This window comes from Pseudarthrobacter lactosi (assembly GCF_055412785.1).
This window is the reverse complement of the sequence record NZ_JBVAYS010000004.1, coordinates 223539-272186: the sequence shown is the minus strand read 5'-3', so window position 1 is coordinate 272186 and position 48648 is coordinate 223539. Positions and strand designations below refer to the sequence as shown.

The window sequence follows — 48648 nt, the reverse complement described above, 5'->3', positions numbered from 1 at the left end:
CCGGGAGGGTGTGGGAGAGTAGGTCACCGCCGGAACATCATTACAGGTCGAGAGCCCCCCAACCACCAGGTTGAGGGGCTCTCCCTTTTTAAACCACCAAAACACCCCCGGCACCCGCTGCCCAAGGACCACAATGGCGTCCCGGGAACCCCAAAACCATGCCAACACCCAGCCCCGCACACCAGTGAAGAAGCGCGCATCCGCCCCACCCCGCCGCCGTCGTACTCCACACAGGCTCCACCCGGCGAAGTGATAGAGCGTCCAGGAAACGAGCCCAGGATCTGATAGAGCGTCGTATAGACCCCCGCGACAACTGCTGGAGCGTCCGCTGTGGGCGCAATTCCCCCGGAAATCCCTGGAAAACCGGTGATTTTAGTCAAAAGTCGCGGAAACACGCGGAATTTGCGGACCTCGCGGGCCCAAGCTGGTAAGTTTTCGAAGAGTGGCTTGCACGCATGCCGCGTTCAGGCTCCAGAAATCGTGACCGTCCAGGAGGACATCAATGGCTAAGAACCGTAGTGAACTTGTTTCAGAGGTAGCAGGCAAGGCCGGCACCAGCCAGGCAGCCGTCAACTCCGTCCTCGATGCGCTGTTCGAGGTTTTCGAGACTTCCGTCGCCGCCGGCGAGAAGATCACCATCCCGGGCTGGCTCGCAGTTGAGCGCACCGACCGTGCAGCCCGCACCGGCCGCAACCCGCAGACCGGCGAGACCATCCAGATCGCAGCAGGCCACAGCGTCAAGCTGACCGCCGGCTCCAAGCTGAAGGCTGCAGTCGCCAAGAAGAAGTAGTCTTCTTCAGCAACAGCAGCAAAGGAGCGGCAACCTCAGGGTTGCCGCTCCTTTGCTTTAAGCCGATTCGCCGCGCAGCCACCCGTAGCGGACAATGGATAGGTGCCTTCCGCAGCAAAATCCCGTCCCGCAGCACCCCAGCCAGGCCCCGACAGGGGCGCCTCGGCCAGGGCTGGCGGCGTCTTGGGGATTTCCCGGCCGTGGCAGCTCGCAGGCCTTGCAGCCCTCTTCCTGGGACTCACGGTGGCACTCCTTTTCTCCGGCGCCGCTGCGGCCCGGGAGGTCTCTGACCCGGGAGCCCTGGTCCGCTGGGGACTTCCCGTCAGCAAGGCCATCCACAACGTGGCACTGGCGACTGTGATCGGCGGCCTGATCTTCGCCGTTGGCATTCTCCCCAGATCTGCGGGTCCCCGGTCCCGGAGCCACAACGGCGACGCTCCGGAACATCCGGCCTTCGCCAGGGCTTTGGCCATTGCTGCCGCTGCGGGTGCTGCGTGGACGCTCTCAGCGGTGGCTGTACTTGTCCTCACCTACTCAGACGTTGCGGGACAGGCAGTCGGCGGCGACGCCGAGTTCACCCGCGCCCTGGTGTACTTCATGACTGACATCGAGACCGGCCGGGCGTGGTTGACGGTGACCATCATCGCGGCCGTGGTGACCACCGCGCTGTTCGGCGTCAGATCCCTGGGCGGCCTTGCGCTCACGCTGGTCCTCGCGCTGGCCGGGCTGGTTCCCGCCGCGCTGATCGGCCACTCCTCAAGCTCATCGGACCACGAAGGCGCCATCAACTCCCTGGGCCTGCACCTCGTGGGCGTCAGCGCGTGGGTGGGCGGCATCATCCTCCTGGCGTTGCTCTCAGGAATCCTGACCGGTTCGAAGCCCGGGGCCGCAGCTGACATCACAGAACCGACACTGCGGCGGTTCTCCGCCCTGGCCGGCTTTGCGTTTGTGCTCGTCTTTGCCTCCGGCGTCATCAATGCCAGCATCCGCATCACCAACTGGGGTGACCTCTTTGGTTCTCCCTACGGCCAACTGATCCTTGCGAAGTCGACCGCCACCCTGGTCCTTGGCGGGATCGGCTTCATGCACCGGCAATGGGTCATCCCCCAGCTTGGCCGCAAAGGCTCGGCAATGTCTTCACGCCGGGTGCTGTGGCAGTTGGTGCTCGCGGAGCTCCTCGTTATGGGCGCCACCTCCGGCGTCGCCGTCGCCCTGAGCCGATCGGCTCCGCCGCAGCCCACCACGTTTGCACCGGACGCGTCGGCGGCCTTCATTCTCACCGGCTACGAGCTGCCGCCTGAACTGACTCCGGAGCGCTGGCTGACGGAGTGGCGCTTTGACTGGCTCTGGGTGGCGGTGGTGCTCATCGGGCTGGTGGCCTACTTCCTGGGCGTCGCCAAGGTGGTCCGGCGCGGCGACAAGTGGCAGTGGTTCCGCGCCGTTAACTGGGTGATTGGCCTCCTGGTGCTGACCTACATCACATCAGGGCCGCCGTCGGTCTATGGCAGGATCCTCTTCTCCGCGCACATGGTGGACCACATGGCGCTGACCATGGTGGCTCCCATCTTCCTGGTGCTCGGTGCGCCGGTGACGCTTGCCCTGCGGGCATTGCCTGCCCGCGGCGACGGCTCCCGTGGAACGCGTGAGTGGCTGCTCGTGTTTATCCACTCCAAGTTCTCACAACTGGTTACGCACCCCCTCTTCGCGGCGGCCAACTTCGCGGGTTCCATCGTGCTGTTCTACTACTCGGACGCGTTCGGCTATGCCATGCGGGATCACGTGGGACACGAGCTGATGATCCTGCACTTCACGCTCACGGGTTACATCTTTATCCTGACCATGATCGGCACAGACCCGCTGCCCCGCCGCGCACCGTATCCCATGCGCCTGCTCCTGCTGCTGGCGACCATGGGCTTCCACGCGTTCTTCGGCGTCGCGATCATGGGCGGCACCAGCCTGCTGGCGGCCGACTACTTCGGCAACCTGGGCCGGGCCTGGGGGCCCTCTGCGCTCCTCGACCAGCAAATGGGCGGGGCCGTGGCCTGGGGCATCGGCGAAGTGCCCACCCTCCTGGTGGCCATCGGTGTCGCGATCATGTGGTCCCGCTCCGACGATCGGGAGTCCAAACGAACCGATCGGGCGGCGGACAGGAATAACGACGCCGATCTCACTGCTTACAACGATATGTTTGCCAAATTGGCTGAACGCGATGCCCGATTGGCTGAACGCAACTCAAAGCTGGAAGGACGCTGATGAGCGAAACCGTACGCACCCAACTCCGGGTCCGCGCCTCCGAACTGGTGGGCCGCAACTGGCTCAACACCGGTGGCAAGTCGCTGGACCTCGAAGCCCTGCGCGGCAAAATCGTGCTGCTCGACTTCTGGACTTTCTGCTGCATCAACTGCCTGCACGTCCTCGATGAGCTGCGCCCGCTCGAGGAACAGTACTCCGATGTCCTGGTCACCGTGGGCGTGCACTCGCCCAAGTTTGAGCATGAAGCAGATCCCGTGGCCCTGGCCGCCGCAGTGGAACGCTACGAGATCCACCACCCCGTCCTGGACGATCCCGAGCTCGAGACCTGGAAGGCGTACACCGCGCGCGCGTGGCCCACCCTGGTGGTCATCGACCCCGAGGGCTACATCGTGGCGCACCTGTCCGGTGAAGGCCACGCCGACGGCCTCGCCGTGCTCATTCCCGAACTGATCGCCGAACACGAGGCCAAGGGCACGCTGCACCGAGGCTCCGGCCCGTACGTGGCGCCGGAAGCCACCTCGGGCACGCTGCGCTTCCCCGGCAAGGCGTTGTTCCTGCCGACCGGGCGCGGTTCCGCCGGGCCCGGTGCAGGCGCGCAGGGTTCAGGCGTGCAGGGAACGCCCGACGGCGGGACTCCGGCTGCCGCGGATACCGCCACCGGGGGTTCCTGGTTGGTAACCGACACGGGCCACCACCGTCTCGTGGAGCTGGGCAACGACTTCCAGACGGTGCTGCGCACCTACGGCTCCGGGACCAAGGGCCACGCTGACGGCGGTGCCGCCGCCGTCGACTCCGTCCAGCCGGCCGCACGGTTCAACGAACCGCAGGGCCTCGTGCTGCTTCCGGAAGAGGTGGCAGCGAAGGCTGGCTACGACGTCGTGATTGCAGACTCCGTCAACCACCGCCTCCGGGGACTGTCGCTCAACGACGGCAAGGCCACAACGATTGTTGGCAACGGCGTGCAGCGCCTGCTGGAAACAGGCCCCGCGCGGGTGGACGAGGACGCTGCCGGGTTCACGGGCCAGCTCAGCGAGCACCCGCTGGAAGTGTCCCTCAGTTCGCCGTGGGACGTCGTCTGGTCCACCAAGCTCAACGCCGTGGTGATTGCCATGGCCGGCACGCACCAGATCTTCAGCTTCGAGCCCCTCACCGGCGCCGTGGCAATTATTGCCGGCAACGGACTGGAGGGCCTGCTGGACGGCCCCGCCCACGAAGCCTGGTTCGCGCAGCCCTCCGGACTGGCCGAGGATGCCGACGGCAACATCTGGGTGGCAGACTCCGAAACCTCCGCCCTCCGCAAGCTGATCATTGACGACGGCGGCACTGTCACCGTGGAGACCGCAGTGGGCAAGGGCCTGTTCGACTTCGGCTTCCGCGACGGCCCCGCGTCCGAGGCACGCCTGCAACACCCCCTCGGCGTCACTGTCCTGCCTGACGGGTCCATTGCCATCGCCGATACCTACAACGGTGCCGTGCGGCGCTACGACCCCGCGGCAGGGACCGTATCCACGCTGGCCCGAGGACTCTCGGAGCCCTCCGACGTGATTGTGGACCACACGCACGCAGCAGGCTCCGAACCGCTGCTGGTAGTGGTGGAGGCCAACAAGCACCAGCTGGTCTACGTGCCCATCCCCAAGGAAGCCCAGCAGGTGGACGAGGGCGCCTCTCAGACCCACCGGCCCAAGAGCCCGGTAGCCCCCGGGCTGCACGAGCTGACCGTGCGCTTCACCGCACCCACCGGGCAGAAACTCGACGACCGCTGGGGCGATCCCACGCAGCTGAAGATCTCCTCCACCCCGCCGGAGCTGCTTGTGGCCGGCGGTGGCACCTCCGTGGGGCTGCTGCGGACACTGGAGCTGGCTTCCGATGTCCCCGAAGGCATACTGCACATCACCGCTCGCGCCGCGGCCTGCGACGGCCCGGAGGACGCGGACGGCGAGATCCCGGACCACGCCGCCTGCCACCTGTACCAGCAGGACTGGGGCATCCCGGTGCTCCTGACGGCCGACGGCGACACCGAGTTGGTCCTGGACTTGCGCGGCATGGACTGATCACCGCCGCCGTGCCTTACTTCGGCAGCTGAACTGGCCCGGTTTCAACTCCCGGTGGTTGGGAACCGGGCCAGTTCTGTCACTGCCGGGCGCAAAACCGGGCCAGCTGGAGCTAGTAGCTCAGGAGCGGGGTGACCCTGATGGTGTCGCCGGCGACGTCCAGGCGGGTGGTGAAGCTGAAGTCCACCTCTTCGTTGAGCGGGAACCAGGCGCCGGTGAAGGAACTCTGCTGGACCGCCTCCACCTTGGCCTTCCCGTCGAGGGGAGCAACCACCCAGCGGCCGTCAAAGGGCTCGATGGAGATCTCCGGGTACTCCGTGATGGCCCACTTGATGGTGCCGTCGTCCACGTTGTTGGTGCTGGCGAAGTAGAAGGGGCAGTCCGGCTGCAGCTTTTGCTGCTTCACGGCTTCCGCGGCGCAGGTGTCCAGGAACTCCTGTACCTTCGCCCCCACGTCCTTCCGCAGCTGATCGGTTGCCTCGGTGAGCAGGTTCAACGGAGCCACCGGGACATCGCGGGATGTCACCGTGGCGCGGGTGGCGGGCGCAGCGAAGTATTCACCGTTCAGGGAGGCCTCGTATTCGCCCGGATAGAACACGGCGAACGAATTCCTGCCTTGGGGCATATTCACCGGGACGCCGTTGAGGTTGGCTTCGCTGGAGTTCACCACAGTCAGGCCCACCGTGGGCAGCCGCGACGGCACAAACGCCCACGTATTAAAGAACACCCATTCCGTGCCGGTCTTCTCCAGCAGGAATTCGGTGCGAAGCCGGCTGCCATCGATCGTGTACTGCACAGGCACCATAACCTGGTTGCCCGTGCGTTCTTCCGCCTCGCCGATGGTGACGTTCGCCAGCCGGGAAGATGCCGTCTGCAGGGCGGTGCCATCGAGCATGGCGGCGTTGCTGGGCGGCACAGTGGCCCGCAACAGGCCCAGCGCCTTGCCGCCGTCGCCCTCGTGGAGGGCGTCCAGATATTCCCGGACAGGCTGCTGTGGACTGGCCACCGTATTGTTCACCACGTTGACCCCAACGACGGCCGCGGCCACGGCAAGCATGAGGCCAAGCAGCCACCCTGCTGCCATCCTCACCAACGCCTGACTCATCTGCACTTCCCTTACGTTACCTGCAAGGCCGCTGAACACAGGTGTTGCCGCCGCCCCGTGTAGCTGGGTGCGGCGGCTTTCCTGACGCCCGACGGCGGGAAGTCCAGGGTGCGACATCGTCCGGTTTTGCCTACCGGCGGCGCCGGGACGAGGTGCCGAAGACGCCGCGGAGCAGCTCCCGGCCCAGCTGGGTGCCCATGGAACGGACCATGCTCTTCAGCCCGCCGCCCAATGCGCCGCCGAGTGCTCCAGTGAGGTCGCCCAAGATCCCGCCACCGGCAGGGGCCGCAGGTTCCGGTGCACGACGCGAGGGCGCATCAGAGCCGGCACGGCCGGGCGCCGGCACGGGACGGCTGCTGGGCCGGCCCAGGATTTCCTCCTCGATCCTGCGGGCCTCGGCGTCGACGTCGGCCTGTCCCGAACCGGCCTGTCCCGAACCTGCCTGTCCCGAACCGGCCTGTCCCGAACCTGCCTGTCCCGAACCTGCCTGTCCGGAACCGGGCTGTCCCGAACCGGCCGGGCGAGTCCCCGGAACCGGCGGCTCGCCCGGGGCGGCACCGCCGGTGGGAGCCGCGGCCTTGCCGGTGAGTTTCTCGTACGCGGACACGTTGTCCACGGCGGTCCCGTACTTGGGCAGCAGGGCGGACCCGCCCACGGTGGTCTGGATGAGCTCCTCGGTGCTGGGACCCATGACGGATTCCGGGGCGCGCAGGCGTGTGTGGGCGACCGGCGTCGGGGCGCCCTTCTCATTCATGACGGTAATGATGGCCTCGCCGATCCCCGCGGAGGTCAGGGTTTCCTCAAGATCGTAGTCGCTGACCGGGAACGTGGACACGGTGGCTTTCAGGGCCTTGGCGTCCTCGGGGGTGAAGGCGCGGAGAGCGTGCTGGATACGGTTGGCCAGCTGGCCCAGGACATCGGCGGGGACGTCTTTGGGGGTCTGGGTGACGAAGAAGATCCCCACGCCCTTGGAACGGATCAGCCGGACAGTGGTGGTGATCGCGTTCAGGAAGGCCTTGGATGCGCCGTTGAACAGCAGGTGGGCCTCGTCGAGAAAGAACACCAGTTTGGGCTTGTCCAGGTCGCCGGCTTCGGGGAGGTCCTCGAACAGGTCGGCCAGCAGCCACATCAGGAAGGTGGAGAACAGCATCGGCTTGGTCTGCAGCGTGGGCAGCTCCAGGCAGGTAATAACGCCGCGCCCGTCCGGGGCGGTCCGGAGCAGCTCGGCCGTGTCGAACTCAGGCTCGCCGAAGAATCGTTCCAGGCCCTGCGCTTCCAGGTTCACCAGTTCGCGCAGGATGACGCCGGCGGTGGCCTTGGACAGGCCTCCGAGTTCCTCCAGCTCGTCCTTGCCTTCGTCCGAGGTGAGGAACTGGATCACCGCGCGGAGGTCTTTGAGGTCGATCAGCTCGAGGTTGTTTTTGTCCGCAAAGTGGAAGACCAGCTGGAGGCTGGATTCCTGGGTGTCGTTGAGCTCCATCACACGCGAGAGCAGGATGGGGCCAAACGACGTGATGGTGGCACGGACGGGAATGCCGTTGCCGTCGCCGCCGAGGGCCAGGAACTCCACGGGGAACGTCTTGCCGGCCCAGGCCTGGCCGATGCTGTCGGTGCGGGCCTTCAGCTTCTCGCTGCCGGCGGCCGCCGTGGCCAGGCCGGAAAGATCGCCCTTGATGTCCGCGAGGAACACGGGAACTCCGGCCGTGGAGAGCTGCTCGGCCATCATGTGCAGCGTGACGGTCTTGCCGGTGCCGGTGGCGCCGGCTACCAGGCCGTGCCTGTTCATCATGGCCAGCGGCAGGCGGACCTGGGCTTCCTTGTGGAGTTCGCCGTCCACAATGGCGGCCCCCAACTCGATGGTGGCACCGTCCAGGGTGTAGCCCTTCTGGATGGTGGCGAGTTTTTCGGCAGTGGTTTTGTTGGCCATGCCGCTAGCTTAGTTGGCCGATGCCTACACGGACGGTGCAGACGTGCCGCTTTTCAGCTTGGCGTTCGGTCCGGCGTGATCCGCGTGTTCGAGGACCCGGGACACCACGTAGCCGATGACCAGGCCCCAGAACGCAGGATGGATGTTGAACAGACTCAGGCCGGACATAGTCACCACAAACGTCACCAGGGACCCCAGGGTGAAGGTCGTGGCAAACGCGGTCACAAAGGCTTGCTGCAGAGCCCGGAGCATGGCAATGCCGCCCAGGGCGAGGATGAATTCCGTGGGCGTGGCGAGCATGAGTCGGGTCAGGGCGGGAGCCAGAAGCGCACAGGCCATGGCCAGGGCGCCGAACACTACGGCAGCAGTGTATTGGCGCTGCCTGATTCCGGACGATGTCATGAGGGCGTTGGTTGGGCCAGTCACGCAGGCCGAGACGGCGCCGCAGCCTGCATTGAGCAACGAAAACGCGCCGGAAACGATGGCGAAGACGTTGACCGGCGGATTGTGTCCGGCGGCACGGAGGACGGCGATGCCCTGGCCATTCTGGACGAACAACACTGTGAGGGCCAGGGGAACAACGAGCTCAAGCTGGGCGGCCCAGGTGAACTCGGGAAGGGTGAAGACCGGAGTAGCCAGAATCGGCCCGCCCCCGTGGAAGGAGAATTGACCACTTGCCGCCACTGCCAGGCATCCAACGGCAAGGGTACCGAGCACGGGCGGAAGGAATCGACCAACGGCAGGCACGGCCGTGAGGACCAGGAATGCGACCACCATGGGGGCAGCCACCACGGGGTTCGCCTGGGTCGAAGCGACGATGTCCGTGCCGAATTTTAGGAATACAGCGGCCACCATGGCCATAACAATCGGCATCGGAACCACTGCCATGATGCGCCGGACCAGTCCGGTGGCTCCCAGCGCGAGGACGAGAATGCCGGACGTGAAGAAGGCCCCCACCACTTCCGCAAAGGACAGGTGCTGAAGGGACGGACCCAGGAGCACCGTCCCAGGAATGGACCAGGCGAAGCCCAACGGCTGTCGATAGAGGAGGGACATGACCAGCGTGGCTGCCCCGCCCGAAAAGAGGATGCCAAACACCCAGGATGCGAGTTGGGCTTCGGTAAGTCCTCCCGCCGCTCCCACGGCCAGGGTTACGGCTATCGGGCCGGAGGCGGAGAAGATGAGGCCGATCACCCCGTTGGAAACATAGGGCATGCCCAGGTCACGGAAGATCTGGCGCACGCCTGCGGGACGGATACCCGGGCGTTCCAGCAGGGGCTGGCGTACATGCGGCGCCACAGGTCCCGCATGGGGTATGGCGGGTGGGTCCTGACGGGGTGGCAGCATTCGGGCTCCTGGCAACGACGGCAACAAATACAGGCGCCCCGGAGTTTGCACTCCGGGGCGCCTTCGGTGCCGGGCCGGGGCGCCGGCACTGATTGTCAGCTGTGATTCTTACTTGTGCTGGCCTTCCTTGGCAAGGACGTAGTCGTAGACCACTTCTTCGCCGGTGCCGCCATCGGTGCGCGGCTTAGGGTCGAGCATCAGTTCAGGCTTGACTGCCGAGGCGATGTCGTCAGTGTTGTGCGGGTCGCCGGGGAAGTACAGCTGCTGGGTTACGGGCTGGAAGCCGGGCGCGGAAACCTTGATGTGGATGTGTGCCGGGCGCCAGGCGTGCCAGCCTGCCGCGCTGATCAGCTGCCCGCAGGCACCGTCCGTGGGAATCTGGTACGGCGCCGGGCGCATCGTGTTGATTTCGAAGCGGCCATCGTCGTCTGCCTTGACCGTGGCCCGGAAGAGCCAGTCCGGCAGGCCTGGCGCGTACTGGGAGTAGAACCCTGCGCTGTCGGCGTGCCAAATTTCCACCTGGGCGTGCTGGATCGGGTTACGGTCCGTATCGGTGAAGCGGCCGCTGAAGTGCAGCGGGGTGCCCTCCTCGTCCTCACGCATTTCGACAGTTCCGGGGCTCTGGAGTACCGGGGAGCCCGGCACGTAGTAGGGGCCCTCGATGGTGCCCACGGTGCCGGGGCGGTCCTGGGAGTTGACGTCCTCCACGGTGTGCTCCAGCCAAACGTCGAGGAACAGCGGCCATTCCCCGTCAGTTCCCACCTTGATGAGCCACGCTTTGAGCGCATTGTATTCCTCGTAAGTGACCTGGTGCTCGACGACGATGTCGTTGGCGGCCTTGATGAGTGCCCCCGCCAGCAGGCTCACTCTTTCCTTCGGCACATCCAGGCGGGAGAGCTTGCCAGAGGCTGCGAAGCGTTCGGTGGCTTTGGAGCCGGCTTCGACTGCAGTGCCCTCGTCTTCGTGTCGGATGTCTGCTTGGGTCTCGGTCATGGTGATTTCCATACTCCTCTTTGAATAGGGGACAGGAACTGCTCCTGAACCCTGTGCGAACCGGTGGGGGCAGGATCTGAGCCTGTCGCGACGCGTGGTGACAGTCTCATCGTAGGGCTCAAATAAGGACGCTACAAATATCGATTTGGCCTGTTTTCTGTCATTAACTAGACATAAAGCCACCCTTGGCCGAACCTAGGTATTTGCCTGATGTGAGTGCGATCACGATAGGGAAGACTGGCGTGACAACGTCCCCCTGGGCACCGCGGGTTGGCCCGGGCCTCCCGCTCATCCGTCCAGCACTCTCCAATCGAGGAGCACGCCATGACCGAGAACCTGACCCATGTCCGCGACGTCCTTGCCGACGCCGTGATCGACGACCGCGAGAACGGCGTCATCCGTGCCAAGCGCGAAATTTTCACCGATCAAGAGATCTTCGAACTGGAGATGAAGCACATCTTCGAAGGCAACTGGGTCTATCTCGCCCACGAATCACAGATTCCCAACGTGGGGGACTACTTCACCACCAACATCGGCCGCACTCCCGTGGTGATCACCCGCGACAAGGACGAAAACCTTAACTGCATCGTCAACGCCTGCTCACACCGGGGCGCCATGCTGTGCCGCCGCAAGACGGACAACCGCACCACCTTCACCTGCCCGTTTCACGGCTGGACGTTCAAGAACTCCGGTGAGCTGCTGAAGGTCAAGGACTCGCGCAACGCCGGCTACCCGGAGACCTTCAACAAAGAGGGCTCCCACGACCTCACCAAGGTGGCCCGCTTCGAGTCATACCGCGGCTTCCTCTTTGGTTCCCTCAAGGCTGACGTGCTCCCGCTCGAAGTACACCTGGGTGATGCCACCAAGGTGATCGACTCGATCGTGGACCAGTCCCCGGAAGGGCTCGAAGTGCTGCGGGGGGCGTCCACGTACACCTATGACGGCAACTGGAAGGTGCAGGCCGAGAACGGTGCAGACGGCTACCACGTCACCGCTGTGCACTGGAACTATGCGGCCACCACGGCCCGCCGCACCGCCGGTGACTCCGCCAACAAGACCAAGGCCATGGACGCCGGCAAGTGGGGCAAGGTCAAGGGCGGTTTCTATTCTTACGACCACGGACACCTGCTGCTGTGGCAGGAATGGACCAACCCGGAGGACCGCCCGCTGTGGGACCGCCGCGACGAACTCGTTGTGAAGTATGGCGAGGAGATGGCCAACTTCATGATCAACATCTCGCGGAACCTCTGCCTGTACCCGAATGTCTACATCATGGACCAGTTCTCCTCGCAGATCCGCCACTTCCGCCCTATCTCCGCGGACCAGACCGAGGTGACAATTTACTGCATCGCGCCCAAGGGCGAATCCCAGGAGAACCGTTCCAAGCGGATCCGCCAGTACGAGGACTTCTTCAACGCCACGGGCATGGCCACTCCCGATGACCTTGAGGAGTTCCGGTCCTGCAACAAGACCTACTGGGCCACGACGGCGCCTTGGAACGACATGACCCGCGGGTCCACCCATGAGATCGCCGGCCCGGACGAGCAGGCCCAAGCGCTGGGCATGACCAAGATCATCGCGTCCGGCGTGCGAACCGAGGATGAGGGGCTCTTCCCCATTCAGCACGGGTACTGGAAAGAAGTCATGGACCGGGCTCTGGCGGAGGATGAGACCTCCGCATTGGAAGCGGTTCCAGCCACAGCCTGACCCCGTCCACCTGGAACCAGAGAGAGTGCAGTACCCATGACCAACCTGACAAATACCGCTGGGGCGCTTAAGAGCGCCGAGGAGATCGCCACCCTCGAAACCGTCCGCGCCTTCCTGTATAAGGAAGCCCGTCTGCTGGATGACCGCCAGTTCGATGAATGGCTTCAGTGCTACCACCCGGCCTCGGAGTTCTGGATGCCCGCATGGGACGTCGATGACCGGCTGACTGAGGACCCGCAGAACGAGATCTCGCTCATTTACTATGACAACCGCGGCGGCATTGAGGACCGTGTCTTCAGGATCAAAACGGACCGTTCCTCGGCCACTTCCCTGCCGGAGCCGCGCACCGGGCACAACATCACCGACATCGAAATCATGGAGCAGGACGGCGACCAGGTGAAGGTGCGCTTCAACTGGTTCACCCTGTACTTCCGCTACAACACCACGGACACGTACTTCGGGACCAGCTTCTACACGATCGACCTCGCCGGCGGCGAGCCGGTCATCCTGAAAAAGAAGGTTGTCCTCAAGAACGACTACATCCACCACGTAGTGGACGTCTACATGATCTGACGGTCCACGTGCCGGTGCCCGGGATTTGCCGGGCACCGGCCTTGGCCGTTTCAAAATCCGTGCCCGTAGGCACATCCGCACTACCCCGGGTCGCGTCGATGCGTCCCCAGCCAGGAGGAAACCATGGGCCATAAAGTAGCCCTCAGCTTCGAGGATGGCGTCACCAAGGTCATCAAGGTCGGCGACTACGAGACCGTGATGGACGCCGCTTACAAGGCACGCATCAACATTCCGTCGGACTGCCGGGACGGGGCGTGCGGCACCTGCAAGGCCTTCTGCGATTCCGGCTCCTTCGATCCGGGCGACTACATTGACGACGCGATGACGGAGGAGGAGCTCGACAAGGGTTACCTGCTCACCTGCCAGGCGGTCCCGGAGTCGGATCTGACTATTCAAATCCCGGCCACGTCGGAATCGGCGAAAACCTCAGCCACCACGTTCACCTCCACCGTGAAGGAACTCAACAAGCACTCGGAAACGACAGTTTCCTTCACCTTGGAGGCGGAAAACCGCGACGCCATGGCCTTCCTCCCGGGCCAGTACGTCAACATCAAGGTCCCCGGAACGGACGCGGAGCGCTCCTATTCGTTCAGCAGTGGCCCCGAGGTGCAGGATGCGTCCTTCATGGTGCGCGTGACGCCGCAAGGTGCGATGTCCGAATACCTGCGGGACAGGGCGGCGGTGGGCGATACCATCGAGTTCACCGGCCCCTACGGCTCGTTCTTCCTACGTGAGCCCAAGCGGCCCCTGCTTCTCCTGGCAGGCGGCACCGGCCTGGCCCCGCTCCTGTCCATCCTCGAGAAGCTTTCCGAGAACCCGCCATCGGTACCGGTCCATCTGATTTATGGCCTGACCCGTGAGGCGGACATCGTCGGCCTGGACTGGTTGCGCGAGTACGAGGCGAAGCTGCCCGCATTTACCTGGGACTACATTGCCTCCGAACCGGGCACATCTGCTCCCCACACGGGCTATGTCACCCAGATTATCGAGCCGAACCACCTGAACGACGGCGACGTCGACATCTACTTGTGCGGTCCGCCTCCCATGGTCAACGCCGTGTCGAAGTGGCTGGATTCTGAGGGCATCAAGCCCGCCAACTTCTACTTCGAACGCTTTGCCCCCAAGGAAACCACCGGGGGTGATGCGGAAACAGGAGCACCGGCACCTGCAGAAAAGATTAAGGCCGAAGGAGACACGATGAGCCGCAGCGAGGCGGTCTCATCCCTGGAGACCGGCCGGCTGGACTTCCGCAAGGAGGACAGCTTCGCCCAGCTGGACGCGCGCATGGGCCTGGAGCTCGCGGTGAGTGAACTGATGCTGGGCCGCCTTAGCGAGGAGCAGCTGCACCAGTTCCGGCGGCTCGCCCAGGCCACCACCCGCTCGGTAGCTGCCGGCACCGTCCAGGAACCGGACGAGTTCGCGCGCACCAACGAGGAGTTCCACGAATACCTCTTCGTGGTCTGCGACAATCCCATGCTGCTTGAGTCCTACCGACGGCTCGACGTCCACGCCCAGATGGCTGCGGCCTTCGAAGCGGGAACCCCCATCTTCGAGCGGGTTTCACAGGACCATTTTGATGTGGTTGACGCCTTTGAGCGCCAGGACAAGGCGCGGGTGCGGGAGGTCATCATGGCCCATGCACTCGATGCCAAAGAGACCATGGCCGGAGCGATCGACGCTAAGGCGGGGCGCTGATGACGCGGCCATATGCGGGACAGTTCGTTACCCCAGGCAGGTACGCCGGCAAGGTCGCGGTGGTGACCGGTTCCGCCCAGGGCATTGGCCAGAAAGTGGCCGAACGCATCGGTGCCGAGGGCGGCGCCGTCGTCCTCGTAGACCGGGCCGAGCTGGTCCATGAGGTGGCGCAGGGCATCCAGGAGGCCGCAAAGGCTTCCGGGTCGGGAGGCTCGGCCACGTCGGTGATCGCAGACCTTGAGACCTTCGCAGGAGCGCAGCAGGCCGTGGATGCGGCGCTGGCCGCCCACGGCCGGGTGGACGTCCTGATTAACAATGTTGGTGGCACCATCTGGGCGCGCCCCTATGAAGAGTACGACGAGGAGAAGATCGAGAGGGAGATCCGCCGCTCGCTCTTCCCCACCCTCTGGACCTGCCGGGCTGTGCTGCCGGCGATGCTGGAACAGGGTTCAGGCACTATTGTCAACGTTTCCTCAGTGGCCACTCGCGGCATGCATCGCGTGCCGTATGCGGCGGCCAAGGGTGGCGTGAACGCCCTAACCCAGTCATTGGCGATGGAGGTGGGCGGACGCGGCATCCGGGTGGTGGCGACAGCCCCCGGCGGCACCGAGGCGCCGCCGCGCAGGGTCACGCGGGGGCCCGGGGCAGAATCCGCCACGGAACAGGTCTGGTACCAGGTGATCGTTGACCAAACCATGGATTCGTCCTTCATGAATCGCTACGGGACATTGGACGAACAGGCTGCACCCATCGTGTTCCTGGGATCAGATGAAGCGTCCTACATAACCGGCAGCATCCTGCCGGTCGGTGGCGGGGACCTGGGCTGAGGACACCATGATGGAAGGCCGCCGCCGGGGCCGGCAGGACGGCTCCGGTAGAGTTGCGGCCATGACGGCGGCCTCCATACACGGTGAAATGGCGGAGGACTTGCCGCTTGTTGGCCGGTCGGAGGTCTTCGAGGAGCTGTTGGGGATTTTCCGGACCGTCCGCAAGGGCAAAGTGGGTGCTGTGGTGATCTCCGGCCCTTCCGGGTCCGGGAAGACCGCGGTTCTGGACTTATTCCTTGAGCACTGCCGCACTGGGGTCCGCGGCGTCCGGGTGCTGTCTGCCATGGGCGACGAGTGGGAGGCGCAGTTCCCCCTTGCCGGCTACTCCCAGCTCATGCTCACCTCGCCGCTGCGTTCGGCAAAGGGTTACGACGGCGGCCCAGCCCTGCCCGCCGGGCCCGTCGCGGCCCTCACTCCCGCCCAGGTTGTTAATTACGCTGCCACCCTCAGTGCCCACCTCGAAGGGCTGCAGTCGCACGGCAGTGTAGTTGTCGCCGTGGATGACGTCCACAGACTGGACGTGGTGAGCCTGCGCATCCTCACTTTTGTCATGCGCCGGCTGCACGGGAAACGAATCCTGTTCGTGCTCACCCTCAACCCCGATGACGCTGCGCGCGTCCCTACCGGAGCGCTGGACTTCCTGACAGGCCACCAGGTGGCCACCATCCCGCTGGATCCGCTCACCCCGCAGCAGGTGCAGGATCTCGCCAGAAGGACGCTCGGCATCGATCTGGGTGCGACGGCGGCCCACGGCCTGGTCCGGCACACCGGAGGGCTTGTGCAACCCATCGTGGAGCTGCTCCATGAGCTGCCGGCGGAAACGTGGCAAACGTGGTTTCCCTCCCTCCCGCCGACTTCCCGTGTGCGCGCCCGCGTTCGTAGCGTCCTGGGCGCGGCGTCCCCGGAGCTGGTTGCTGTTGCGGAGGCCGCGTCAGTGCTCGGGAGCGCCGCAAGGGTGGCAGAGGTTTCCGAGGTCAGCGGGGTGGAATCCGTCATGGAGGCCCTCGACGAGGGGCACCGTGCCGGGCTGCTGGGGTTGAGTGTTGACCAGGCCCGTTCCGCCGTCGTGTTCTTTGAACCAGGCACCGCGGAGGCCATCTACGAACAGATCGTTCCCAGCCGGCGCATTGCGCTTCATCGACTGGCCGCTGAGGCGGTACAGCCCGAGGGCGAGCGGTTGGGCCACCGCGTCTCCGCCACCCTCGGAGCGGATGAGGCCCTGGCAGAGGAGCTGGAGGAATTCGCCCGGCGCCAGGCCCGGGTAGGGGCGTGGCAGGATGCCTCAACAGCTTTGTTCTCCGCGTCCCGTCTTTCCCCGGACACCCGTTCCCGGAACGACAGGCTTCTTCGGGCCGTGGATGCCCTGGTGGGTGCCGGCAACATTTCCCAGGCCCAGATGTGGACGGCGGCAGTGGATGCCTTGCCGCCGTCGCCGCTTCGCTCCTCCGTCCTGGGCTACCTTTCCACCGCGTCGGGACAGAATGACAGCGCTCAGACGCAGTTGGAGATGGCCTGGCGCAGCTCCAACCCGCAGCATGATCCGTCCGCCGCCGCCCAGGTGGCGCAGCGTTTCGTCCTGCACGGGGTAGCGTCCTGGGACGGCCCGATGATCACCACCTGGGCGGAACGGGCCATGGAACTTACGGAGCCGGAAACCCCTGCCCACATTGAATCAGAGGCCATCTACGGCCTGGGCTTGTATGCACAGGGCCGGGTTGCAGAGGCGGAGGCTTCCTATCACCGGGCCTTCGAACATGCTGCCGAAAACGCCCAGAAACAGCGGGTCCAGATGGGCGCGGGCTGGCTGGCTCTTCGCCTCGACAACGTTGAGACGGCGCTGGCGAACTTCGAGTCCGCGGCTCCCACCGAATACCGCGGCGGCTCGATGCGGATTTCCCTCTGGGCCGAGGCGTGGCTGGCGCGCACCCATCTGGTGCTCGGCAATTGGGATGCGGCGGCCGCCACCGTGGCGCGCGCATCCGTCCGCCTGGAGACCTCGCGAATGCCGTTGATCCGCCCGCTGCTTTATTGGACCGCGGCGGAGCTCTGGTCCATGCGGGGCGACTGGGAGCGGGCCCGGTACTACGTTTCCCAGGCCGCAGTGCAGCCCGGCACCTACCGCGCCATGCAGGTGCCGGCGAGCCTGGCCCGTGCCCGCTTCCACGAGGCAAGGGCGGACTATGAAGGCGCTTTGGCTGTCCTGCAGCCGCTGACGGAGCTGGACCCGTGGACCGAGCACCGCGTGTCCTTCTGGCCCTGGCAGGACACCTACGTCAACGCCCTTGTTATGACAGACCAGCTCGACGCCGCCGACTCGTTCCTCACGGCGTTCGAGCGTGTGCCGCGCGAACGGGAAATACCGTCGGATATGGCGCGGATGGCGTGGGCGAGGGGCCGGCTCGTGGCCGCGCAGGGGGACCCGGACACTGCCAGGGAACATTTTGAGGCATCCCTGGGCCACCTGAGGGGGCTCAACCGGCCGTATCTACGGGCGCGGGTTAGCTTTGCCTTCGGCCAGAGCATGCGCCGGGCGGGCAAACGGCGCTTGGCGTCGACCGTCCTGCGGGCGGCTCGCGACTTATACGACTCCCTGGGGGCGGCCACCTACGTGGAACGCTGCGACCGGGAGCTCAAGGCAACAGGGCTAGACGTCGGGAACGTGCCGGACCCTGCCGACCCCGTGCTCACCGCCGTCGGCAATTACCACCTCCAGCTCACAGCGCAGGAACGGGCGGTGGCCGAACTGGTCGCGGGTGGCGCCACCAACAAGGAGGCGGCCCGGGCGCTGTTCCTGGCGGAGAAGACGGTGCAGTACCACCTGACCCGGCTTTACCGGAAAATGGGAATCCGCTCCCGCAGTGAGCTCGCGGCCGTGTTCCGGGCCAAGGACTGACGCCGGAACACAGCCGGGCCCAAGGGCCTGTTGCGCCGGTGTTTACTTGACGTCTGAGGGGTGCTTCGCGAGGGGCACCACCGAGATGTCCATGTAGGGGAACAGCGGCAGGTTCTGCAGGATCTCATGGAGTTCGTCGTTCGATTCGACGTCGAAGATCGAGTAGTTGGCGTATTCGCCCACTACCCGCCAGATTTCCGGCCACTTGCCGGAGTGCTGCAGCTGCTGCGAGTAGGCCTTCTCCGTGGCTTTGATCTCCGCGGCTTCGTGGGCCGGCAGGTCGGCGGGCAGGTTGACGTCCATATGGACCAGGTATTTCATGGGAGTCCTTCGGTAATGGGTTTGCTATCGGTCGGTGCGGTAAAGGGCAAGTTTGTCTTCGTCAACGTCGGTACCCACGCCGGGGCCCTCAGGGACATGGATACGTCCGGCGGTGATGGCCAGCGGCTCAGCCAGCAGGTCGTCCGCCATGTCCAGGTAGTTGGATAGTTCCGCTGCGCGTTTGGCCGTGTGGGCGAACGCGGCGCCGAAGGTCACCGAGGCGGCTGTTCCGACCTGGGTGTCGATCTGGTTGCCTATGTAAACGTCGATGCCCATGCCCTCGGCCATCCCGACTATCTTGGCCGCCTCTGTGAAGCCTGACCGGGCCGTCTTTACCGCCAGGAGGTTGGCGCCGCCGGTGAGGATTTCCCGGGCGGCCTCACCGAGGTTGGCGGCAGATTCGTCTGCGGCGATGGGGATGGGCGAGTTGGACACGAGGCGGCGACGGCCTAGGACCTCGCGGGCGTCGTCGGGCTCCTCAAGGAACTGCAGGCCCAAATCCGCCGTGCGGCGGAGGACCTCGGCTGCTTCGTTGGCAGACCAGCCACGGTTGGCGTCCATGTAGAGCTCGGCATCCTCGCCCAGGCCCTCCCGCAGTACCCGGGCAGCCTCCACGTCCAGGTGGAGGGGACGGCGGCCGGTCTTGAGCTTGAACGTGTTGATGCCGTACGTGTCGCGGAACTCCAGGGCCAATGCCAGCAATTCCTGCGCCGGCTTGAAGCCGAGCATGTGGGACACGCGCAGCGAATCGGTATAACCTCCCAGCAGTTTTGTGACCGGCTGACCGAGCGTCTTGCCGATGACGTCCCAGAGGGCGATGTCCACAGCCCCCTTGGCGGTCTGGTTGTGCACCGTCCGGTAAAGGATTGCCTGGACCTTTTCGCGGTCAAAAATATCGACGCCGATCAGCTGCGGAGCAAAGATGTCTTCCACCACCGCAACGATCGACTTCTGCGTCTCGCCGTAGGTGTAGGGGCGCGGCGGAGTGTCAGCCATGCCCACCACACCGTCATCCGTGCGAAGCCTGATGAGAACGTGGTCTGCCTCGTTCACGGAACCGGAAGCGAAATGCAGGGGATGAAGGTAAGGGATCGAGTACGGAATCGCCTCTATGGCTGCAATCTTCATGCGGAGGTAAGCCTTTCATCAGGGGGAAGCGGCGCAGTGCCGGGAGCTGGGGCAGGTGCCGCGGCTTCTGCGGTTGCGGTCACCACGACCTCCAGGAAGTTGTGCAGCAGCGCAGAGTGATCCCCGCGCATCCAGGCGACACCGAGCTCCACCTCGGGGACGTTTTCAATCTCCCGGTAGGCCACGCCTTCAAGCTGAAAGGCCTGAACGCTGGAGGGCAGGACCGCCACTCCGCTGCCTGCTGCCACAAATGCCAGCATGGTGGAGGTCTCTCCCACAACCTGGGTGATTCGTGGCTGGAAACCCGCTTGGCGGCACAGGTCCGCGGTGGTGCGGTAGAGCACGGACTCGGGCCCGTAGGCGATGAAGTCCTGGTCCTGCAGTTCGTGGATTGCCACGGGCCGGTCCACGGCGAGGGCGCTGAACGAGGGAAGCGCGACGACGAGCGGCTCCCGGGTAACAGCCCTGTAGTCGATATCCTGCGATGCGACCGGCGGGCGCAGCAATGCGGCATCCAGGGTGCCGTCCCGCAGCCCCGCTTCCATGGACGGCGTGAGCATTTCGCCGTGCAGTGAGAGGGACAGGCCTGGCAGGACCTGTTTCGCAAGGCGGGCGATCTGGGGCATAACGCCGTAAGTTGCAGACCCCGAAAAGCCCACCCGCAGGACGCCGGCGGCGCCCCTCCCCACCTGATAGACATCGGCCTGAAGCGTAGCGACGTCATTGACGATCTGCCGGCCGCGGTCCAGCAGGAGCTGGCCCGCCGCTGTGAGGTCGACCCTGCGGGTGGTCCGGTTGAGTAACTTGACGCCAAGTTGATCTTCCAGCTGGCGGATCTGCTGCGAGAGCGGTGGCTGCGCCATATGCAGGCGCTTGGCGGCGCGGCCGAAGTGCCTTTCCTCTGCAACCGCGATGAAATAGTTCAGTTGGCGGATGTCCAAGGTGGTCCCGTCCTTCCGCTAACCGGCCCCGATGCTGCCCGGGCCTCATGATTGAGTCATCGAATAACCATAATAAGCCCTACTAGGATATTTTTCCGACGTAATATTGCCCAGGCAACCGGGACGGATTACTTGAGCTGCTCGGCGGGAAGGCTGTCCCCTGTCCGGTTATTGGCGATCTCCTCGACTTTGTGCTCAACCTCTTCCAACCTGCGCTGGCGCGGCACCATAACGGTGACCAGGGCGCCGACCAAGGCCACAGCGCCGTAGAGATAGAAGGCCATGGAGCCGCCGATCCCCGCGGCGGCAAGCCACCCGCCGATGATCGGACCGAGCACACCGCCCAGCCGCCCCACGCTGGCGCACCATGCCACGCCGGCGGCCCGGGCATTGGTGGTGAAGTAATTGGACTGGAATCCGTAGATCAGTACCTGGGTTCCCAGCGTTCCCACGCCTGCGAGGGCGATGAACGCAAAAAGCAGCGGCAGGGGGAAGCCGAAGGTCATGAGTACCAGGGAAATGGTCGCCAGTACGAAGGTGGCCGCGATGACCCGCTGGGGGCCGTTCTTGTCCGCCAGCCGGGACGCGAGCAAACCGCCCGCCACCGCGCCGAGGTTCAGCGCCAGCGGGAAGAACAGCGAGTAGGTCCGCCCGTAGCCGTAGCCCTCCATGATTTTGGGCAACCACGTGTTGAGTCCGTACGTCAGCAGAAGACCGCAGAAGGACATAAGGCCCAGCAGAATGGCCGGCACGGCGAACTGGCGGGAAAATACGGCTGCGAACCCCGATTTCTGCGGCGCGGCGCCGATCTGCAGGATGACCCGCTCTTCGATCAGCGGGACGCCCGTACGCTGTGCGGCGGCCAGGGCCTCCTGTTCGCGGCCCCGGGACAGCAGCCACCGCGGTGATTCAGGGAGCTTGCGCCAGGCAATCGGCAGGAGAATGACCAGCGGCAGTGAGCCAATGATGAACAGTCCGCGCCAGCCGATGCTGTCGAGGAAAAGGATGCCCAGGATGGAGGCCAGGACACCGCCTGCCGGGATGCCCGAATACACAATTGCGTTGTAGAACTGCCGCCTTCCCGCAGGTGCGAATTCGGCCATGGTGGCGCCGGCGCTGGCGATCACTATTCCCAGGCCAAGCCCGGTCGCAAACCGCAGGGCGCCGAAGGCAGGGACGCTGGTGGCAAAGGCGGTGGCGAACATGCCGACGGAGAACCAGGCTATGCCCAGGAGCATCAGCCGGCGCCGGCCGAAAAAGTCACCGACAGCGCCGCAAGCCAGTGAGCCTACAAGTACCCCGATGAGGGCCCAGGATCCGAGAAGGCCGGCGGTGACTGCATCGAACGCTCCGATCTGGCCCGGGTCCGCGAGCAGCCCTGGCAGGACGGTGCCGTAAATGACGAGATCGTAGCCGTCAAACAGGAGGGCTGTGCAGATGATGAAGGCCACCCAGTTGGCAGTGCGCGCCTCCTTCTGTGGATTTTCGGCTAGTACGGCATGCGGCTGCGACATCTCCAAGTCCTCTCTGACTGAAGTGGAGGCCTGCGGCACCGGGAGAATCCGGGGGCCGTCCTCCGAGTGCTTCCAGCCTGACAGGGGTGTGACGCAAGCCATATGAGGGGACTCCCCGGCTTTCCGCCCGGGGGGTATTCATAGGCTGTGAGTCTCAAGCATCCGTTCTTTGGAGGTAGACCGTCGGCGGTGCTGCCCCGTCTCAGTCCAGACGATCTGGATATGGAACGGCAAGGGTGGAACGGTGGTTTGAAGACCGGGCCGTCGGTAGGCTGGCCGAATGATCAACCCCGCACGCCTTTATTCGGACCTGTCCCGCCTCGGCAGGGAAACGGACATGTTCATGGCCACCGTTGAGTCCCTGGCCGACGATGAGATGACGGTTCCCTCGCTATGCCAGGGGTGGAACCGGGCCGACGTCATTGCACACGTCGCATCCAGCGGACATGCCCTGGTGAAGCTCATCGACTGGGCAACCTCCGGGGAGGAACGTCCCCTGTACGCCTCACACGAGGCCCGCTCCCAGGAAATCGCGGCCTTGGCTGCCCTGCCGCGGCAGGAGCTCATTCGGGAAGTGCAGGAGTCCGCCCGGAACTTTGCTGAGCAGGCACAGCGGCTCAGCGGGGAACTCGCGGCCACGGAAGTGCAGGTCAGCGGCAAGGCGGTCGCCGCCACGTCCATCGTGGCGCTCCGGATTGCCGAGGTGGTGGTGCACCATCACGATCTCGACACTGCCTGGACCATCGAGGAAGCCGATCCGGATTCGCTGCTCAACGCCCTCGAAGCCGTGGTGCGGTCCCTGCGGGCCAAGGGCGTCACGGGTATGACGCTGGTGACCGAAGAGCGTGACGAATGGGTCATCGGCGACGGCGGATTGCGCGTCACGTCCGACCGCGAGGGCCTGCTCCAGTGGCTGGCACGCGGGGACGCCGAACATGTTGATATTGACGGTCCGGCGCCGGTACTACCGACCTGGTGAGCCCGGCGCCGGGAGATCCTTGGTGAACGCGAGCGACCTGATGACCTCCGGATCCTGGTCCAGGTCGAACTGCGGTTCATACCCCGAGGTCAGGTACAGGTGCTTGGCTTCGGGCTGGCGCGGACCGGTGGTCAGGAAGACGCGCCGGTAGCCCTGAAGGGCCGCCAGGGCCTCCAGCTCCGCCAGGACGAAACGGGCCAGGCCGCGGCGGCGGTGCGCCGAGTGGGTCCAGATCCGCTTGAACTCGGCTGTCTCGTTGTTGTACCGGCGGAACGCCCCGCCGGCTATGGACTCGCCGTTTTCCTGGACCACCAGGAGCGCACCGCCCGGGCCCGTGAATTCCGACGCCGGGTAGCGGTTGAGTTCGTCGGCGGCGGCTCCGCGGCCAAAGAGGTCGCCGTAGCGGGAGTCGTATTCCACGGCCAGTTCATCAAGGAGCGGGCGGACCCGCGGATCGTGCATGGGAAGGTTCAGGACGGTCAGCGCGGACCGGTTCAGTGCTGCCCGCTTCCGTGCAGCCGGGCTGGCGATGCTGGTTGTTACGTTCATTCTTCAGGTCCTTCCAACGGCGGCGGGTTCGGCAGGTAAGGCCGGGCCGGATGTGCGGGAGGAGGTTGTGCGGGCCGAATCCAGGTCCGCCGCGACCCGCAGGACAGTCCTTGCCAGGGCGTCGTTCTCGCGGAACGGGGCGGCATTGGTGCGGGGCCGGGCAAAAGCGCCGGCGCCCCAGCCGGACGTTCCTGGCCCCACGCCGAAGAGCCGCCCGCCCGCCCGGCCGTGCCCGTCCAGCAACTCGTGCCGGTCCGAGACGAGCAGCTTCCCGGTGGAGTGGATGCCGTCCGCCGTGAGCAGCTGCTGTTCGCTTCCCAGCCCGGACAGGTGCAGCGACGCCAGCACCGGGTTGAGCGAGCGGGCCACCGATGTGGCCGGCAGACGTGCTTCGATGAACGCTGCGGTCCGGACGGTGAAACCTGCCTGCGGGGACGTGGCCACAAACTCGCCGGTGGACTCGTCCGCCGTGACACTCAGGCCGGGGCCCAGGAACCGCAGCAGCCCGGCCCGGTGCAGGGCCAGCAACTCGCGCAGCCGTCGGGGCGGCGGCCCGGAGTCCACAAAGCTGAAGAATCCGTGCCACCAGCCGTGGACGGTCTGCTGGGACCGGGCGTTGAGCCGCTCGGCCGGGACCAGCCGGCCCAGGTCCATGTACACCTTCAGCAGCGCCACAAAGAGGGCCAGCGTCTCCGGGTGGTCGGGGCTGTCGCGGAGGGCGAGATCCCGTTCGATGTAGTCCGCCACCGCCTCCTGGACGTTGGCGGTTCCGCCAAACAACGCCCCGGCGAGGGGCCGGTCCAGGGCTTCGAAGTCCAGGCGCAGGCCGGGGTCCGGGACGGATGCTGCCACCAGTTCCTCCCGTGCTGTGCTGTACCAGTCGAGCTTGGCGAAGCGGCCACAAAACTCCGGCCAGCCGGCACTCACGCGGTCCGGGCTGCCGGTGAACAGCTCCCGGTAGTACCCATACCCGGCTTCCTTGGCAATCAGGGGCCATAGATGGTCCTGGAAATCGAGCTCGGCATGACGCGCCAGCAGCGCGTCCACCGCTGCGGCCGTGAAGAAGGCCAGGCCGCCGGGAGTCTCGCCGCGCAGGGCCGCGGAAATCTTGGAGTGGTAGGGCACCCCGCGCCGGGACCCCGCCCACACCCGCGGCTCCCTGCCGGACGCCCGGTACCGCAGGCCGCCGTCGGGTGTTTCCTCGAACCTGCCGCCGCGTCCTTCCATCAGCAGCACCATCAGGTCCACAAACGCCAGGCCCATTCCGGCAACGATGACGTCCTGGCCGGGGGCAAGGGCTGAATAGTCGACGTCGGTGGTGTAGCTGGGTGCCGCATGGAAGGCGCCGTGCCGGGCGGCGAAGCCGGACCAGCCGGCGGACGCGGCGTCCGGCTGGGAGTCCGTGTGGCCAAGTGTGGTGACCACGACGTCGGCCCGCAACGTCCCGCCGTTGGCCAGCCGCACGAGGTGCGCGCCGGCGTCGTCCGCGGTTGTGGCGGAGAAGCCGCCGGCACGCTCGATGGCCACGGCGGTGGTGCGGTGGACGGTGACCGTTCCGCCGAGTTTCGCAACAGCCCGGCGGAAGAACCACTCGAGGTACTGGCTGTGGAGTTGGCGGGTGGGGAAGGTGGCGCCGGTGAGGGCGCGCAGCTGCTCCCGGATGGCAACGGGAAAATCCGGCACGTCCGTGATGGACCCGTCGAGGACGCCGGTGGCCCATCCGGCGAGCCCCGGCCCGTCGATGGCGGGGCCTTCGCACGCCACGGAGGAGTCAGTGAACATGGTGACGTCCGCGGCGGCCGAGTTGAGCATCAGGCCGGGGTGCTGGTCGTAGCGCCAGATCCGGCCCGAACCCGGCTCATACGGTTCAACCACGTGGACGTCCAGCGGGCCAGGGAAAAGCTCGTCCCGGTTGGCGGCCAGCCGCTCCAGCACGCCTGCCGCCCGCGGACCGCCGCCGATGAAGACAACCGAGGGGGCGTTCGCTGGCATGGTGACTCCTGATCGGGTCGGCTGAAGTGGACGGTGCGGGACCGCCTGGACGGGTGGCTGAGTGCCCATGCTAGGCAGCGTTGACAGCGGCGGTCGACGGGCCGGTAATGCCGGTTAACTCCGCGTCACGCCGCGTCAAAAGCCGCAAGAAACCGACTCATGACGCCGTGCGAAGCCGGGTGAAGTTATGCAACCTGCCGCCTTGCTGCCCCTTTCGCAGGCGCCCTAGATTTGCAGCCAGCAGCCCGGAGCAACACGGTGCCGCAACGTAATCCTGATGCATAGGAATCCAGTGAAGAAGCGAGGTGGCGCATGAGTTCAGCAGTAACCAAAGTGGCCCAGCCGGCAGAGTCGGATGAGGCAGCACGGCAGGCCTCCGAACCGGCGTCCACCGGGGCGGTATCCTCTGGCCCGGGAACGCCTGCTTCCGGAACTTCCGGTCCGGGAACGCCTGCTTCCGGAACTTCCGGTCCGGGGACCTCCGGCCCGTCCGGACCCAATCCCGGATCCCGTGGGCCGGCCACCGACTACTCCGGGTTCCCGCTGGTGGCCGCGAAGCATCCGTGGCGCTGGGTGGGGACGGCAGCTGTAGCCCTCGGCATTGTTGCCATCGCGTGGTCGCTGGCCACCAATCCGCGCTGGGAGTGGGGCGTGGTGGCGCAGTGGTTCACCGCCCAGTCCGTAGTCAACGGCCTTCTGGAGACGCTCAAGCTGACGGCCATCTCCGGCCTGCTGGGGTTTGTCCTGGGCTTCATCCTCGCCCTGATGCGGCTGGCCGCCTCGCCGCTGCTGGTCTCCGTCTCCTGGACGTTCTCCTGGATCTTCCGCTCCACCCCGCTGCTGGTGCAGATGCTGCTCTGGTACAACCTGGGCTACCTGTACGAGAAGATCAGCCTGGGGATCCCGTTCACGGATGTCCGCTTCTTCGAGGTGCAGACCACCACACTGATCAGCCAGTTTGCGGCAGCAGTGTTGGGGCTGACCCTGAACCAGGCTGCCTACTCGGCGGAAATCATCCGCGGCGGCATCCTGTCCGTGGACCAGGGGCAGCTCGAAGCAGCCGCCGCACTGGGCATTCCCGCGTGGCGCCGGTCCACCCGGATCGTCCTGCCGCAGGCCATGCGGGCCATCCTGCCCACGGCGTTCAACGAGATCATCGGCCTGGTCAAGGGCACCTCCATTGTCTACGTCCTGGCCTACTCCGAGCTGTTCTACACCGTGCAGGTCATCTACAACCGCACGCAGCAGGTCCTGCCGCTGCTCCTGGTGGCCACCCTCTGGTACGTGGTGATCACCTCCGTCCTGAGCGTCTTCCAGTACTACATCGAACGGCACTACTCCAAGGGCGCCCTGCGGACCCTGCCGCTGACGCCGCTCCAGAAGGCCCGCAAATTCTTCGCCACCCACGCCGAGGCAACCAACCGCGCAAGGAGCCCCCGTTGAGCACCGCTATTGAGGACCAGACCTCCGCCGCTGCACCCAAGGCTGCACCCAACGCTGCGCTCAACGCTGCACCCGCCGCTGCGCCCACCCGCGGCCTCGTGGAAATCACCAAAGTCCGGAAATCCTTCGGCGCCACGGAGGTCCTCAAAGGCATCACCCTGACCGTTGAGCCCGGCGGCGTAGCCGTGATCGTGGGCCCGTCCGGTTCCGGCAAGTCCACCCTGCTGCGCACCATCAACCACCTCGAAAAGGTGGACGGCGGACATATCGCCATCGACGGAAAGCTGGTGGGCCACGAGGTCCGGGGCAAGCGCCTGCACGAGCTTCGCGAGAAGACGATCCTGAAGCAGCGCACCGAGATCGGCATGGTGTTCCAGAATTTCAACCTCTTTCCGCACCTCACCGCGCTGGAGAACGTGGCCGAGGCCCCCGTCGTGGCGCAGGGCCGGTCCAAGGAGGAAGCCAGCCGCCGCGGCCTGGAACTCCTGGACCGCGTAGGCCTCAAGGACCGTGCTGGCGCGTACCCCCGGCAGCTGTCGGGCGGCCAGCAGCAGCGCGTGGCCATTGCGCGTGCGCTGGCCCTGAACCCGAAAATCCTGCTGTTCGACGAGCCCACCTCCGCCCTGGATCCGGAGCTGGTGAACGAGGTCCTCGATGTTATCCGGGAACTGGCGAAGTCCGGTACCACGCTGATCATCGTGACCCATGAGATGGGGTTCGCCCGCGACGTGGCGGACACCGTGGTGTTTATGGACGAGGGCCAGATCGTGGAACAGGGCAGTCCGGAACAGATTTTCACCAACCCGCAGGAACCACGCACCCGGAGCTTCTTCTCCAAAGTGCTCGAGCCGGCTTTCAACATCTAAGGAACTTCCCATGGCTTTTTTCACAGACCTTAGCCGCCGCGGTGTCCGGGTGCGCTCCCTGGTGGCGCTGCCCGCCGTCGTACTTCTTGGCACCGCAGCACTGTCCGCCTGCTCGGATCCCGGTGCCTCCGCTTCCGGGGTGTCCACTGAGGCGTCGACGACGGCGGCCCGCAACGGTGTTGTGTACAACACCTCACCGGACCAGCAGCGGGTCCGGGCAGAGAAGGATGCGGCGCTCGCGGCCAAGGTCCGTGAGCTGATCGGCAAGGACGGCAAGCTGACGGTGGCCACTACGGCGGGGTCCATCCCGCTGACCTTCCACGCCACGGATGACAAAACACCCATTGGTGTGGAGTTGGACCTCGCCCAACTGGTGGCCGACAAGCTGGGGCTGGAACTCGACGTTCAGGTGACGTCCTGGGAGAACTGGCCGCTGAAGACCCAGTCCGGCGACTTCGAAGCGGTGTTCTCCAACGTTGGCGTCAACAAGGACCGTGTGAAGCTGTTCGACTTCGCCACGTACCGGGCGGCGTTTATGGGCTTCGAGGCCAAGAAGTCCGCCACCTACGACATCAAGGGCGCGGATGACATCTCCGGCCTGAAGATCTCCGTGGGCTCGGGCACCAACCAGGAAAAGATCCTGCTGGCGTGGAATGCGGAGCTCGAGGGCAAGGGCAAGGCGCCGGCCGTCCTGCAGTACTACTCCTCGGACGCGGACACCATCCTGGCGCTCTCCTCCGGCCGGACGGACCTGAACATCGCCCCGTACCCGTCCACGGTGTACCGCGAAAACACCCGCGAGGACCTGAAGATCGTGGGCAAAGTCAACGCCGGCTGGCCCTCCGAAACGCTGGTGGCAGCCACCACGCTCAAGGGCAACGGCCTCGCGCCCGTGCTCACGGAGGCGTTGAACTCCGCCATCAAGGACGGTTCCTACGCCGAAGTCCTGGAACGCTGGGGGCTCTCCGAGGAGGCCCTGCCGGAATCCAAGACCATCAATGAGGCCAACTTCGGGACTGCCCAGGCCGGAGCAACCCAGACCGGAGCTGCACAATCTGGAAAAACACAGTGAAGTTCCAGGTCCTGGACATCATCCCGCACCTCGAGAATCCCGTGACCGGTGAGATTGTCTCCACGGCGGACCGGCTCAACCAGGTGGTGGAAACGGCGCGGCGGGCGGAGGAGCTCGGCTTCGACAGCTTCTCGGTGGGGGAGCGGCATGCCGGTGAGTTCATTTCCTCTTCGCCCAACACGGTCCTGGCGGCCATTGCCGCGGTCACTGACCGGATCCGGCTGCAGAGCGGCGTCACGGTCCTGGCTGTGCTGGATCCCGTGCGGGTTGCCGAGGACTACGCCACGATCGACCAGCTGAGCCGCGGCCGGCTGGAACTGGTGATCGGCAAGGGCAACGAAGTCCTGCAGTACCCGCTTTTTGGGCTTGATCTCGCAGACCAGTGGGACCTGTTGGCCGAGAAGTACGGGCTGCTGCGGCGGCTCTGGCGCGAGGAAGGCGTCACCTGGTCCGGCCGGTTCCGGGCACCGCTGACGGACCCGACCACCACAACGCCGCGGCCATTCGACGGACCGCCCCGGATTTGGCACGGGTCTGCTACAACGCTGACGTCGGCCGCACTGGCCGCGAAATGGGGCGACCCGCTGTTTACCGCCAACGCCATCCAGCCGCGGGAAAACTACCAGGTGCTCATCGATCACTACCGTGCAGAGTACGAGCGTCACGGCCACGACCCGAAGCAGCAGTACCTGGGTTCGGGCAGCGGCGCCGGCGGCGTGTTCATTGCGGACACCACCAAGGAAGCAATCCGCCAGTTCGGCCCGGTGTACGAGGCGCTGACGGCCAACCGTAACGTGCCCGGGAACAACTCGCCGTTCCGCGATATCCAGCACGCAGTCGCCGAAGGGCCCGCGCTCGTGGGCAGCCCGGACCAGGTGATCGACAAGATCCTCAGCTACCACTCGCTGTACGGCCACGACCTGCAGTCGATCTCCCTCCCCACCACGCTGCCGTTCGGACAGCAGCTCGACATCCTGGAACGGTTCGCGCTGGAGATCATCCCCGCCGTCCGTGCCGCCGCCCCCACCACCCTGTGGGAGGCCGAGGACCCCTACGGCAGCCGACCCGAATCCGTCTTTCCCCGCACCGGCGCCACCGACAACACGAGCAGGAGCACCCATGCCTACGCACACTGACACCGCCTTTGAATCCTTCGAAGCTGACTGGCAGGACTGGCACGCTTCCCATGAGCGCCACCGCGCGCATCCGCACGGCTTCCTGGCGGTGACCCACCTGCACTGGCTGGGCAGCGAAGCCACCCGGCTGGAAGGCGCCCCGGGCACCTGGAGTGCGGATGCCGACGTCGTCCGCGTTGTCCTGGAGCCGGGCGAAAGCCTGCAGCGTGACGGCAAGGAACTGAACGGCGCGTCCGGGACCACGCTGGAGTTCGGGCCCATCGAGGAGCGCGGCGGCATCAACCTGGCCTCCGGAGACACTGTCATCGAGGTGGCCAAACGCGGCGGCGAGTACATTGTCCGGCCGCGGAACCCGGAGAACGGGCTCCTGCGCGAGTACCAGGGCACGCCCGCATACTCACCGAATGCCGCGTACGCCGTCCGCGGAACCTATGTGCCGTTCGAGGTGCCGCGGCCCACCACGGTGGGCGCCGCCGTCGAAGGCATCCAGCATGTCTACGAGGCACTGGGCGAGATCCGCTTCAAGCTGGCCGGCCAGGAGCTGGCGCTGACCGCGGTCAACGGTCATGCCTCCGGCACGCTGTCCGTGCTCTTTACCGACGCGACCTCCGGCACAACAACCTATGCGGCCAACCGCTCACTGTCGGTGGTCCCTGCTGCGGACGGGTCCGTGGAGCTGGACTTCAACCGCGCCGTGAACCTGCCCTGCGCCTACACCGACCTCGCCACCTGCCCGCTGCCGCCGGCAGAAAACCGGCTGCCCGTGGCCATCGAGGCCGGCGAAAAGATCCCCTACGAACGTCAGGACCAGCCGTGAGCACATCAGAGCACACCACCAAGGCGGGACGCGCCGGATTCCTGGCCATCGAGCTCGACGGAGCCGGATGGGACGGCGGGGACTTCGCCAGCCTCGCCCAAGCCGTCCTCGCCGCCGAATCCGCGGGTTTCCACGCTGCCACCTTCACCGACGCGCCCGTTCCGGGCCGGACCAACGCCCTGCAGCGCGCAGCCTACGCCGGGCCGGTAACCCGGACCATCGCCCTGGTTCCAGAAGTGGACACGGTGCACACCGAACCGTTCCACGTCTCCACCCAGCTCGCGAGCCTGGACTACGTCTCCGGCGGCCGGGCCGGGTGGATCGCAACTGCAGCGGAATCACCGGAGGCGGCAGCCGCCGTCGGGCGCAGCAACGTCACCGGCGCCGCGCTAGCACAGGAAGCCGCCGCATCGATCGAGGTTTCCCGCCGGCTGTGGGACTCCTGGGAGGACGACGCCGTGATCCGCGACGTCGCCACCGGCCGGTACATCGACGTGGACAAGCTGCACTATGCGGACTTTGAAACATCGGCGGATTTTGCCGGGCCGGCTTTTTCGGTCAAGGGGCCGTCCATCATTCCCAGGCCGTTGCAGGGGCAGTTGCCGGTGCTTGCTGCCGCGTCGCTGGTGGGCGAGGGACAGGTTCCTGCGGACGGTGTTGACGCCGTGTTGGTCACCGCGCCGACGCCCGAACTGCTTGCCGCCGAAATCCGGGATGTTCGAAGCCGGCTGGGAGAGTCGGTGGCGGTCATCGCCGAGCTCGACGTGGTCCTGGACTCCCGCGGGCAGGCGGCGGCTGAGCGTTTGGTCGGTTCCGGTTCGGGTTCCGGTTCGGCTGCCGACGGCGGCCGCGCGCGGTACGCAGGCACGGCTGCCGGTCTGGCGGACCTGCTGGAGTCCCTCCTGGTGGAGGCCGACGGCGTCCGCCTGCACCCGGCGTCGTTCGCCCTGGAACTGGACGAACTTTCACGGCTGGTCCTGCCGGAACTACGGCGCCGCGGCGCACTGCGTGCCCCCGTCCTTGACGGCACGTTCCGGGACCTGCTGGGACTTGAGCGTCCGGCCAGCCGCTACGCAGACTCATCCGCGGCCATTGCCGCCGGAAACTAAGGGGAAGACCATGACACAGCACGGCCGTGCTAAATCCGACGTTTTTGTGCCGACAGGCAAGCTGCAGTTCGGCGTCTTTTTCCAGGGCGTCAACTCCGGAACCATCTGGAAGGCAGCCGAATCCGGTTCGCAGACCGACTTCGAATCGTTCCGCCGTCTAGCGCAAACGGCCGAGAGGGGGCTGTTCGCCGCGTTCTTCCTTGGCGAAGGCCTCCGCCTGCGGGAACACCTCGGCGGGCCGCACGCGCTGGACGTGGTGGGCCGGCCGGACGCGCAGACCATGCTCGCGGCGCTGGCTTCCGTGACCACCAACATCGGCCTGGTGGCCACCCAGAACACCACGTACAACGACCCCGCTGACCTGGCACACCGGCTCGCGTCACTGGACCTGATCTCCGGTGGCCGTGCCGCGTGGAACATCGTGACCACGGACAACGCCTGGACCGGTGCCAACTTCCGGCGCGGGGGATACCTGGACCACGCCGACCGTTACAGGCATGCCGAAGCGTTTGTGGAGACGGCTAAGCGCATCTGGGATTCCTGGGAAACTGAGGAGGGACTCGCGGGCCGTGTGCTCCATGAAGGGCAGCACTACACGGTGGACGTGACTCCCCGGCTGCCTCGAAGCGCGCAGTACCGGCCCGTGCTGTTCCAGGCGGGCGACTCCCCGGAAGGGCGCGACTTTGCTGCCCGCCAGGCGGATGTTATCTTTTCGGCCCACCCGAAGTTTGATGCTGCCGTCGAGTTCCGCAAGGACCTCGTGGCACGCTCGCTGAACGCGGGCCGCGGAGCCAATGCGGTCCAGATCATGCCGGCCAGCGAATTCATCCTGGCACCCACGGCTGACGAGGCTGCGGCGAAGAAGGAATGGGTGCGCAGCCTGCAAATCGGGCCGCAGCAGGCCGTGGCGTACCTGGAGCAGTTTTGGGGCCGCGAGCTGTCGGCATACGATCCGGACGGGCCGCTCCCGAAGATTGATCCTGTGGTGGAGGAAACCTCCGAGACCCGCGGCAGCGGCTTCCACGGCGCCAAAGCCCGTCAGCTGGCGGACCAGTGGCGAGCAGAGGCCAAGGACAAGGGCCTCTCCATCCGCCAGTTCGTCACCTCCCGCACAGCCCGCGTGGACGCCACCTTCACAGGCTCGTACTCCGCGGTGGCGGACCAGCTGGCTGAGTATGCACGGGTTGGCGCGGTGGACGGCTTCAACATCTCGCCGTGGCTGATCCCGTCCGGCCTGGATGACATCGTGAACCACCTGGTGCCGGAATTGCAGGAACGCGGCGTTTACCCCACGGAGTACCAGGGCAGCACCCTACGTGAAAACCTGGGCCTGGCAACTCCCGTTCGTTCGGTTGGAGCGGCTGAGGCGGTCCGCGCTTTATGAGCGCGGACCGCCCCGGCGGGTGGCTGCTGTGTCTGTTGGGGACAGTGGGCTGCCGTTACCTCGGGGTGTTCGACGGCGGCGGCGCCGGGGACGCTGCCGCCGTGCCTTCCCAGGGGAGTGCGCAGCTGCAACTGACGGTTTGGGAGCAGCGGCTGTAAGAGTTTGTGGCGTGGCTTCCAGCGGGAGCGCCAACTGAAGGCGAGGCACTTCTACCCGGGTCCCGGTAGCCAAAATGTGTCAGTTTGAAATCTGGGACTGGCACAAAGGGGTGTTCAAAACACGCGGAAGGGACTCTACCCTGACATCTTTTAGACCCCAGTCTGACGTCGGATTGGGGTGTACTCCAGCTTGACCTGGTCTGACTGCAAAAATCACCGACCAGTGCAGCCATGTTTTCGGTGAGGTCGCGGTTTCCTAGAGAAGTCGTGAAATGGAAGCATTTGGGCTACAAGCACCCTGTCGGCTCCGTCGATAGCGGTATCCCATGCTGCTTACGCCAATCCGTAGCCTTGTGTGTTCCGAATCACAGTAGACCAGCGGGATCTCCTCACTGGCCTGTGACCGAGGAGTGAATTGTGAATCGGAAATCTGTAGCGGCCCTTGGGGCCTCAGCCGTCGCGTTGCTAGCTGCCACCACTTTGGCGGTGGGGCCTGCCCAGGCCCACAGTTCAAAATCAGAGGAAGAGAAAACCGTCATCCTGACCGCCGAGCTGAGACAGCTCAACGGCTCCGGAGCTTCGGGCACTGCAAAAGCCGTCGTCAAGGGCGAAACGATCAAGCACATTGAGGTGCACGCCAGGGGTCTGACGCCCGATGCCCCGCACGCCCAGCACATCCACTACGGCGAGCAGGCCATGAATGAGTGCCCCACGCTCAAGTTCGATGCTAATAAAGACGGGCGCCTGAACACCGTCGAGGGCGTTCCCGCTTACGGTCCGGTCGTCGTGTCCCTGAATACCAGCGGCGATACCACCCCTGCCAGCTTCTTGGACGTCACGCGCTTCCCGGTCTCCAAGGACGGCCGCTACAACTACAGCCGCAGTAACATCGACTTCACCGATGTGGCAGGCACGGGCTACCCCGGAAACGGCGGCACAGGCACGGCCAAGCAGATCGCCGAGGCCATCCGCGACGGTGAGGGCGTCCTGGTCATTCACGGACTGGATTACGACGAAAACGGCACCTACAACTTCAGTAATCCTGAAGGTGCCAGCGAACTGAACAAGGACCTCCCGGCAGAGGCCACCGACCCGGCAGTCTGCGGCGTCCTCGAACGCCGCTAACCCGCCCCGCGGGGCGACCTGGCACAGTGGCCCAGTGCAGGGGCCTTGGTGCGTCCAAAGTTGACTCCGATGGTCCGCCCTACCGCGTGAGGGGCGGGCCATCAGCATGTCCGGACGTTGCGGGCACGGCGCCGGAATCTGAATGGTGAGGTGCCGGCGTACGGCCATCCGCCACCTGGCCGGGTCCGAATATCAGGTACAAGCTGTTCCGGCCGCCTGGCCGGCTGCAGCAAGCTGCAGGGCGCAGAGGCTGGTTCGCCGGTTTCCAAATGCAGTGCCGTATATCCAACGATCCCAGGGAGCTCCTCATGAAATCGACGCACAACACCCGCACCGCGGGGCGGACAAACGTACAAAAGGCAGCACTCGCCGTCGGCGCGGTGTTCCTCCTGGTAGGCATCCTCGGATTTGTCCCCGGCGTCACCAGCCAATACGACCAGCTACAGTTCGCGGGGCACCACTCCGGGGCACTGCTGCTCGGCCTGTTCCAGGTCTCGGTACTGCACAACATCGTCCACCTTCTCTTCGGCGTCGCCGGTGTTGCCCTGGCCCGGACCTCAGCAGGATCCCGCTCCTACCTGCTCGTCGGCGGCGCCATCTACCTTGTCCTCTGGATCTATGGACTGGTTGTCGACCAGGAATCAGCCGGGAACTTCGTGCCGCTGAACGGATACGACAACTGGCTCCACCTCCTGCTGGGCGTCGGCATGATCGCGCTGGCACTGATTCTCGCCAAGGACCGCACTAAGACACGGACACACGCGTAGGCCCCAAAGAAGAAGTGCCCAGCGGGCCCGACAGGCGGGAGAACCGGAAAGTTCCCGAGCGGATCCACACAGAGCCTAGGACCTGGACGAAGTCGGACGGCAGGGAAGCCAGACTTGGCCCAGGCTTAGGCATCCTGCGGTCCTGTGTTGTCGCGTCAATAAATGACCCTTCAGTTTCGTCTCCAGACGGCCTCGGTCCGGGAACACGCACGAGCGTATCCAGCTCCAGTACCTGCCACCCACCGAGACCTGGCCGAGACACCGGGCCCGGCCAGGTCTCGGCTGGTCGCCACCGCGCCGAGCTCCTGAGGATCGTGGTTGCGGGACTCAATAGAGCAGCCGGACTATCTTCGCTGAAGCGTGCAGGAGTCCGTGAAGCTATAGCCTCAGCTGGAACGAACCTGACGGCCACCTTCTCCGCCGAGGCAATAACATCCAGCGTCCCGTATGGACACCCGGGACGGAAACAGCGCTGATCCTGTCGGCCAGACGGGCAATGGGAGCTTTTCCTGACAAAAGCCAGTGCTTCAGACCTGCGGCCGCTGGGTCTCGACAGGTTCGACCGCCAGTAGGGTGTTACCTCCTCGGGCAGCTCAAATCCGGGTTATAGGATGCGAACATGCCGTCCGGGTTGTCTCGCCATACCCACGCGTGCAGCGCGTAGGAGCCCTCGAATGGCCCCTTCTCGAAGTCGACGCCGGCAATCGAAGGCCGTTCGGCCGCCGTCGATATAAACTCAACGGCTACCAGCTTGTACCGGCCGCGCTCATTCGGCATGTACACGAGAACCTCAGGTTTTCGGGCCTGGGTCTTGTCATCGATCAGTTTCTGCTTCGCATAGTGGAAACCCATTGCCCCCACGCCGGGCTTCTCCACGCAGTCAGTGATTCTCTGATAGCCGTCCGCCTCCGCGTTCTCCAGCCAGCGATAGTCGTCGGTAGCGTCGCGCAGGATCCTGACCAGCCGGCGCTGGTCATCATTGTTCCGCCAGTCGTCGCCGTGGTCCGAGCCCCCGCGCCCTGATCCTCCATGGGCGACCGCAGTTCCGGGAGCAAGTCCCATGGCTAGTACTGCAGCAGTGGCCATCGACAGTAGCCCCGTCTTGGTGCGATTCATCGTTGATCTTCTACCCCTCTGAGACCAATATCTTCTTTTTAGGGATGCGAAGCGTGGGAAGAGAGTCCCACCTTCGCGAGGATGCCGGCAGATTTCCCCGGGAACTACCGGTGAATGAGCCGCTCGAACGGCTAATCGTCCATCGACTTGAGCGGTGTTTCCAGTATGCTCCTACTCCAAAACGCGGCGCTACGCTACGGGCGGGTAATAGGGGGCCGCGTGGGAAGACTCGGAGGAAATCTTGTTGTGGTGCCAGTTGCTGCTGCGGGCTCACGTGCCCGTTTGCCCGTCTGGGCAGCGCGGGCGCGGTTGCGGGCGATGTCCGGGGAGTGCGGTGCCTGCGACGCCGAGGTAACCGGCTGCTTCGTTCAGCCCCATGCCCGTGCCGGTTTCGATTCTGAACGCACCCGCACCGGCCCGTCCCGGAGCGCCGCACCGGGGTTGCAGAGCCATCGGTTGCAGTGATGGGGTTTCTCCGCGGTCGCTGGCCGGTCAGCGGGCTTGGACGGTGGCCATCATGCCTTGGTCTTCGTGGTCGAGGATGTGGCAGTGGATCACGGTGCGGCCGGCGAAGTCGTCGAAGGCTACCCGGACTTTCACCTGGCTGCGGGCGGGGACGTTGACCACATCCTGCCATTTGGGCCCTGTCACGTCGCGGTCGCTGTCCTGGACGATCTGCATGGGCCACACATGCAGGTGGATGGGGTGGTCCATGGGGCTGGAGTTGGTCAGGGTCCACTCCTCCACGGTCCCGGCGGCGGCGGTCTCGTCGATTCGTTCGGGGTCGAACTCCCGTCCGTTGATGGTGAAGGCCATCATGGCGCCCTGTCCGTTGCCCATTCCCCCGCCCATGTTCCCATTCATGCCCATGGCGAAGTTCAGGGTGCGGGCGGCGGTGACCGGTTCGTTCCGTAGATCGCGCAGGGGCCGGCCCTCGGGCACGGGCCCGGGGACGGTGCCCGCCCTTCCAGAGACGGCCAGGGTAAGCAGTTCGACCGGTCCGCCACCGGATTCGTTGTCGCCCCTCATGGCGTTCATGCTGCCGCGGTCCACAGGGGCAGCGGTGAGCGCGGCGGACCCGTCGCGGGTTTCCACGATCAGCTCTACCCGGTTGCCGGGGGCGAGAACCACTTCGGTGACGTCCTCTGGGACCGGCAGGCGCCCGAGGTCCCTGCTGAGCAGCCGGACCTGCTGTCCGTCAAGTGCCAGGCGCAGGTACCGGGAGGGGCAGGCGTTGATGATCCGCCACCGCTCCCGTTCTCCGGGCGCGGCGCGCAGTTGCGGGCGGAGTTGCCCATTGACAAGGACGATCTCTCCCTCACGTCCCATCATCTGCTGAATCTGGTCCATCTCGGCGAGATTGCCGGCAGCGTCCAGGGACAGGTCGGAGACCACCAGCACCCGCTCCCGGGAAACCGGAACCGGGTCGGGGTCCTCCACCACGATGGCCCCGTAGAGGCCAGCGGCGACCTGGTCGGCGGCATGCCCGTGGCGGTGCGGGTGGTACCAGTAGGTACCAGGCGGGTGGTCCCCGCGCAGGGTGAACTCGTAGTCGAAGGACCCGCCCGGGTCAATGCTTACGAACGGGTTGTCGCTGTTGCCCTGTGGGGAGACGTGCAGTCCGTGCACGTGCAGGTTCGTGGGAGCCTGCAGCCCGTTGCGCAGTGTGACCCGGATCGTGTCGCCCGCGCGGACCCGCAGGGTCGGACCGGGCAGTGAGCCGTTGAACGCCTGGACGGAGGCATCCCGCCCGCCGACCCGGACCCGTGCCGGCGCAGCGGTCAGGTCCAGCTCCAGCACCCGGTCGCGGCTGGCCAGCACCTGGGGTTCGGTCAGGTCCTCACCCCCGGTGTATCCGGGTCCGTTGCCGGTGGTCAGCCACAGCCCGGCGCCGCCGGCAGCCGTAGCGCCGGCCCCGACCGCACCCAGTGCCAGCAGCTGGCGGCGTGTCAGCGGCCTCACCGGCCGTCCTCCTCCAGTATCCGTCGCCGTTCCTGGTATTCCTCGTTGCTGATCTCCCCGCGGGCGTAACGCTCCTCAAGGATCTCCCGGGCCCTGGCAGGGCCCGCACCCGTGCGTGGTGGTCCCTGCCCATCGGTGGGCGCGTTACCGCCGGCGTTGCGGGTGAAGGCTTTGACCAGCACCACGGCGAGCGTGACCCCGCCCGCGATCAGCAGAAGCCAGAAGATCCATGCAAGCCCCATCCCGCCCATATCAAAGCCGTTCATCATGAAGGGTTTCCTTGTCTCTTTCGTACACGGCCAGGCCGTTCCTGACCGCAGGTTATCCGGGACGCGCTGATTCCGGTGGTTCTAGGCCTTGGTTGACTGACGGGAGTTCTGCCAGGCGGTCCAGGCTGCGTAGCTGCCGTCGAGTCCTGCTGCTGGTCTACCTTGCCTCGCCCATTGATCTGGTCCCGGACTTTCTTCCGGTCATCGGATACGCCGATGACGTCATCATTGTGGCCCTGGTCCTGCGCTAACCTCCAGCTTCCGCGCCGACTGCAGCGGTTTTCGCTTGCGGCCCGCGCCCGCTTCCGACCTCGGAAAATGCCAGATTTGCCATGTGTGGTTTGCCAGCGGAGTTGGCCAAAAATCCCCCTTGGGGTTCGGCGATAACGACCGGGGCGGGAGGAATTCGATGTCGCGTAGGCTGAGCGCTGCTATCAGGGCGGCGACGACATTCGTACGACGGCGGGATACAGGTCGAGGCTGCCATGGAGACCGCTGCGGATGTCGTCGTGGTCGCGGCCGGTGGGGCCGTGCAGGCGGTGGCTGGCCAGCCCCTTGGCAAGTTTGGCCAACTAGCGTGTCAATTGGCCAACTGTCTTGGCAATCAACACCATGGAACAGGAGTTCTTGCAGCTACTTCCACTCCCGTGCTTTGAACGCCGATAACGGACGTTTCGTCAACCTGAATTCTTAAACAGAAGGGTCGACGGCGGCAACGTGACTGCCGTCGTCGACCCTTCCTGGGAACTGCCAGCTTTCAGCTGAGGGGGAGCGGCAGCCCTAAGTGGCTTTGGAGTCCACCATCTGCTCGTCAGCCGGCGCCAACTGCGAGGCGGAGCCCGACGACGGATGTGCTGCGACGGCCGCCGCGTGCTCGGCCAGCACGCCCGTTTGATGGCGGATCTTCAGGCGGTACAGCAGGGCCCCACCCACGGTGACGGCGGCAACGAACAGCACCCCGCCCCACTGCAGGTACCACTCGAACGGCGGCACCGAGTTGTAGATCTCCGGGCGCGGCCAGATCAGGTTCACCGTCATGGCGCCGCCCCACAGGACCGCGAGGATGTTCACCGGAAGCCCCCATTTGCCCATGCTGAATCCGGCGTCTGAATCATCACCCGGCCACTTTCCCAGGAGCCGGTTGCGCAGCATGGGTGCGGTGACCAGAAGGTAGGACAGGTAAATCAGCACGATGCTGATGCTGGACAGAATCGTGAAAATCGCCGGCTGCATGACATTGATGAGCAGTGGCATGATGGCCAGGACGCCGATGACGATGGCCGCAACAGTCGGGGTTCTGCGGACCGGATCCACTTTGCTGAGGTGCCGGCTGAACGGCAGGTTGTTGTCCCGGGCCATGGCGAACATCATCCGGATGGCGGCCGCGTGGACCGACAGGGTGCAGACCACCACGGCCACCACGATGCACGCGAGGAAGGCCTTGCCGAAGGGTCCGCCCAGGACGGAAAGCACGATGTACTGCAATCCGCCGTCGGCAGAGCCCACTTTGGGATCGGTGAGGTCCGGCGCGGCGAGGATGCCAAAAAGCAGGATCAGGCCACCGAGCAGGAACGAGGCCGTGACGGCCCGCAGGATCGCCTTGGGCGCGGTGCGTTTGGGGTCCTTCGTTTCCTCCCCGAGGGAGCTGGCGGTGTCGAAGCCGTACATAACATAGCCGGAAGCCATGGCACCGATCAGGAAGACGCCGAAGAAGCCCAGGTCATGGCCTTCCCCGTAACCGGCGGTGTCGAAGAAGACCTCAGGCCCGCGCACCACGTGCCAGCCCAGTGCGAGGATCAGCAGGACGGCAGCGATCAGCTCCACGAAAACGCCGACGCTGTTGATCCGGGTCATCAGCTTGACGCCGAACGCGTTGATGAGCGTGGAGATGGAAATCATGATGCTCGCCAGCAGCACGCCGTTGAGGGCGAAGTCGTAGGTGCCCGTTCCGTCACCGATGATCTGGAAGCCGGACCAGAGCTGCGGCAGGGTGAGCTGCAGGGCCAGTGCCACGGACCCCAGCGCCATGATGGAGGACAGCAGCAGCAGCCAGCCCGCCAGCCATGCCGAGGTTCCGGTCGCCAGCCGTTTGGCCCAGTTGTAGACCGATCCCGCAACGGGGTAGCGGCCGGCCAGCTCCGCAAAACACAGCGCCACCATCAGCTGGCCGACGAAGACAATGGGCCAGGACCAGGCATATGCCGGGCCGGCCATGGAAAAACCAAAATAGAACAGTTGAAAAACGCCGGTGAGGATGGAGATGTAGCTGACGCCTGCGGCGAAACTGGCAAACTTGCCGATGCTCCGGTCCAGGGTCTGGGTGTAGCCGAATTCATCCATGCCGCTTGAATCAATACTCTTGCTGGGTTCTATCATTTGGACTCCTCAATCAGAAAAGCACGATAGTGATGTGGCCTGATCCTCAGGCGAAGGATGCGCTGAGCTGTACCTCTTCCGCGCTCACGCTGCCGGACCGGCCGGCGCGGATCAGGTCCGCGCAGCGCTCGCCGATCATCATGACGGTGATGTTGGGGTTGACGGTGACGTGTTCAGGCATGACCGAGGCGTCGGCAACCCGGAGTCCGGTGACGCCCTTGACCCGCAGCTCGGGGTCCAAAGGGGACATCCCGTCGTCGACCGGCCCCATTCGGACGGTGCCTACGGGGTGGTACACCGTGTTGTGCGTCTTGCGGATGTAGTCCCGCAGTTCCTCGTCCGTCTGGGCCTCGACGCCGGGCGAAAGCTCCCGGCCGGTCCATTCGGCCATGGCCGGCTGGCCGGCGATCTCGCGTGCCTTACGGATGCCGGCCACCATGACCCGCATGTCGTGGCCGTCCGGGTCCGTGAAATAGCGCGGATCCACCATGGGCTTGTCGCGGAAGTCGCGGCTGCGCAGCCGGACGGTGCCGCGTGAGCGGGCGTGCGTGACGTTCGGGGTGAGGCTGAAGCCGTTCTCTGTGGTGGGGTAGCCGTACCGCAGGGTGTTCATGTCGAACGGGACGGAGCCGTAGTGCATCATCAGGTCCGGGCGGTCCAGGCCGTCCTCCGTGGGGGTGAAGATGCCGATCTCCCACCACTGTGTTGACGTCTGGACCATCGGCTGCCTGGCTTCGAACTGCACCACGCCCTCGGGGTGGTCCTGCAGGTGCTCGCCCACGCCGGGGGAGTCAACCAGGACCTCGATGCCGTGCTGGGCGAGGTGCGCTGCCGGTCCGATGCCGGAGAGCATCAGCAGCTTGGGCGAGTCGATGGCCCCCGTGGACAGGATGACCTCGCGGTCCGCGGAGAGCCGGTGGGTCCGGCCGAACGCCGAGTCCACCACGTCCACGCCTGTGCAGCGCTTGTCCGCGTCGAACACCAGCTGGCGGGCGCGGAGGCCGGTCAGCAGTGTGAAGTTTTCGCGCTCCATGATGGGGTGGATGTAGGAAACCGAGCTGGAGGACCGGGTGCCGTCTGCCCGGCGGTTGATCTGGAAGAAGTTGGCGCCGTTGACCACCGTGGTTCCGGTGTTGAACTGTGCCCGGGGGATGCCGGTCTGCTCGCAGGCGTCCAGGAGCGCGACGCCGGCAGGATCCACCGGGGGCACGTTCATCAGGTGCACGGGGCCTGAGTCACCATGGTGCGGGGCGTCGGGGCCGGCGTCCTCGTTCGTTTCCAGCCGCTGGTAGAGCGGCCAGGCGGTTTCAGCATTCCAGCCCATGGCGCCGTACTTGGATTCCCACTCGTCCAGATCCTCGCGCGGGGCCCAGAACGCGATGCACGAGTTGTGGCTGGAGCAGCCCCCCATCACTTTGGCGCGGGCGTGGCGCATGAAGGAGTTGCCGTTCTCCTGCGGTTCCACCGGGTAATCCCAGTCGTAGCCGGATTCCAGCAGTTCCATCCAGCGGTCCAGCTGCAGGATCTCTGGCAGGCCGCGGTCATCCGGGCCGGCCTCCACCAGCGCAACGGACACCTCCGGATCCTCGCTCAGCCGCGCGGCCACTGCGGCCCCGGCGGATCCGCCGCCGATGATGATGTAGTCGAATCCGCGCTCGCTGAGGTTCTCGATGTTGTCGACGTGCATCTAGTTCTCCTCGCCGTGGTCAGCGAACCAGCCGGTTACCTGGGGGCTGGTGTTCTGGTAGATGTGCTTGGCTTCCTGGTATTCGCCCAGGCCGGTCGGCCCGAGTTCGCGGCCGACGCCGGACTGGCCGAAGCCGCCCCACTCGGCCTGGGGGAGGTAGGGGTGGTAATCGTTGATCCAGATGGTGCCGTGCCGCAGCCGGGATGCCACGCGCTGGGCTTTTCCGGCGTCCTGGGTCCAGACTGCGCCGGCCAGCCCGTAGATGGTGTCGTTGGCAGTTTCCACGGCCTCGTCCTCGGTCCGGAAGGTCTCGACGGTCACCACCGGGCCGAAGGCTTCGTCCACCACCACGGACATGCCCCTTTGGACGCGGTCCAGGACGGTCGGCTGGTAGTAGAAACCGCCGTCGAACCTTTCTTCCTCAGGCGCCGCGCCGCCGCACCGCAGCCGCGCGCCCTCCGCGATGCCGCGCTGGACGTAGGCGTGGACTTTGTCCCGGTGGGCTGCGGAGATGAGCGGCCCGGTTTCGGCGGCCTCGTCGAACGGGCCGCCCAGGCGGATCCCCTGCGCACGGCGGACCAGCTCGTCCACGAAGCGTTCGGCGATTGATTCCTCCACCACCAGCCGCGCCCCGGCTGAGCAAACCTGCCCGGAGTGGACGAAGGCCCCGTTCAGGGCGTTGTCGACGGCGGCGTCGAAGTCCGCGTCGGCAAACACCAGGTTGGGGTTCTTGCCGCCAAGTTCCAGCGCCACCTTCTTCACGGTGCCGGCTGCGGCTGCGGCGATGCGCTTGCCGGTTTCCAGTCCGCCGGTGAAGGAGACCAGGTCCACGGCGGGGTGTTCGGAGAGCGGTGCCCCCGCCTCCGCGCCGGGTCCCGTCACAAGGTTGGCGACGCCGTCCGGCAGACCGAGGTCCTGCAGCAGCTGCATGGCCAGGATGGCGGTGGACGGGGTGAGCTCGGAAGGCTTAAGTACGAAGGTGCAGCCCGCGGCCAGCGCGGGAGCGATCTTCCACGCGGCCTGGAGCAGGGGGTAGTTCCACGGCGTGATCAGGCCGCAGACGCCCACGGGCTCGTAGGCGATTTTACTGACGACGGCGGGGTCCCCGGCGTCGACCAGGCGGCCCGCCTGCTGCCCGGCCAGCCGTCCGAAATATTCGAAGCAGGCGGCGATGTCGTCCATGTCGATGCGGCTTTCGGCGATCCGCTTCCCGGTGTCCAGTGATTCAGCACGGGCGAACTTTTCCCGGCGTTGGCGCAGTTCGGCGGCGATCTTGAGCAGGAAAGTGCCGCGCTCGGGTGCCGGTACCGAAGCCCAGACACCGGAGTCGAAAGCCGCCCGGGCTGCAGCGATGGCACGCTCGGCATCTTCCCGGCCGGCCTCTGACACTGTGGCTGCCAGCTCGCCGTCGGCGGGGTTGCGGATCTGGCGCACCGCGCCGGAGGCGGCCGGCTCCCACGAACCGTTGATGAAAAGGGTGGATGCTGTCACGTCATGCGACGTTGTGGCGTAAGTCATACCGAGGACAGTAATTGAAGTTGAACGAGTGTTCAATGCTTTCTTGAACACTCGTTCAAATGTGACGTGCGCTACTGCCCCGCTGTGAGGCGTGTGTTTTAGAGCTCCCTGAGTGCTGCGCCCCCGTTGGTACTCCTGCGGCTCGGGGCGAAGGCGATTTCCTCAGTGCGGGCGATGCTGCGCTGGATGGAGGCGTTGTCCACGCCAAGAAGCGACGTCAGCCACATCCCGTTCTGGATAACCACAATGTCGGCTGCCCGTTCCCGGCATTCCTCCCAAGAGAGCTCCGGTTTGGCGTTGGACACGAGTGCGGCAACGCCGTCGAGGTACCGGTCGAAGGCCGCTGCGTTGATCTCGGCATAGCCTTCGTCGGCCTGGGCGAGGGCCCACAGGTGCAGGCGCAGGGACAGGTACCGGGTGGTCAGCAGCTCGGCGCCGGCAACCCGCCGCAGGGCCTGGCGGAGCTGTTCGTCCGGCGTCAACGAGGGGTCCTGGGACACCAGTTGAAGGTCCTGCTCATCCACCCGGTGCAGGGCTGCCCGGATGAGGCTCGTCTTATCGTCGTAGTAGTAGTTCACCAGGCCCAGTGCGACGCCGGCTTCGCGTGCCACGGCACGCATGCTCACGCCTGAGATGCCGTGGCGCGACAGCAGATCGAGCGCCGCTTCGAGAATGCGCGACTGCCTGTCGATCTGTTCGCCGGCGTTCAAGGTATTTGTCCCCATCTGGCCAGACTATTGCCAAACCCGCCGATCGTGCATTTTCCGGAAGAGGCGGACCGCGTCGTCAACCACCTGGTCCCGGAACTCCCAGGCAGCTGGCCGTCTGGGAGCACTCGATGTTAAGGGACCGGTGCCGCCATAAAAACGTCCACAGCGTCCTCCGATTCGACGGCAAAGCCGTGGCGCTCATACAGCCGCCGGGCCGCGCTGCCTTGGAGCACATTCAGGCGGAACGGCCGGTGGTCCCGGGACCCGTCCATGGCCTGCCGGAGCACGGCGCCGCCGAGGCCCTTTCCCTGATGCTCCGGGGCCAGGTAAAAGTGTTCGATCCACTGCTCGTCGGGCTCCGCGCGGACAGCGATCACGCCCGCATTCTGCCCCGCGACGTCGACGACGAAGGTGTGCTCCGGCTGGAACCCGTCGAAGAAGCGCTCGCGGACGCGGACGGGGTCGAAACGGCCCAGCCGCTCAAGGTCCGGACGCATCACCACCGCGCGCAGTTCCGCAATCCACGGGCCGTCGGAAGCCTGGCTGGGACGAAGGGCGAATTCGGTACTCACCGGACCATTAAGCCACAGTGGCGGGCCTACTTCTTGGGCAGGCCAGGCGGGTTCAGTTCGGACTTCTGGATGGCCTCCGATGACAGGCCCCAGCGGTCCAGGATCTGGGCGTAGCTGCCGTCCTTAATGAGAGTGTTGAGGGCAGCCTGGGCGGCTACGGCCAGGCCGTTGCCTTTCTGCGTTGTGAAGGCAATTTCGGCGGTCAGCGGCCAGCCGCCGTTGAGCGTGCCCACTTCCTTGGTCTTGCCGTCCTTCGCAGCCTTGTAGGCCGAGCCGGCGTTCGGCGCGAACGTCAGGTCCGCCCGGCCGGACTGGAGGGCCAGCGTGGAGGCGGAGTCGTCGTCGTAATACTGGAACTCAACCGGCGCGAGCCCCTTGGCCTTGTTCTCTTCGTCCCAGCGCACCAGGATCGCTTCCTGGTTGGTGCCCGAGCCGACGATGATGCGCTTGCCGGCAACATCCTTGGCTTCCTTGATGTCGCCGATGGTGGAATCGGTCTTGGCGTAGAAGCCCAGGAGGTCGTTGCGGTAACTGGCGAAGTCGAACTTCTCCTTGCGGGCCTCGGTGACGGTGACGTTGGAGAGCACGGCCTCGTACTTGCCGGATTCGACGCCCAGCGGCCAGTCGGCCCAGGCCACGGGCAGCACCTCAACCGTCAGCCCCAGGGTCTCGCCTACAGCGTAGGCAATGTCGACCTCGCTGCCGATGAGCGTTTTGTTGTCCGTGGCGAAAAGGCTCAGAGGGGCTGTGCCGCCGGTAGTGACCACGGTCAGTTTGCCGTCCGCTTTGATGGCGTCAGGGACCAGGGCGGCCGCTTTCTCATCCACGGCCACCTTGACGCGGTTCTGCTCCGGGGCCAGGTTGAACGTCTTGCCGGCTGCGCTCGCAGTGGAGCCCGACGACGGTGCTGTCGCCGCCGTCGCGCCCGGGTCCGAGCAGGCGGCCAGCGCCAGCAGGGTGACTGCTGCGAGTGCTGCGCCTGCAGCCTGTCGTGTCTTGATTGTCGCCATCGTTTCCCCTTGGAAGTTGCTGGTTTTCGGAACGGAACGGTGTTCTTGGCAGCAACTATCCGGGAGCGCCGTCGCCGGATCAAAGGCCGCCGAAACGGTGCGATACGAGGGGTAACGGCGGTTAACGCGGCGTCCCCGGCGGTCACAAACTGGGGTCGTGGGACACCCCACCCCAGCCCGCAGAAATAACCCGGGCGCCGCCGTCGTTGTCCACAGTGTGCCCGCCGCGCCCCGGCCGGCACCCTACGCAACGCATTGAAAGGCCGGCACCGACGTGACGCTTCCCCTCTCCATCCTTGATCTGGCAACCATTGGCAAAGGCCAGACGGCGGCGGAGAGTTTCGCGGGCAGTGTGGCCATGGCGCAGCGTGCCGAGGAGCTTGGCTACCGGCGGATCTGGTACGCCGAGCACCACAACATGTCCGCCATTGCGTCGTCGGCCACCAGCGTGCTGATCGCCCACGTTGCCGCCCACACCAACACCATCAGGCTCGGCGCCGGCGGCGTTATGCTGCCCAACCACTCGCCGCTGACCATCGCCGAGCAGTTCGGCACCCTGGAGACGCTGCACCCGGGCCGCATCGACCTTGGCCTGGGCCGCGCCCCCGGGAGTGACCAGAACACCATGCGCGCGCTGCGCCGGGACCCCATGTCCGCGGACACTTTCCCGCAGGATGTCCTGGAGCTGCAGGGCTACCTCACCGGCCCCACCCGGATCCAGGGTGTGGAGGCCACCCCCGGCAAGGGCACCAACGTGCCGCTCTACATCCTGGGTTCGTCGCTGTTCGGCGCCCGCCTCGCCGCCCAGCTGGGCCTGCCGTACGCCTTCGCCTCGCACTTCGCGCCCAACGCCCTGCAGGATGCCGTGGCCGTCTACCGCCGTGAGTTCAAGCCGTCGGCCCAGCTCGACGCACCCCACGTTATCGCCGGCGTCAATGTGATCGCCGCGGATACGGCCGCCGAGGCGCAGGCGGCCTTCCGGGCAACCCTGCGCGCCCGCGTCGGTCTGTTTTTCGGCGGCGGGCGCGAGTTCACCGACGACGAAGCGGACATGGTCCTGGACTCCCCGCAGGGCCAGCACGTTTCGCAGATGATGACGTACTCGGCCATCGGCACCCCGGACGTAGTGAACGACTATCTTGAGGAGTTTGCCAAGCACTCCGACGCTGACGAACTGATCGTCGCGCACCAGAGCACCGGCACCGAGGCCAGGATCCGCTCCGTGGAGCTGCTGGCGGAGGTTGCCGGGTTGGCCCGGGTCTAGGTCCCGCCGGGACAAGACCACAACCAAGCGGGACGGGCTCGCGTCAGGCCCGACGCTGACGCGCCCGCGTCACGCCACGCATCTTTTTGGAAACCACGACGGCGCCCTGCCGCGGAACCGCGCGGTGGGTCCCGCCGTCGGACTTTACACGGTGGCAATAAGTGGGACTTTCGGGGGAAATCGTCCGGGCGGACAATTAACTTGCCCCCTTCGGCCTTCCCGGGCCAGGCTCTGCTCTAGGAGTGCACGCATGGCTACGCCGTTGAACCAGAGCGTGGCGGATTCCGCCCTGCTGACCAGATCGCTGCCGCTGGGCATGCTGCGGACGTTCATCCAGTCGGACCTCGCGGACGAAGGCTTCACGCCCACCCTCCTGGCCGAACTGAAGGTCCTGGCCCGAGTCCCCGGGCTGCTGGTGGCCTGTAACTACGGCGGAACGCTGTGCGCCGCGGAGGGAATCTCCACGGAGACCCTGCCCCTGGGGAGCGCCGCGATTGCGCTCCGAGCCCTGGCCGCCCTGCCCAACACCCATGCCGCGGTCATCTCAGGGCGCTCGCTGCGTGACCTCGCGGCAGTGTCCCGGCTGCCTGCGGAGGTACATCTGATCGGATCGCACGGTTCGGAGTCGGACATGGCCTTCGCCCACGTCCAGGACCTCGCCACCGAAGCCACACTCCACAATGTCAGCACCGCACTGACTGA

General features: G+C 65.7%; 40 protein-coding genes and 1 pseudogene (1 of these 41 cut by a window edge). 22 read left to right on the top strand and 19 right to left on the bottom strand.

The genetic code is table 11. The features are described from left to right. Positions 1–502 precede the first annotated feature (502 nt). The 3 genes from ACZY0Q_RS18380 (at position 503) to ACZY0Q_RS18370 (ending at position 5094) form a co-directional block, all read left to right on the top strand. Entirely contained in the window at positions 503–790 is a 288-nt protein-coding gene (locus ACZY0Q_RS18380) for an HU family DNA-binding protein (protein WP_056341443.1), read from the top strand. A 102-nt stretch (positions 791–892) separates the two neighbouring features. Continuing rightward, entirely contained in the window at positions 893–3043 is a 2151-nt protein-coding gene (locus tag ACZY0Q_RS18375) for a bifunctional copper resistance protein CopD/cytochrome c oxidase assembly protein (RefSeq protein WP_463918951.1), read from the top strand. After that, entirely contained in the window at positions 3043–5094 is a 2052-nt protein-coding gene (locus ACZY0Q_RS18370) for an NHL domain-containing thioredoxin family protein (RefSeq protein ID WP_463918949.1), read from the top strand. The genes ACZY0Q_RS18375 and ACZY0Q_RS18370 overlap by 1 nt, the downstream gene beginning before the upstream one ends. 112 nt (positions 5095–5206) lie before the next feature. Here ACZY0Q_RS18370 and ACZY0Q_RS18365 read toward each other — a convergent pair whose 3' ends face one another. The 4 genes from ACZY0Q_RS18365 to catA form a co-directional block, all read right to left on the bottom strand. Further along, positions 5207–6199: a hypothetical protein gene (locus tag ACZY0Q_RS18365; RefSeq protein WP_463918948.1), complete on the bottom strand. Its 993-nt coding sequence runs from the start codon at positions 6197–6199 to the stop codon at positions 5207–5209. 130 nt (positions 6200–6329) lie between these two features. Continuing rightward, on the bottom strand, positions 6330–8126 hold the full coding sequence (locus ACZY0Q_RS18360; RefSeq protein WP_463918947.1) for a helicase HerA-like domain-containing protein: 1797 nt from the start codon (positions 8124–8126) through the stop codon (positions 6330–6332). Between the two features lie 24 nt (positions 8127–8150). Further along, positions 8151–9473 carry a benzoate/H(+) symporter BenE family transporter gene (locus ACZY0Q_RS18355; RefSeq protein WP_463918945.1) on the bottom strand — a complete coding sequence of 441 codons (1323 nt, stop codon included), beginning with the start codon at positions 9471–9473 and terminating at the stop codon, positions 8151–8153. 108 nt (positions 9474–9581) lie between these two features. After that, a complete protein-coding gene (gene catA, locus ACZY0Q_RS18350; protein WP_463918944.1) occupies positions 9582–10478 on the bottom strand; it encodes a catechol 1,2-dioxygenase in 897 nt (298 codons plus the stop codon). 312 nt (positions 10479–10790) lie between these two features. On the opposite strand from catA, the gene benA reads away from it, so the two are divergent. The 5 genes from benA (at position 10791) to ACZY0Q_RS18325 (ending at position 18161) form a co-directional block, all read left to right on the top strand. Further along, on the top strand, positions 10791–12173 hold the full coding sequence (gene benA / locus ACZY0Q_RS18345; RefSeq protein WP_463918942.1) for a benzoate 1,2-dioxygenase large subunit: 1383 nt from the start codon (positions 10791–10793) through the stop codon (positions 12171–12173). A gap of 36 nt (positions 12174–12209) precedes the next feature. After that, the gene (benB, locus tag ACZY0Q_RS18340) at positions 12210–12746 is read left to right on the top strand and encodes a benzoate 1,2-dioxygenase small subunit (protein WP_463918940.1); all 537 of its coding nucleotides are present in this window, start codon (positions 12210–12212) and stop codon (positions 12744–12746) included. Between the two features lie 123 nt (positions 12747–12869). After that, positions 12870–14441 carry a benzoate 1,2-dioxygenase electron transfer component BenC gene (benC, locus tag ACZY0Q_RS18335; protein WP_463918939.1) on the top strand — a complete coding sequence of 524 codons (1572 nt, stop codon included), beginning with the start codon at positions 12870–12872 and terminating at the stop codon, positions 14439–14441. Next, positions 14441–15268, top strand: coding sequence for a 1,6-dihydroxycyclohexa-2,4-diene-1-carboxylate dehydrogenase (locus ACZY0Q_RS18330; RefSeq protein WP_463918937.1), 828 nt, complete (start codon positions 14441–14443; stop codon positions 15266–15268). The genes benC and ACZY0Q_RS18330 overlap by 1 nt, the downstream gene beginning before the upstream one ends. A gap of 61 nt (positions 15269–15329) precedes the next feature. Further along, the gene (locus tag ACZY0Q_RS18325; RefSeq protein ID WP_463918936.1) at positions 15330–18161 is read left to right on the top strand and encodes an AAA family ATPase; all 2832 of its coding nucleotides are present in this window, start codon (positions 15330–15332) and stop codon (positions 18159–18161) included. A 42-nt stretch (positions 18162–18203) separates the two neighbouring features. On the opposite strand, the gene catC is transcribed toward ACZY0Q_RS18325, so the two are convergent. From catC to ACZY0Q_RS18305, 4 genes are all read right to left on the bottom strand, one after another. Further along, a complete protein-coding gene (catC, locus tag ACZY0Q_RS18320; RefSeq protein WP_463918934.1) occupies positions 18204–18482 on the bottom strand; it encodes a muconolactone Delta-isomerase in 279 nt (92 codons plus the stop codon). A gap of 24 nt (positions 18483–18506) precedes the next feature. Beyond that, on the bottom strand, positions 18507–19610 hold the full coding sequence (locus ACZY0Q_RS18315; protein WP_463918933.1) for a mandelate racemase/muconate lactonizing enzyme family protein: 1104 nt from the start codon (positions 19608–19610) through the stop codon (positions 18507–18509). Further along, positions 19607–20551: a LysR substrate-binding domain-containing protein gene (locus ACZY0Q_RS18310; RefSeq protein WP_463918931.1), complete on the bottom strand. Its 945-nt coding sequence runs from the start codon at positions 20549–20551 to the stop codon at positions 19607–19609. Before ACZY0Q_RS18310 ends, ACZY0Q_RS18315 begins: the two co-directional genes overlap by 4 nt. Before the next feature lie 128 nt (positions 20552–20679). Further along, positions 20680–22065: an MFS transporter gene (locus ACZY0Q_RS18305; protein WP_463918930.1), complete on the bottom strand. Its 1386-nt coding sequence runs from the start codon at positions 22063–22065 to the stop codon at positions 20680–20682. 280 nt (positions 22066–22345) lie between these two features. On the opposite strand from ACZY0Q_RS18305, the gene ACZY0Q_RS18300 reads away from it, so the two are divergent. Beyond that, positions 22346–23044: a maleylpyruvate isomerase family mycothiol-dependent enzyme gene (locus ACZY0Q_RS18300; protein ID WP_463918928.1), complete on the top strand. Its 699-nt coding sequence runs from the start codon at positions 22346–22348 to the stop codon at positions 23042–23044. Here the strand turns inward: ACZY0Q_RS18300 and ACZY0Q_RS18295 are convergent. Beyond that, a complete protein-coding gene (locus tag ACZY0Q_RS18295) occupies positions 23030–23593 on the bottom strand; it encodes a GNAT family N-acetyltransferase (RefSeq protein WP_463918926.1) in 564 nt (187 codons plus the stop codon). The genes ACZY0Q_RS18300 and ACZY0Q_RS18295 overlap by 15 nt on opposite strands. A gap of 3 nt (positions 23594–23596) precedes the next feature. Beyond that, entirely contained in the window at positions 23597–25585 is a 1989-nt protein-coding gene (locus tag ACZY0Q_RS18290) for an FAD/NAD(P)-binding protein (RefSeq protein WP_463918925.1), read from the bottom strand. Positions 25586–25897: 312 nt separating this feature from the next. Here ACZY0Q_RS18290 and ACZY0Q_RS18285 point away from each other — a divergent pair, with 312 nt between their 5' ends. The 10 genes from ACZY0Q_RS18285 (at position 25898) to ACZY0Q_RS18240 (ending at position 35462) form a co-directional block, all read left to right on the top strand. Further along, positions 25898–27028 (top strand): amino acid ABC transporter permease, encoded by a 1131-nt coding sequence (locus ACZY0Q_RS18285; RefSeq protein WP_463918923.1) that lies wholly within the window; start codon positions 25898–25900, stop codon positions 27026–27028. A 98-nt stretch (positions 27029–27126) separates the two neighbouring features. Further along, entirely contained in the window at positions 27127–27894 is a 768-nt protein-coding gene (locus tag ACZY0Q_RS18280) for an amino acid ABC transporter ATP-binding protein (RefSeq protein ID WP_463918960.1), read from the top strand. Between the two features lie 10 nt (positions 27895–27904). Continuing rightward, the gene (locus tag ACZY0Q_RS18275) at positions 27905–28966 is read left to right on the top strand and encodes a transporter substrate-binding domain-containing protein (RefSeq protein ID WP_463918922.1); all 1062 of its coding nucleotides are present in this window, start codon (positions 27905–27907) and stop codon (positions 28964–28966) included. After that, positions 28963–30102, top strand: coding sequence for an LLM class flavin-dependent oxidoreductase (locus tag ACZY0Q_RS18270; protein ID WP_463918920.1), 1140 nt, complete (start codon positions 28963–28965; stop codon positions 30100–30102). Before ACZY0Q_RS18275 ends, ACZY0Q_RS18270 begins: the two co-directional genes overlap by 4 nt. After that, positions 30086–30919, top strand: a complete 834-nt coding sequence (locus ACZY0Q_RS18265; RefSeq protein ID WP_463918918.1) for a DUF1684 domain-containing protein — start codon at positions 30086–30088, stop codon at positions 30917–30919. Before ACZY0Q_RS18270 ends, ACZY0Q_RS18265 begins: the two co-directional genes overlap by 17 nt. Next, positions 30916–32028, top strand: coding sequence for an LLM class flavin-dependent oxidoreductase (locus ACZY0Q_RS18260; protein WP_463918916.1), 1113 nt, complete (start codon positions 30916–30918; stop codon positions 32026–32028). Before ACZY0Q_RS18265 ends, ACZY0Q_RS18260 begins: the two co-directional genes overlap by 4 nt. A gap of 10 nt (positions 32029–32038) precedes the next feature. Continuing rightward, the gene (locus ACZY0Q_RS18255) at positions 32039–33412 is read left to right on the top strand and encodes an NtaA/DmoA family FMN-dependent monooxygenase (protein WP_463918914.1); all 1374 of its coding nucleotides are present in this window, start codon (positions 32039–32041) and stop codon (positions 33410–33412) included. Further along, positions 33409–33570 carry a hypothetical protein gene (locus tag ACZY0Q_RS18250; RefSeq protein WP_463918913.1) on the top strand — a complete coding sequence of 54 codons (162 nt, stop codon included), beginning with the start codon at positions 33409–33411 and terminating at the stop codon, positions 33568–33570. Before ACZY0Q_RS18255 ends, ACZY0Q_RS18250 begins: the two co-directional genes overlap by 4 nt. A gap of 417 nt (positions 33571–33987) precedes the next feature. Beyond that, positions 33988–34695, top strand: a complete 708-nt coding sequence (locus ACZY0Q_RS18245; RefSeq protein ID WP_463918912.1) for a hypothetical protein — start codon at positions 33988–33990, stop codon at positions 34693–34695. Positions 34696–35003: 308 nt separating this feature from the next. After that, entirely contained in the window at positions 35004–35462 is a 459-nt protein-coding gene (locus ACZY0Q_RS18240; protein WP_463918910.1) for a DUF4383 domain-containing protein, read from the top strand. 576 nt (positions 35463–36038) lie between these two features. Here the strand turns inward: ACZY0Q_RS18240 and ACZY0Q_RS18235 are convergent. The 3 genes from ACZY0Q_RS18235 to ACZY0Q_RS18225 form a co-directional block, all read right to left on the bottom strand. After that, positions 36039–36578, bottom strand: a complete 540-nt coding sequence (locus tag ACZY0Q_RS18235; protein WP_463918909.1) for a hypothetical protein — start codon at positions 36576–36578, stop codon at positions 36039–36041. 492 nt (positions 36579–37070) lie between these two features. Next, a complete protein-coding gene (locus ACZY0Q_RS18230; protein WP_463918907.1) occupies positions 37071–38540 on the bottom strand; it encodes a multicopper oxidase family protein in 1470 nt (489 codons plus the stop codon). Then, positions 38537–38809, bottom strand: a complete 273-nt coding sequence (locus ACZY0Q_RS18225) for an SHOCT domain-containing protein (protein WP_463918905.1) — start codon at positions 38807–38809, stop codon at positions 38537–38539. Before ACZY0Q_RS18225 ends, ACZY0Q_RS18230 begins: the two co-directional genes overlap by 4 nt. A gap of 137 nt (positions 38810–38946) precedes the next feature. Between ACZY0Q_RS18225 and ACZY0Q_RS18220 the strand changes: the two are divergent. After that, positions 38947–39057 (top strand): annotated as a pseudogene (locus ACZY0Q_RS18220) (YkvA family protein); the annotation flags it as partial. Between the two features lie 532 nt (positions 39058–39589). On the opposite strand, the gene ACZY0Q_RS18215 reads toward ACZY0Q_RS18220, so the two are convergent. The 6 genes from ACZY0Q_RS18215 to ACZY0Q_RS18190 all read right to left on the bottom strand — a co-directional run bounded on the left by ACZY0Q_RS18215 (position 39590) and on the right by ACZY0Q_RS18190 (position 46682). Then, a complete protein-coding gene (locus ACZY0Q_RS18215; RefSeq protein ID WP_463918904.1) occupies positions 39590–41185 on the bottom strand; it encodes an APC family permease in 1596 nt (531 codons plus the stop codon). 46 nt (positions 41186–41231) lie between these two features. Continuing rightward, positions 41232–42872, bottom strand: a complete 1641-nt coding sequence (locus ACZY0Q_RS18210; protein WP_463918902.1) for a GMC family oxidoreductase — start codon at positions 42870–42872, stop codon at positions 41232–41234. After that, positions 42873–44390 (bottom strand): aldehyde dehydrogenase family protein, encoded by a 1518-nt coding sequence (locus ACZY0Q_RS18205; RefSeq protein WP_463918900.1) that lies wholly within the window; start codon positions 44388–44390, stop codon positions 42873–42875. It lies immediately after the preceding gene. Between the two features lie 98 nt (positions 44391–44488). Beyond that, the gene (locus ACZY0Q_RS18200) at positions 44489–45115 is read right to left on the bottom strand and encodes a TetR/AcrR family transcriptional regulator (RefSeq protein WP_463918898.1); all 627 of its coding nucleotides are present in this window, start codon (positions 45113–45115) and stop codon (positions 44489–44491) included. A 116-nt stretch (positions 45116–45231) separates the two neighbouring features. Beyond that, positions 45232–45672, bottom strand: a complete 441-nt coding sequence (locus tag ACZY0Q_RS18195; protein ID WP_463918896.1) for a GNAT family N-acetyltransferase — start codon at positions 45670–45672, stop codon at positions 45232–45234. A 26-nt stretch (positions 45673–45698) separates the two neighbouring features. After that, a complete protein-coding gene (locus ACZY0Q_RS18190) occupies positions 45699–46682 on the bottom strand; it encodes an ABC transporter substrate-binding protein (protein ID WP_463918894.1) in 984 nt (327 codons plus the stop codon). A 274-nt stretch (positions 46683–46956) separates the two neighbouring features. Here ACZY0Q_RS18190 and ACZY0Q_RS18185 point away from each other — a divergent pair, with 274 nt between their 5' ends. Continuing rightward, the gene (locus ACZY0Q_RS18185) at positions 46957–47946 is read left to right on the top strand and encodes an LLM class flavin-dependent oxidoreductase (protein ID WP_463918892.1); all 990 of its coding nucleotides are present in this window, start codon (positions 46957–46959) and stop codon (positions 47944–47946) included. Between the two features lie 250 nt (positions 47947–48196). Further along, on the top strand, positions 48197–48648 hold the beginning of the coding sequence (locus ACZY0Q_RS18180; protein ID WP_463918890.1) for a trehalase-like domain-containing protein. The gene runs 2188 nt beyond the window's last position; 452 of the gene's 2640 nt are visible here — the first part of the coding sequence; its start codon is at positions 48197–48199; its stop codon lies beyond the right edge, outside the window.

Excerpts from the sequence above, each read along its gene's own strand:
- ACZY0Q_RS18325 (WP_463918936.1), top strand. The coding sequence starts at position 15,330 with ATGACGGCGGCCTCCATACACGGTGAAATGGCGGAGGACTTGCCGCTT.
- ACZY0Q_RS18285 (WP_463918923.1), top strand. The coding sequence starts at position 25,898 with ATGAGTTCAGCAGTAACCAAAGTGGCCCAGCCGGCAGAGTCGGATGAG.
- ACZY0Q_RS18205 (WP_463918900.1), bottom strand. The coding sequence starts at position 44,390 with ATGACTTACGCCACAACGTCGCATGACGTGACAGCATCCACCCTTTTC.
- ACZY0Q_RS18265 (WP_463918918.1), top strand. The coding sequence starts at position 30,086 with ATGCCTACGCACACTGACACCGCCTTTGAATCCTTCGAAGCTGACTGG.
- ACZY0Q_RS18370 (WP_463918949.1), top strand. The coding sequence starts at position 3,043 with ATGAGCGAAACCGTACGCACCCAACTCCGGGTCCGCGCCTCCGAACTG.
- ACZY0Q_RS18365 (WP_463918948.1), bottom strand. The coding sequence starts at position 6,199 with ATGAGTCAGGCGTTGGTGAGGATGGCAGCAGGGTGGCTGCTTGGCCTC.
- ACZY0Q_RS18300 (WP_463918928.1), top strand. The coding sequence starts at position 22,346 with ATGATCAACCCCGCACGCCTTTATTCGGACCTGTCCCGCCTCGGCAGG.
- ACZY0Q_RS18250 (WP_463918913.1), top strand. The coding sequence starts at position 33,409 with ATGAGCGCGGACCGCCCCGGCGGGTGGCTGCTGTGTCTGTTGGGGACA.
- ACZY0Q_RS18315 (WP_463918933.1), bottom strand. The coding sequence starts at position 19,610 with ATGAAGATTGCAGCCATAGAGGCGATTCCGTACTCGATCCCTTACCTT.
- ACZY0Q_RS18330 (WP_463918937.1), top strand. The coding sequence starts at position 14,441 with ATGACGCGGCCATATGCGGGACAGTTCGTTACCCCAGGCAGGTACGCC.
- catA (WP_463918944.1), bottom strand. The coding sequence starts at position 10,478 with ATGGAAATCACCATGACCGAGACCCAAGCAGACATCCGACACGAAGAC.
- ACZY0Q_RS18290 (WP_463918925.1), bottom strand. The coding sequence starts at position 25,585 with ATGCCAGCGAACGCCCCCTCGGTTGTCTTCATCGGCGGCGGTCCGCGG.
- benC (WP_463918939.1), top strand. The coding sequence starts at position 12,870 with ATGGGCCATAAAGTAGCCCTCAGCTTCGAGGATGGCGTCACCAAGGTC.
- ACZY0Q_RS18235 (WP_463918909.1), bottom strand. The coding sequence starts at position 36,578 with ATGAATCGCACCAAGACGGGGCTACTGTCGATGGCCACTGCTGCAGTA.
- ACZY0Q_RS18240 (WP_463918910.1), top strand. The coding sequence starts at position 35,004 with ATGAAATCGACGCACAACACCCGCACCGCGGGGCGGACAAACGTACAA.
- ACZY0Q_RS18305 (WP_463918930.1), bottom strand. The coding sequence starts at position 22,065 with ATGTCGCAGCCGCATGCCGTACTAGCCGAAAATCCACAGAAGGAGGCG.
- benB (WP_463918940.1), top strand. The coding sequence starts at position 12,210 with ATGACCAACCTGACAAATACCGCTGGGGCGCTTAAGAGCGCCGAGGAG.
- ACZY0Q_RS18210 (WP_463918902.1), bottom strand. The coding sequence starts at position 42,872 with ATGCACGTCGACAACATCGAGAACCTCAGCGAGCGCGGATTCGACTAC.
- ACZY0Q_RS18255 (WP_463918914.1), top strand. The coding sequence starts at position 32,039 with ATGACACAGCACGGCCGTGCTAAATCCGACGTTTTTGTGCCGACAGGC.
- ACZY0Q_RS18190 (WP_463918894.1), bottom strand. The coding sequence starts at position 46,682 with ATGGCGACAATCAAGACACGACAGGCTGCAGGCGCAGCACTCGCAGCA.
- ACZY0Q_RS18275 (WP_463918922.1), top strand. The coding sequence starts at position 27,905 with ATGGCTTTTTTCACAGACCTTAGCCGCCGCGGTGTCCGGGTGCGCTCC.
- ACZY0Q_RS18225 (WP_463918905.1), bottom strand. The coding sequence starts at position 38,809 with ATGATGAACGGCTTTGATATGGGCGGGATGGGGCTTGCATGGATCTTC.
- ACZY0Q_RS18380 (WP_056341443.1), top strand. The coding sequence starts at position 503 with ATGGCTAAGAACCGTAGTGAACTTGTTTCAGAGGTAGCAGGCAAGGCC.
- ACZY0Q_RS18295 (WP_463918926.1), bottom strand. The coding sequence starts at position 23,593 with ATGAACGTAACAACCAGCATCGCCAGCCCGGCTGCACGGAAGCGGGCA.
- ACZY0Q_RS18360 (WP_463918947.1), bottom strand. The coding sequence starts at position 8,126 with ATGGCCAACAAAACCACTGCCGAAAAACTCGCCACCATCCAGAAGGGC.
- benA (WP_463918942.1), top strand. The coding sequence starts at position 10,791 with ATGACCGAGAACCTGACCCATGTCCGCGACGTCCTTGCCGACGCCGTG.
- ACZY0Q_RS18355 (WP_463918945.1), bottom strand. The coding sequence starts at position 9,473 with ATGCTGCCACCCCGTCAGGACCCACCCGCCATACCCCATGCGGGACCT.
- ACZY0Q_RS18215 (WP_463918904.1), bottom strand. The coding sequence starts at position 41,185 with ATGATAGAACCCAGCAAGAGTATTGATTCAAGCGGCATGGATGAATTC.
- ACZY0Q_RS18200 (WP_463918898.1), bottom strand. The coding sequence starts at position 45,115 with ATGGGGACAAATACCTTGAACGCCGGCGAACAGATCGACAGGCAGTCG.
- catC (WP_463918934.1), bottom strand. The coding sequence starts at position 18,482 with ATGAAATACCTGGTCCATATGGACGTCAACCTGCCCGCCGACCTGCCG.